Source organism: Agarivorans sp. JK6 (genome assembly GCF_045277145.1).
In the GTDB taxonomy this organism is placed as follows: Bacteria; Pseudomonadota; Gammaproteobacteria; order Enterobacterales; family Celerinatantimonadaceae; genus Agarivorans; species Agarivorans albus.
This window is the reverse complement of sequence record NZ_CP113525.1, coordinates 32501-89561: the sequence shown is the minus strand read 5'-3', so window position 1 is coordinate 89561 and position 57061 is coordinate 32501. Positions and strand designations below refer to the sequence as shown.

Here is a 57061-nt window from a genome sequence, read left to right as displayed (position 1 = left end):
CAGAACCAGACGCTGCAAGGCATTCACCGACAGCTCACCAGCTAAGCGGGCGCTAGGCTCAACAGTATCGGAGAATTCTACCGCTTGTTGCTCTACGCCACTAAGCGAGTAATGGCTATTCCACAGCATCAGCGCAAGCAGCAACACTATGCCCACAGGGATAAGCGCAATTTTTTGGCTTAGGTTTAATTTGTCCATCATAAGGCTGCCGCTCCTACCATTACCAACAAGCCACTGCGCAAACTTACAAAGGCAGCATAAGCTTGATTAGCATCGGAATAGGCGTTTACTTGCTTGGGCGGGCTGTCTTTTTCTATTTGTAGAATGGTTTTAGCGCGATGCAGCTCGGCCAGTATATTCACACTTGTATCCACAAGTTGATAAGCGCTAGACTCTCCGGCCGGCAAACGCCCCGGTTTGCTAGGCTCAATAGCCAGTTGGCGAAACAGTCTTTCGAGCAAATACCAAGATTGCAAGGCAACAATGTTTACATCTGTTAGCTCTCTGCCGCTCACACTTAGCTCACCGGAAAACTGCAAAGGTAGTTCTCGGGCTTGGCTGATAAGTAGCAGTTCTGCTTGGGTTTTATTGACGTTGTTGGCTAAGTCTTGCAGTGAATCTCTCTCGACCAAACCTTCAAACAGGTACTCGATGAGCACCAACTGTTGATATACATCGTTAACCGATTTCCCCAAAGGTCGCTCGACTTCTGGCCCTGCGGGTACACCCAACTTAGTCATCACTTGACTCAATTGCAGCTCTAATTCCTCTAGATAAGGCATTACACTGCGTGGGCGAATTACACTATAAGCCACTGGCTTAGGCTCTATTGGGTTTAAACCTTGCGCACTTAATAAGCTAGCTGCCAAAGCACTTAGCTGACGAGTTTTAAACACCAAATGCACTGCTAGTTTATCGGCAAATATCTGTGGTTCGCTCTGTAATTCACTTAAATCTTTGGCTGAGCGAATGGCTTGCAATTGCTCGCTAATAAACTGCGTTTTTTGAAACAAATGGTTGTTATTAACAATCGCTGCGAAGCTGCTAGGGCTTATCAATAACAAACACACCCACACACTACGCCACGGTTTAACAATAAGTGATAAAATCATCAAAGTTTTTTCTCTTCCCTGAACTGCTATTCATAGCCAAATTGATTAAAGCTTACGATGAGTTTCAGATTTATCTTTCAAGCATAGAAAGCTTTTAAGAATAAAGCCAAGCAAGAGCCAAACCAATAAATGATGTTAGTCATAAAAAGATGACAATTGAATGACTTATATCAGCTTAGAGATTGAGTAAGCGTTTTATGTTCTGCTGAGTGTGCAGCTGTAAATCGGCCACCGTTTGCTCGCGCAAATCAGCGACTTTTTGATAGATGTGGGGTAAATAGCAAGGTTCGTTACGACGGCTTTTCGGCTTTGGGCGCAAATCGCGAGGTAACAAATAAGGGGCGTCGGTTTCTAGCAATAAGCGATCGTTAGGGATCTCGGTTACGCGCTGTTGCAGGTCTTCACCACGGCGTTCATCACATACCCAGCCTGTGATACCAATATATAAGTCTAAATCTAAACACGCTTTTAGTGCGGCTTTATCACTGGTAAAACAGTGCAACACTGCACCGGGAAGCTTATCTCGCCAAGGTGTAAGAATATCGATAAAGCGTTGATGGGCATCACGTTCATGCATTACCACCGGCATGTTCAACTCGGCGGCTAAAACTAGCTGGGCTTCAAAAATGGCTTCTTGCTGCGGGCGCGGCGAAAAGTCACGGTTGAAATCTAAGCCGCACTCCCCCACTGCCAGCACCTGTGGTTGTGCAAGCAAAGGTTTAAGCTGTTGTAATTGCTCAATAGTTACCGACTTTGCATCATGAGGGTGCACACCTGCCGTGGCATAACAAACGCCAGGCCACTGCAAAGCCAACTCGCTAACCGCGAGGCTTTCATCCATATCGCTAGCCAACAACAACATGCCGTTTACCCCGGCTTGTTGGGCGCGAGCGATCACTTCATCACGGTCTTTATCAAACTGCGAGCTTGTAAGGTTTAGTGCAATATCGAACATGGGTACGTTAAGCTTGCGCTTCTTCGTCATCTTTACGCACATAAAAGCGCGCAAAGAACAATCCCACTTCAAACAGCAACCACATTGGCAACGCCAACAAGGTTTGTGAAATCACATCTGGTGGAGTTAGCAACATGCCGACCACAAAGGCCCCCACAATTACGTAAGGGCGCTTGCTGCGCAGCTTTTCAGGCGTGGTGGCGCCAGACCAACATAACAACATGGTAGCGATGGGAATTTCAAAGGCTAAACCAAAAGCAAAAAACAGCTTAAGGACAAAGTCCAAATAGTTGGAAATATCGGTGGCAATGGTTACGCCTTCGGGCGCGACCGCAGTGAAAAAAGCAAATGCCAGTGGAAATACCACATAAAAGGCAAACGCCACGCCTGCATAAAACAACAAGCCTGAGCCAAACACTAAGGGGATTAGCAGCTTGCGCTCGTGTTGATACAAACCCGGTGCAATAAAGCCCCAAGCTTGCGCTAACAAATAGGGCATAGCTAAAAATACCGAGGCCACCAAAGTTAGTTTTATCGGCGTAAAAAACGGCGCAGCAACATCGGTTGCAATCATGCTGGCGTTTTCTGGCATTACGCTTAACAAAGGCTCGGCGAGCAAAGCGTAAATGTCGTTAGCAAAATACACTAGGCAGAGAAAAATCAGCAAACAAGCCAATACTCCACGTAACAAGCGATTGCGTAACTCAACTAGATGCTCAATTAAGGGCTGCGCAGGGGCGTCACTCATAGCTTATTTTTTATCTTCTTGGCTGGATTCAGGTGGCGGATCACTCGGCATGGTTACCGTGTCGGCCTCGTGTTGATTTTGCTCGGGTGAACTCTTTTGATAAGGGCGAGTCACCGATTCGGCGCGGGCTTTTAAGGTTTCGAAAGATTCACTTAAATCACCATTAAGCGACTCAAGACCTTGCTGCTCGGCTTTTTTAAGGTTTTGGTGAAGCTCGTCTAGCTCAAGCTCTTGCTTAAGCTCGGTAGTTACCGAAGAGACCGACTGCTTTACCTTACGCACCACCGCCAACACACTACGAATAGCGCCTGGCAAGCGTTCTGGGCCTAGTATCACTAAGCCCATCACCGAGATAAGGATTAACTCCCAAAACCCAATATCAAACATGCTTAGCCTTGCTGTTGGTCTTTGCTTTTAGCGGTTTCTTCGGCTTGCTCTTTGTTTTGAGCAAGTTGTTCTGGTGTAGATTTTTCAGCCGTTTTGCTTTCATCGTCGTTCATGGCATTTTTAAAACCTTTTACTGCAGAACCTAGGTCTCCACCCATGTTACGCAGTTTTTTGGTTCCAAATAGCAACACCACAATTACCGCTACGATCAACAGTTGCCAAATACTAATTCCACCCATCTGTTTTTCCTTTTCCTATTCTGCTTAGCCACAATGGCTATATATCTATTTTAGTTGTCGCCAACTCATTAACCCAACAAACCCACTACTTATTGCCAAGGCTATCGATACAATCGGTAAACTTGGATAAAGCAAAGCTGCCGAAATCAAACTTGAAGCGGCTGCCAAGGCTAAAATTAAACTACGCTGGCGCTGCTTTTGTTGCTGCAAATACTGTGCGGTAAATTGCTGAAACTTAAGCTGCTGTTGCTTTGCCAATTGCAGGTTATCATAAACCAACTCTGGTAAATGCGGCAGCGTTTCCAACCAGTAAGGCGCCTTTTCTTTAAAGGCGGTAAATACTGCCTCTGGCCCCACTTGTTTGCGCATCCAACGTTCTAAAAAGGGTTTAGCGGTTGCCCACAAATCCAATTCTGGATAAAGCTGACGCCCTAAACCTTCTATATATAACAAGGTTTTTTGTAACAATACTAACTGCGGCTGAACTTCCATATTGAAGCGGCGCGCAGTATTAAACAAATTCAATAGTACGTGACCAAAGGAAATCTCTGACAGCGGCTTGGCAAAAATAGGCTCACACACGGTGCGAATTGCAGCTTCAAACTCTTCCACTTTGGTATCTGCCGGTACCCAACCCGAATCTACATGTAACTGGGCCACCTTGTGATAATCGCGATTAAAAAAAGCCAGAAAGTTTTCGGCCAAATAGCGCTGATCTTCCTTATTCAAGGTGCCCACAATGCCACAATCAATACCTATGTACTGCGGGTCTTCTGGGTGCTCGCGTGATACAAAAATATTCCCTGGATGCATATCCGCATGGAAAAAGCTGTCTCTGAATACCTGAGTAAAGAACACTTCCACACCACGCTCAGCCAATAGTTTCATATTGGTGTTTTGCGCTACTAACTCATCAATGTTGGCAACAGGGATACCGTAAATGCGTTCCATAACCAACAAGGTCTTGCGGCAATGATCACTGTACACCTCTGGAACATACAGCTCTTTTGCGTCAGTAAAATTACGGCGTAGCTGAATGGCGTTAGAAGCTTCGCGCGCTAGGTCTAATTCATCAACAATGGTTTTTCGGTATTCCTCTACCACTTCTTTTGGACGTAAGCGGCGACCATCAGCAAAAAATAGGGCAAAGAAGCCAGCAACCCGCTGCATTAAGGCAATGTCTGAGAGAATGGTTTGCTCGATGCCAGGGCGAATAACTTTAAGCACCACCTCTTGGCCATTTTCTTTTAATGTGGCGGTATGTACTTGGGCAATAGAGGCTGATGCCAAGGGTTGCATATCAAAGTCATCAAACAGCTCGTCGATGGGGCGTTCTAAAGCCAACTCAATTTGTTGTTTCGCTAGCTCGCCAGAAAACGGGGACACTTGGTCTTGCAGCAAAGCTAGCTCATCGGCGATATCGGGCGGTAACAAGTCGCGACGAGTCGACATCATTTGGCCAAATTTTATGAATACTGGCCCTAACTCTTCCATCGCCATGCGAATACGGGCACCAGCAGAGTCATTTTTATGCTGATTACGCCACCAAAACACCATACTGCGCAGTAAACGTAACGGCCAAGGCCAAAAACGCTTAGGTAACAGTTGGTCGATACCATAACGACAAAGGGTGCGGTTTATTTGACGAAAGCGCGCAAACTCCTTGGGCGTCATTTACTTAGCCCCTCAATGCGCAAGGCTAGTTTATCGAGATCCTTACTCATGGCTTGAACTTGCTGCTGCCAGCTTTGGTATTCCAATTGCCCAACCAGCAAACCCCATTCTTCACTGGCTATTTCATTTATCTTTGCTGGAGTTTTATTCAATACACTTTTAAGCGCTTGCGCCACCGTGCGACTTTTAGATACCACTTGGTAAGCGGCCACATCGCCAATGCGCTGCGATAGTTTCTCTTCAAAATCTGGGTCTAGCTGCAAAAACAAATCGGCAAACTGTTGAGCAAGTTTAATGTCACCTTCAAGTTGCAACTTATCTTGTTTAATTAAACTAGGAATTTTGTCGGCTTGTTTTAACTCAGCCAAGGTAAACAACGACATGCTTAAACTGCAATCGGGTTCCGCCTCATATTGATTAAGCACATCCAGCTGCTGTTCGCTAATCACGAAGTAAAAACACGGTAGCGGCGTTATTTTAATCGCCAACACTTTACCCGCTAATTGGCCACGGCGCGCTTCACTAGATTCATCCAGCGCCAATACTTGGTTGCTCAGAGCTTCTACACCAGCACTAATTAAAGACGATAAGGGCATAGCGGCCTCTTAAAACTTATAACCACGATGCAGCGCAACTACACCACCGGTTAAATTGTAATATTCCGCACCTTCAAAACCCGCTTGCTGCATCATCTCTTTCAGCGTGTCTTGGTCAGGATGCATACGAATAGATTCTGCCAAGTATTGATAGCTCTCGGCATCATTGGCAATCAGCTGGCCCATTTTAGGTAATAAATGGAAAGAATAAGCATCATAGACTTTGCTCACTGCTTCAAGCTCTGGCTTCGAGAACTCTAACACCAGTAAGCGTCCGCCAGGTTTTAACACGCGATACATAGAACGCAATGCAGCATCTTTATCGGTAACGTTACGCAGGCCAAAGCTAATGGTGATCGCATCGAAGGTATTATCAGGAAATGGCAGGGCTTCGGCATTGGCTTGAACATAGCGCACATTGCCTACGATACCTTTATCACGCAATTTGCTGCGGCCCATTTTGAGCATCGAGTCATTAATATCGGCTAATACCACCTCGCCTTTACTGCCCACAATACGTGAGAACTTAGCGGTTAAATCGCCGGTTCCACCAGCCAAATCTAAGACTTTTTGACCAGGGCGAACGCCGCTGCAATCAATAGTGAAACGCTTCCATAAACGGTGAATACCACCCGACATAAGGTCATTCATTACGTCGTATTTAGCTGCAACCGAATGAAATACATCAGCGACAAGGTTTACCTTTTCATCGCGATTAACGGTTTTATAGCCAAAATGGGTAGTGTCTTGCTCAGCGCTCATGTTTGCTTCCTACTTATGCGGTGTGTCGCTAGTGTACTGTAGCTGAGCTAATGCTCCAACACTTGCGCTAGATCCACTGTTAGTTTTTTGTAGAAAGCATGAGCTAGTATCTACTCACATCTAAAAACGATAACCAAAACCCCAGGTTATCGCATCACGATGCTGGCCTTTTGAATACATCAGCACCGTTTCAAATTGGCTGCCAATCTCTTTGTGTACACCCACCACACCAGCCCATTTTTCCGACTTAATGCCAATATCATAATTAAAATCACTGCTGAGAGAGCCAGAAATACTAGAGCTTAAATCTTGGTACTCAGCGCCCAGCAGAATTCGCGCACGATAATCAGGGAACTGATAACCCACCATGGGCTGCATCACCCATGTGGTCGTATTGGTGCCTGCCTCTTCAGTGACCGAAATGGCGTAAGTAACATTGAGTGAGGCAAAATACTTTTTATAGCCCACCGCGCTTACTGCACCCAAGCCAGCCATGGTGTTGTTCAGCTATAGCGGAATCACCAACTTACCCTGTGGGATGAGTATCTCGCCCAGCTTGGTGGTATCAATCACTAAGTCTGCTTTTGCTTTAATCTTACCCACAACGCCATACACATTTAAAAATGGCAGCACAAACATGTCAGCGCGCAGGGTGAAAGCATCGGTATCAATATTGCCGTTAGAACCTTCGGGGTCAAAAATAGCCTCAAAGGCACGACTTCCATTTATGGTAAAACTGGTGAAATCGAGAAAGTTAGATTGCGTTCTATAGGTGAGCATTACCCCAAATGGCATCGGTAAGTCGTAACCACGTTTGCGTACCTCTTTGCCCCAAATAGGGAAAGTTCGATCAAGTTTTACTCTTACTGTTTCAAAACGTTCATCATTGATATCTACAGCCAACTCGGGCCGCAATACCACCTCTTCACCACTGGCTAAACGATAAGAAATGAACTCCCCCTCTAGGGTTACTTTAAAAGGCTTAGAAAAGTGGGTGCCTGAAAAGCTCAAACTGCGGCGCGACATGATGTATTGATTGGATTCATTTTTGAAAAATTCCACAGACTGCCGGTATTCATTAACACGGCGAAAACTCTGGTCGAAGGCTTGCCGATTATTTAGTTCGATACGTTTTAGTTGCCCTTGTTCAATGGTGGCAACTGCATCCAAGTGACGCATAAAAGCAATATCTTGCGGCAAACCGTAGGATTCATAGCGATAACCAAGCTTAGTATGCTGCTCTGTTTGCTCAATAAGCTTTACTGAATTTGGGTCGTAACGATTACCTAAGGTAATTAAACGATGCTGTAATTTCATCGCCTCATTAAGTAGTTGCCGATAGTATTTTTCTGAACTGATTCCACTGCGGGTTTTATCGTATTTAAGGTATAAATCTATGCCGTATTCACTGTTTGGTTCAAACACCACATAGACCACATCATGAATATGTTCGTCACCCTCACTCGCATCCACATTAAGAATCATAGTGTAAGCGAGCCCTTGCTCCATAGAGCTCACAACATTGTCAGGAAGATCATCCGGGATGCCATAATCGCTTAAACGAACCTTGTCACTTGACCAAGCCGCAACGCTAAGTAATAGCAAGCTAAGTAACATCCATCTATTCATCAAACCATCCATAGCTTTGAGTCACACACAAATTACAATCTAGGAAGATTATAGTTAAGTTATTGCACAGCATCAGGTTTAGCTTCAGCAACCCCTGTATGTTGCTCATAAAAAAGCGCCCCGGAGGGCGCTTAGTTTACGTCTCTATTTTCACAGTTTTCTGTCGTGTGCGCCAAGCTTTATGGCTAGTTTGCTGCTTAAGCTCTTTAGCTTTAGTGGCTGGCTCAGCTTGCTTAACTTTGGCCCTAAATCGACCATCGGGATCGGCACCAATATCTTTAGCAATGTGGGAATTTATACCCTCTACTCGCCAGCTTTGTTGGCGTTGTTGCTTAAGCCATTGCTGAACCTCTAAATGTGTTTGGTAGCGCAATAACAACTCTACAGTAAAGCTTAGTACGCGAATTTTAAGTGACATCATGTCTCGTTCTCCTTGATAGAGAGCGAAGTGACACAGTTAAGATAGGGTTAAATTTGGAATTCCTTCACTGCGACACTTCGCAGCTCGGGTAAAATTGGTAGGTAACTCAATCTTAAATTAGCTGCATAGCCTTACATTTCGCATCGCGGGTTTATTGTGACCAACGCGAACCGAGATAAAAGACAGAAGTCGGGCTGAGCGATATGCTGAACATAAACAATATTTCATTGTTGCCTCGACCTATGCAGTAATTGATTGAAGGCATAACATAGCGTGAGCTTGCTTAAATAACAAGCTGCTTAATAAAAATTTTTCAAGTTTTTTGTCAGCGCTTTAAGCAGCAGAATATCTACTAAAAACAAACGATTATTTCAGATTAAAACACTAAAAAATTTGTTTTAAATTACAATTAGCCTAGTGATTTGCAGTTAGTTTGATTTACTAGTTTAATAAGAGAAATGAAGGCAATACGCGTTAATTAACATCCTTACCGCTGTAAGCAATTAATTCGAGGTTTGAATGCATCCAGCCAGTCATGGTTACTACCAACTGCACGCTCAAGAAGGATTCTTGCTGGCACAACTTTATGATAGCTGGAACGTCACCACCACCAAGGAATATCGCAAAGACGTTCAACAGGAAATGAGCCAATTTGGCCCTAAACCTTGGGCGGCTATTTTTGATATTCGCCACTGGCAATTTCTTACCCCAGAAAGCCTACCTATTATGCAACAACAAATAGCTTGGTGTTTGCAAAATCAACTCGGCCACTGCATTTACCTAGCTCCTAACTCAGGCATATTAGAGTACTTAAAACAGCAAGCCCATGCCGAGGTGCCTAAGCACAATTGCAAATTTGTACAACTAAGCACTATTGAACATTGTTTGCAGCAATTTAAAGACTGGCAAGTAGAAGTTCCCTCATCAGTAATATCTCAATTGCACATTAGTTAACTAAGCCCCCAGTTAACTAGCCCTGAAAGATTGTTAACAATCTTGCTTCCCGCTCGACCTTTGTAAACAAAACCCAGCTTAAACAGGCTTTTTAAGGCCATTAAACTAAAGTATAAGCACAAATTGTCGACAATAGTTTGATCGAAGCGCAACATCCGATCTACACTGTGCAACATTCAAGCAACCTGAGTGTAACCCGTATATGTCTCAACTTAGCCCCAGCAAATCGCTCAGCGACAAACAAAATCTACTCTCGCAGAACTTAAGCGACACTTTAATTGAAGCCATAGTGAGCGGCCAAATAGCTCAAGGAGAAAAGATCTCTGAGCCTGAATTAGCAAGGTATTACGGCGTTAGCAGAGGCCCATTGCGTGAAGCAATCCTTAAACTACAAGGAATGGGATTAGTTGAACGAGTTCCGCACGTTGGCGCTAGAGTGGTGCAACTAAACCAGCAGCAATTGTTAGATATTTACTCGGTGCGCGAAGCGCTAGAAGGTATGGCTTGTCGTTTAGCTGCTGAGCAATTGTCGACAATTCAGCTGGAAGAGTTAAAAACCTTACTTGAACACCATCAAAGTTACCTGCAACAACACCAAGGTAAAGCCTATTTTGAACAACAAGGTGATTTCGATTTTCACTATCTGATTATAAAAGGCAGCGCGAACCAACGCTTAGTGAACCTACTATGTGATGAGCTCTATCATTTACTGCGCATGTATCGCTATCAAGCTGCTAAACAAGTTTCGCGCCCAGAGCGCGCATTAAAGGAACACTGGGCGATTTGGCAAGCACTGGCCGATCGTGATGGTGAACTCGCCGAATTACTGATGCGTCGCCACATTGCTCGCGCACGCAAAGCCATAGAACAACAACACCAAAATACTCAGACCGACCAAAGCTTAGAAACCACCGCTTCGGCAAATCAAATTCAAGGAGTGAACTAATGAGCAGCTCAAAACTCTCGCCCGGCGCACGCTTTCGCCAAGCAGTAAGCCAACAAAACCCATTACAAATTGTTGGCACCATTAACCCTTACTGCGCCATGATGGCACAGCGCGAAGGCCACCAAGCTATTTACCTCTCAGGTGGCGGAATCGCCAATGCCTCATACGGTTTACCCGATCTTGGCATTACTACCATGAATGACGTACTAGAAGATGTTCGCCGAATTACCGCCGCCTGTGATTTACCTTTGCTGGTAGACATAGATGTGGGCTTTGGCGGCGCATTTAATATTGCTCGCACCGTAAAAGAAATGATCCGCTCCGATGCTGCCGCCGTGCACATGGAAGACCAAGTCGCGCAAAAACGCTGTGGCCACCGCCCCAATAAAGCCATTGTTTCTAGCCAAGAAATGGTTGATCGCATCAAGGCTGCAGTAGATGCCCGCGTAGATCCTGATTTTGTGGTAATGGCTCGTACCGACGCCCTGCAAATAGAAGGCATGGGAGGCGCCATTGAACGTGCTTGCCAATATGTTGAAGCTGGCGCCGACATGATCTTCCCCGAAGCCATGCTCACGCTTGAGCAATACCAACAATTTGCCGACGCAGTAAAAGTGCCGATTTTGGCCAATATTACCGAGTTTGGCCAAACCCCACTATTTAGTGGCGAAGAGCTAGCGAGTGTAGGTGTAGATATGGTGCTTTACCCGCTATCGGCCTTTAGAGCAATGAACCAAGCAGCAGTAAATGTATATCGTAGCTTGCGTGAAAATGGCCACCAGCGTGATGTTGTTAACAGCATGCAAACCCGCGCTGAGCTCTATGACTACTTGGGCTACCACGACTACGAACAAAAACTAGACCAATTATTTAAGCAGGATTAATAAACCCTAACTACGTGAACGGACTTAGCCAGCCAAACCAAGATTTAGCGGCTAAGCCACTATTAACAAGCCAAAAATACGCGCATCAGACGCCACGCTTGTTAACCAAAGGAATGAAGGAGAACATCATGGTACAAAAAGCTTTAGGAGGCGCAGGCTTACGAGGCCAAAGCGCAGGTGAAACCAAATTATGTACAGTTGGCCAAAGTGGTTCTGGGCTTACCTATTGTGGTTACGATATTAGTGAGTTGGCCGAGCAAGCGACCTTTGAAGAAGTCGCTTATTTGTTATTTCATGGCGAGCTACCTAATCGTGACCAACTAGCTGCGTATCACGACACCTTGCACAATCTACGTGAATTGCCAGATGCGCTTAAAGCGGTATTAGAGCTTATTCCCGCAGATGCTCACCCAATGGATGTTATGCGTACTGGGGTTTCTATGCTGGGTAACTTAGAAACCGAAGCCAGCTTTGCAGAGCAACAGCAACACACTGACCGTTTATTAGCGACCTTGCCGGGCATTATCTGTTACTGGTATCGCTTTAGTCACGACGGCGTGCGTATCTCCACCCAAAGTTCGGCTAAGTCTATTGCTGGGCATTTCTTAGAATTATTGCATGGCCAACCAGCCGATCCGCTACACGAACAAGTAATGCAATGCTCACTGATTTTATACGCTGAGCATGAATTTAACGCCTCCACTTTTACTGGCCGAGTGATTGCTTCCACCCTTTCCGATATCCACTCTGCTGTTTCGGGTGCGATTGGTGCCTTACGTGGGCCGTTACATGGTGGCGCCAACGAAGCCGCCATGGCGATGATTGAAAATTGGACCAGCGCCGAACAAGCCGAAACTGAAATCATGGCCATGTTAGCCCGCAAAGACAAAATCATGGGTTTTGGTCATGCCATTTATCGCACCAGCGATCCACGCAACGCTCTGATTAAAGCCTGGTCGAAAAAGTTAAGCGAAGCCACTGGCGATCAACACCTTTATGCCGTATCCGAGCGGGTAGAAGCGGTAATGTGGCGCGAAAAAGAGCTGTTTTGTAACGCAGACTTTTTCCATGCCAGCGCTTACCACTTCATGAATATTCCCACGCTACTGTTTACGCCAATTTTTGTTTGCTCGCGGGTAAGCGGCTGGGCTGCACACATTATGGAACAGCGCGCTAATAACCGGATTATTCGCCCCAGCGCCGACTACACCGGTAGCGAGCCTCGCAGCTATGTACCGCTTGAGCAGCGCGACTAGTTTTTTGCCAGTGAGTGGAGCCTGGTGCTCCACTGTCTTCCCTTTTTGCTGTGGAAACGCTTATGAATACCGAATACCGCAAACCTCTAGCCAATAGCCAACTCGACTATTTTGATACTCGCGCGGCAGTAGAAGCCATTCAAGCTGGTGCCTACGCTGGCCTGCCTTATACCTCGCGGGTGCTGGCCGAAAACCTGGTACGCCGCTGCCCTCCAGAGCAACTCAATGCTGCGCTTAGCCAAATCATTAAGCGCAAACGCGACTTAGATTTTCCTTGGTACCCTGCTCGCGTAGTCTGCCACGACATTCTTGGCCAAACCGCCTTGGTCGATTTAGCAGGCTTGCGAGATGCCATTGCCGAAAAGGGCGGCGATCCCGCCAAGGTAAACCCTGTGGTGCCCACCCAGCTAATTGTTGACCACTCCTTGGCAGTAGAACATGCAGGTTTTGAAACCGATGCCTTTGAAAAGAACCGCGCCATTGAAGACCGCCGTAATGACGACCGTTTCCACTTTATCAACTGGTGTAAAACCGCCTTTGAAAATGTAGATGTTATTCCGCCTGGTAACGGCATCATGCATCAAATCAACCTCGAGAAAATGTCGCCGGTGATTCAAGCGCGAGATGGTGTGGCCTTTCCCGATACATTAGTGGGTACCGACAGCCATACTCCGCACGTAGATGCCTTAGGGGTAATTGCGATTGGTGTGGGCGGCTTAGAAGCCGAAAACGTGATGCTTGGGCGCGCATCTTACATGCGTTTACCCGATATTATTGGCGTAGAACTAACTGGCCAGCGCCAAGCTGGCATTACCGCCACCGACATCGTACTGGCCATTACCGAGTTCTTGCGTGAGCAAGGGGTAGTGTCTAGCTACTTAGAGTTTTATGGTGAGGGAGCTGCCCAGCTAAGCTTGGGCGACCGCGCCACTATCTCCAATATGACTCCAGAATTTGGCGCAACCGCAGCCATGTTTTACATCGACAACAATACTCTCGACTACCTTAAACTCACAGGGCGAGAGGCCGAGCAAGTAGCCTTAGTAGAAAGCTACGCAAAAACCACTGGCCTGTGGGCCGATGACTTACAACAGGCTGAATACGAACGCGTTTTACACTTCGACCTATCCAGCGTTGGCCGCAATATCGCTGGGCCGTCTAATCCGCATCGTCGGGTAGCCACCAGCGATTTAGCTAGCCAAGGCATTGCTTCACCGGTACCACAGCTTGACGGCATAATGCCCGATGGCGCCTGTATTATTGCCGCTATCACCAGCTGTACCAATACCTCTAACCCACGCAACGTTATTGCCGCAGGTTTATTAGCGCGTAAAGCCAATCAATTAGGTTTAAGCCGCAAACCTTGGGTAAAAACCTCCCTCGCACCTGGCTCAAAAGCTGTGCAACTTTACCTAGAAGATGCCAATTTGTTGGCCGAACTAGAGCAACTGGGTTTTGGCATTGTAGGATTTGCCTGTACTACCTGTAACGGCATGAGCGGTGCGCTCGATCCTAAGATTCAGCAAGAAGTGATTGAGCGAGACCTCTACGCCACCGCGGTGCTATCGGGCAATCGTAACTTCGACGGCCGTATTCACCCCTACGCCAAGCAAGCCTTTTTGGCATCGCCACCTTTGGTTGTGGCTTATGCCATTGCCGGCACTATTCGCTTTGATATCGAAAAAGACGCATTAGGCCACGATAGCCAAGGTAAGCCAATTACCCTAAAAGATATTTGGCCAAGTGATGAAGAAATAGATGCAGTAGTTAAACAAAGCGTTAAACCTGAGCAATTTCGCCAAGTGTACCAACCAATGTTCGACCTAAAAGTCGATTATGGCAGTGCCAGTTCTCCTCTCTATGAATGGCGGCCACAAAGCACCTATATTCGCCGCCCTCCCTACTGGGAAGGAGCCTTGGCTGGCGAGCGAAGCTTACGAGGCATGCGCCCATTGGCGGTATTGGGGGATAACATCACCACCGATCATTTATCCCCGTCGAACGCGATTATGTTAGACAGCGCTGCTGGCGCTTATCTCGATAAGATGGGCTTACCGGAAGAAGACTTTAACTCCTACGCCACTCACCGCGGTGACCATTTAACTGCACAACGCGCCACCTTTGCCAACCCTAAACTGTTCAACGAAATGGTGAAAGAAAGCGGCAAGGTTAAGCAAGGCTCACTGGCAAGAGTAGAGCCCGAAAGCAAAGTAATGCGCATGTGGGAGGCCATAGAAATCTACATGCAGCGTAAGCAACCATTAATCATTGTGGCTGGTGCCGACTATGGCCAAGGCTCGTCTCGCGACTGGGCGGCCAAAGGGGTACGCCTAGCAGGCGTTGAGGTAATAGTGGCCGAAGGCTTCGAGAGAATTCACCGCACCAATTTAGTGGGTATGGGTGTATTACCGCTCGAATTTACTAAGGGTAACAACCGCCATAGCTATCGCATAGATGGCAGCGAAACCTTCGATGTAATTGGTACACCTGCACCGGGCGAATTGCTTACTTTAGTGATTACTCGCACCAGCGGCGAACGCATCGACTTACCGGTAGTTTGTCGCTTAGATACCGCCGAAGAAGTCTCGGTTTATCAAGCCGGTGGAGTATTACAGCGCTTCGCTCAAGACTTTCTTGAAAATAGCCAATAGGAGGCAGCATGAGCCAAATTAAGCAACAACGCATTGCTGCCACCTATATGCGTGGCGGCACCAGTAAAGGGGTGTTTTTTAAGCTTGATGACTTACCCAAAGCAGCGCAGCAAGCGGGTGAGGCACGTGACAACTTGTTGTTACGAGTGATTGGCAGCCCCGATCCTTACGCCAAGCAAATTGATGGCATGGGTGGCGCTACGTCAAGCACCAGCAAAACGGTAATTCTAGCGAAAAGCCAGCAGCCTAATCACCATGTCGATTACCTGTTTGGCCAAGTTGCTATCGACAAGGCCTTTGTAGATTGGAGTGGCAACTGCGGCAACTTAACCGCTGCAGTGGGCGCTTTTGCCATTAACGCAGGCTTAGTAGATGCTTCTACTCTGCCACAGAATGGCCTTGCCAGCATCCGCATTTGGCAAGCCAATATTCAAAAAACCATTGTTGCTCATGTACCTATGCTTAATGGCGAGGTGCAAGAGTGTGGCGATTTTGAATTAGATGGCGTGACCTTCCCGGCTGCAGAGGTGCAAATTGACTTTATTGACCCTGCCGATGGCGAAGGGGCCTTATTTCCTACTGGTAACTTATGCGAACAATTAGAGGTTCCGGGAATTGGTAGCCTGCAAGCCACCATGATTAACGCCGGAATCCCTACGATTTTTGTTGATGCCAAGCAGCTTGGTTACAGCGGTGTAGAACTACAAGAAGACATTAATAATGATGAAAAAGCCTTAGCCATGTTTGAAAGTATTCGCGCCCATGGCGCACTCAAAATGGGCTTAATAGACTCACTGGAACAAGCCGCTCAACGCCAACATACACCCAAAGTCGCCTTTGTTGCCAAGTCGCAAAACTATCAGAGTTCCAGCGGCAAACAGATTAAAGCAGAAGACAATGATTTATGTGTACGCGCTTTATCTATGGGTAAGTTACACCACGCCATGATGGGTACCGCAGCGGTAGCCATAGGCACAGCGGCTGCGATTCCCGGCACTTTGGTAAATCAAGCTGCTGGCGGCGGCGAGCGCGAGGTAGTACGTTTTGGTCACCCCTCGGGCAACCTTAAAGTTGGCGCACAAGCTCAACAAGTTGACCAACAATGGCAAGTGACCAAAGTAAGCATGAGTCGCAGCGCCAGAATACTAATGGAAGGTTGGGTACGCGTGCCCAGCAACAGCTTTTAAGTTACCTAAGGTAACCGAAGCAAAGCCTAATAAAAAATTCCCCTTGCCAAGTGGTAAACAGCTTAGGGACGAGGAGCATATTATGAGTTATCAGCAACAAGCAGACCACGCCAAACAACAACCTGAACAGTTTTGGTTAGAGCAAGCCCAACAACTGGCTTGGTATAGCCCACCAGAACAAGCACTTAGCCAAGATGAACACGGCAATTATCGCTGGTTTAAAGGCGGCAGCATGAACACCGCATATTTGGCGCTGGATTACCACTGTGAAAATGGCCGAGCGGAGCAAACTGCGCTTATTTATGACTCGCCAGTAGCCGAACAAAAACAACAATTCACTTACGCACAATTGCGTGATGAAGTATCCAGTACCGCAGGCATGTTAGCGGCCCAAGGCGTCACTAAAGGCGACCGAGTGGTGCTGTATATGCCAATGATCCCTCAAGCTGCCATCGCCATGCTAGCTTGTGCACGCCTTGGAGCGATTCACTCGGTAGTATTTGGTGGCTTTGCTGCTCAAGAGTTGGCGGTTCGCATAGACGATGCCCAACCTAAAGTAATTCTTACCGCCAGCTGCGGGCTGGAAGGCGCCAAAGTCATTAACTACATGCCCATGGTAAGCCTAGCTTTAGAGCAAAGCCAACAGATGACTACCCCAGTATTAGTTTGGCAACGCCCACAGCAAGCGGTTGAATTTAATCAACAATATCTCGATTGGCAAGCACTGCAACAGCAAGCTGAGCCGGCTGATTGCGTGCCAGTAGACGCCACCGATCCGCTATATATTTTGTATACTTCTGGCACCACTGGCAAACCCAAAGGTGTGGTGCGCGACAACGGGGGCCACGCGGTTGCGATGAACTACTCGATGCAAGCGGTGTACAACGTAAAACCCGGTGATGTATTTTGGGCGGCCTCCGATGTAGGCTGGGTGGTTGGTCACTCTTACATCGTTTACGCTCCGTTGATTTACGGCTGTACCACCATCTTGTACGAAGGCAAACCAGTGCGCACTCCCGATGCTGGCGCATTTTGGCGGGTTGCTAGCGAGCACAAAGTAAAAGTATTGTTTGCCGCCCCCACTGCCTTTCGCGCGATTAAAAAAGAAGATCCCGATGGCGCGTTGGTTAAAGATTACGACCTAAGCCAACTGCAAGACATCTTCATGGCGGGCGAACGTTTAGACCCACCAACATTAGAATGGACCATCAACAAAACCGACAAACCAGTGACCGATCACTGGTGGCAAACTGAAACCGGTTGGGCCATTGCAGGTAACCCTCTTGGCTTAGAGCGTATGCCAGTAAAAGCCGGCAGCGCCACCAAAGCCCTACCCGGCTACCAAGTTACTATTTTGGATGAAATGGGCGACGAGTGTGGTCCAATGGCACAAGGCTTTATCGCCATAAAACTGCCGCTTCCGCCTGGTTGCTTGCCCACCGTGTGGGGAGACCAAGCGAGGTTTGAATCGGCCTATTTAAAACAGTTCCCCGGTTACTATGTCTCTGGTGATGGCGGATACATTGATGAAGATGATTATCTGTTTGTAATGGGCCGGATCGACGATGTGATTAACGTAGCAGGTCACCGCTTATCAACCGGTGAAATGGAAGAAGTGGTTGGCGCCCACCCAGCTGTAGCCGAGTGCGCGGTTATTGGCAGCCACGACGACCTAAAAGGCCAAGTGCCCTTTGGCTTAGTGGTGCTTAAAGACGGCGTGCAACAAAGTGAGCAAGAGGTATCCAAAGAACTGGTACAAAAAGTACGTAATGAAATTGGCCCTTTAGCCTGCTTTAAACAAGCCATTATCGTGCAGCGTTTGCCTAAAACCCGCTCCGGAAAAATCCTCCGCCGAACGTTGCGTCAACTGGCCGACGGCGAAGAATACGCCATCCCGTCCACCATCGACGACCCAGCCAGCTTAGGCGAAATTGAAGAGCTGATGCGCCAAGGTAGAACGATGATTTAGTTAGAAAAATATGAAAAAGCAGTCGAAAGACTGCTTTACATTTTCTAAGTTTCACTATTTTCAGAGCAGACTCGCAGCAAGTTCCCCCTCACGCCAGTAAGTATCAACTATTAAAGTGCTCACCAATTTCCCTCATCACCGCCGAGTAGCGTAAGTCATCTAGCGATGAAGCTAAGGCCTGCTTGAGCGAAGCGAGTTGCCGCGGCGCGCTGGATGATGCGCAACGCAGGATGAAGGTGATGTGGGGCGGGCTTTCTTTTGCTTGCTTTTCTTTGCCCGCCAAAGAAAAGTAAGTCGCCAACGGCGAAACCTGTTTACAAGCTAAAAGACAAAAAGCAACCCAAGGGAGGCTGCTTTAGATTGACCTGGCAAAGCATCATGTAATGGTAATGTCTCAAAGCTCAAATTTCGCTCCTAGAAATAATGTATACGCACGGGATTTCTTTTACAGCAGTTAACTTTACTCACCTCAGCCAACTTACTTCTCAGTTCTTTTCTTTAAAAAATAGGCAAAGACCAACAAGCCAACAAAGGTTAGAGTAAGAGAAATAGCGATAACATTGGCCAATATCGGGTTTTCAAGCTGATTGAACACACCGTTTTCATTTAGGCCTACTGTGATCCCAAATAAGATAAATGCTATTAATACAACGGTATTGGCTTTAGCTCTCTTAATACGCTGATAGATCGTTTTGCCGTAAAACTGACTCAGCCCATTACCTATCAATAGGCTGGCAACAAGAAGCCCGTGTAACAAAGTAACTAACTGAGCATTTAATCGAGAACCTTCCGAAGCAAAGTTTAGATTACCGTTACCAATGGAACTGATACTTTCAAAAATTAAAACCAAGCCAAATGCTACGCCAAAAACCGAAATAACCTGCTGACGCTTATCATCTTTTTTCAAATCAACAACTGCTGCAGGCACAGGCTGTCGCTCACCAGCTAGCGGTATGATTGAGTTACGAATATCAACATGAGAACTTTCAGGTAATTTGGAAAGTTTAAGCTTGTAACGCGCCTGATCCATGGTCACCAAGTTGAGTTCTTTTTTATTAGAAGTAACAGTTTCTAGCTTGTACAAATCGACGTATGCGGTGACCATTCCAAAACGTGAAATAGTAAGATAAGAATTTACTAATACCGCTTTGTAACTGCATTTAATGGCCACATAAATAATAACCAGAAACAAAACAAAATAATTGTCATCTAAACTTCTGTCTCCGGTAATTAAGCCTGTTAGTAAATTAAAGCCTAGCCAGAAAGCCAAACCAATAGATGCTGTTTTTAGTTGATAAGATTTTGAGCTAGAAAAGCTCCTGCCACTGCTCACATTTCATTCCTTGAAACAAAAAAGCAGCCCTAAAGCTGCTTTGTCCACCTAACTTCCATCGAAGCAAGTTACTTCTCTGCGCGACTCATAAATTTCTTCTCGGCGGTGCTTACCTTAATCTTCTCGCCGCTAGCGATGTATTCAGGTACCTGTACCGACAAGCCGGTGCTTAAAATAGCAGGCTTAGTGCGGGCGCTAGCTGAAGCTCCTTTAATTGAAGGATCAGTTTCTACGATAACCAATTCAACACTGGCAGGTAGTTCTACAGCTACTGGAGCACCGTCTACGGTAACCACTTGCATACCCGCGGTATCTTCGGTGATGAAAGGAATTTCATCGGCGATGGTTTCGCTGTTTAGGTTGTAAGGGGTGTAATCCTCGTTATCCATAAACACATATTCGTCACCATCAATGTAAGAAAACATCACTTGATGGCGGCTCACATCAGCAAGGTTAATCATTTCGTCGGCTTTAAAGCTTTCGTCAGCTTTTGCGCCGGTGGCTACATCGTATAAGCGCATGCGGTACAGGCTAGCACCTGCACGTCCGCTAGGGGTTAACTTAGCGATGTCTTTTACAAAATACACTTTGCCGTTATGTTCGATGGCGGCATTCTTTTTTATTTCACTGGCCTTTGGCATGGCTGAAGTCCTTAACTAAATCGTGCAACGAAAATATCATGTACAGATTTTTAGGCAACCGTTGGCGGACCTAGAGCTAAGCAATTAGTAAGCTTTGTGTTATTAATCTCGCAAAAACTAAAATAATTACCGATAGTTAGCCAACAATTAAAAGTTTCACTTGCGTCTGTTAAACGCTTTCTGTAAAAAGCTCGGTAATTACTCAGGGACGATAATAGCTAACAGGAAAGTTAGCCTTGTTGCTTATTTAGGAGTTTAAATGTTGTCCCCGCGTATTGCTGCTGTTGCGCTACTGTCTGCTTTATTGATGGCTTGTTCTGTTGAAGATGACCAACCCAGAAGCCAAATTGCTGTCACTTTTTACCCTCCTGCAACGTCTTTCCCTGGTTCTGCTGGCGACACTGAAACAATTACTCAAAAACGTCACTTTAGAGCTGACGGCGGGTCACCCGCGCAAAGCATCACCATTAACCAGCGTCGTGATGGTGAGCAACCGAGAATCAACGGTGAAGATGCCACCCAAAACGCTACTTTCTTAATTGATTTTTTAGGCAGTACTACCTTAGACGTTTACTCTGAGGGCGGTGAGTTTTTATATAACATCGATATCTTCGCAGATATGACCCAGCGCCACCTTTGCTTACCCAGTATCTACATGAGCAAATTTGAGCTAGTAGTGGACTCGCCCGTTAAAATTGCCGAAACCAAAAAAGAAGCCCACGAGTTCATTTTAGCCTGCCGAACAATTAATGAAGGCGTGGAAGAAAAAGCCGAATAAAACTGAAGATGACGCCTCAAACTTTTTGAAGCGTCTCTTAAGGAAGCCAGCCCACAGGATGTGAAAAACTATAAATAGGAAAGCACATGACCTGTCGATTACTTAGCGCACTGCTATTAACCTTAGGCTTAACGGCCTGTAATGATTCATCTGAAACCGATGATCTCAACCGCGTGTTTCTAACATTTTACCCTTCACAACAATCTTTCCCTGAAGATGTAGCAAACAACGATACGGTCAACTTTAAGCGCTTGTTAATAGCGAACGGCGTTGAACAGGTGAACGTTACATTAAATCAACGCCTTGATGGTGAAGAACCTTTAGATGACGCGAACAATCCAGCTTATCAATATGCAGTATTTCGTGTGAGTTATGGGGCAAGCAATACCTTCGACTTATACGATGAGGACCAAAACTTTCTTTATACGCATACCATTTTTGAAGAAGATAACGATAAGCACTACTGCATAGCGATTGATGAACAAAAGCCACAGCTCATAGAGACAGATCTAGAGATGCGCTTCCCATCAGATAATGCAGAAGCCCACGAGTTTATTAGCCACTGTAGAACCTTAAATAACCAACAATAAGCGGCTTTCATAAGGTGTGGTCGCTATTATACAGCGACACTCACAAAGCCATACCTTAAAAGCCAAGCAGCTCTTTTGCTTGGCTTTTAAGTTGCTTATAGGTATTTGAGGCTTGCTCATTTAGGCTACAAATACTCAGCATGTCTTCGATAAAAAACGCTAATGCGCGTTGCTCTACGCGCATTAGTTTTGCTTGTATTGCTTGCGGTAAAAATTCGTAATGCGAAGCAGCACCAAAATCTCCCAGTACAATGTTGTAATTGTCATCCACCAGCACATTATGTGCGTACAAGTCTCCGTGGCACATGTGATGCTCAACCAAGTGTTGCAGTAGACTTTGCATTTGCTCCACAATCTTGGCAATTGCCGCAATGCCCATTTGCTGTTCCGGTAAAAAAGTATCCCGCGTACAAGTCGCTAAGCTAGGTGGCTGGCCTAAATTGCTAAAATGCTCGGGAATCAGTTTCATTACCACCGCAGAGCAATCGGGCTCACTAATTTGACCAATAAAATTAACCAAGGCTGGGTGCTGATCTACATGCAAACAGGCGTCTAGCTCATCACTTGGATAACCGTCGCTAGTAAGCTCTCCCTTAAACACTTTAATAGCCACGCTGCTGGGTAGCGCTACACCGGGTTTAGGGTGAGCGAGAGAAATAACGCCCGATGCGCCTTGTCCCAGAACTTTATCAAACACAAAATCTTCAAGTGAATATTTTGCTAAACCAGATCCATGCTCAAAACCTTGGCAAAAAGGGTTTCCGGCAAACGCCAGCCACGCCAAGCGCGGAAGCGCTAATAATTGAGTAGGAAAGCTAGCCAGTTGGTTGGCGGATACACGCAGTAGTTCTAATTTGTGACAGTGCTGCATTGATTTTGGCAAGGTTGTAAGGCGATTGCCCGCCAAGGCACACTTTTGTAGCTCGCTACACTCACCCAGTTGTTCGGGCAAGCTTTCAATTTGATTGTCGGTAAGAATTAACCAACGCAACTTTGCCGGCAGTGCTGCTGCAGATACGTGGCGAATACAATTTGATTTAAAACCTATCATATCTAGCTTAGCGCAGCGCCCCAGCACCTCTGGCAGTACTTCAAACTGGTTATTTGAGGCAAACACTATTCGCAAGTTTTGCAATTGGCTAAGTGATTCAGGTAAGGCGCTCAATTGATTGTCACTTAAGTCCAGCACCTCGACTTGTGGGCAATACTCAGCAAACTCTTCTGGCAGTTGCTCTAGGTTATCTTTGATATTGATGCGAGTGTGTTGGCGTAGTTGGCCGGAACGAAGTTGCTCTAAAGTATGCATGCTAGGAAAACTAAATGATAAAAGTGCGACATAATAGCCTGTTGAAAAACCGATAGTGAACTATTTAACAATAGAAGCGCAATTACACCTCAAATAGCTGCCCGTTCCCCAACATCACCAGCAACACATAAAACTGAAAATTAATCAAAAACAGGTATATGTGATTACTTTATGGCTTTTATGCAGTACAATTCGCGACCATCAATTGCACTGATAACACTATTCACAACAGGAAACTTGATGGACACAGCACAACCACTCTATAAAAATATTGGCGTACAAGTAGTCATCGCAATGATTATTGGTACGGTAGTTGGCGCAGTAATGGGTGAGCAAGCTGCTATATTTGCCCCACTTGGCGCGATCTTCATCCATTTAATTAAAATGCTGGTTATTCCACTCATTGGCGTGTCAATTATTTCTGGCGCAGCCAACCTTGGTAACAGCCCTGCTGCAGGTAAAATTGGCATTTCTACCTTTGGCTTCTTTATGGCTACCTCAGCGGTTGCTGTGGCACTCGCCTTAGTCATGGGTTCACTATTCCAGCCAGGTACCGGTTTAGACTTAAGCCAAGCTAGCGATATGTTTTCTAACGAATACGCCGATAAAGGTGGCGTACCAGGTGTAATGGAAACCGTAATCGGCATGATCCCAGAAAACATTTTTGCCTCGTTAATGGATGCAAATATTCTGCAGATCATGGTGTTTTGTTTGTTCTTCGGTATTGCCTTATCTAAGCAACCTAGCGATAAAACAGCTCCTATCATGAGCGGCTTAGACACTGTTATTCGTGCCTTTATTTGGATGATCAACGTAGTCATGCTAATTGCGCCACTTGGTGTATTTGGTCTTATGGCTGAATCGGTAGGTACCTTTGGTTTTGCCATGCTAGGCCTAGTTGCTAAGCTGTTTGCTGTATATGTAGCAGCTATTCTAATCTACGGTTTTGTCTTCTACCCACTCACCATTAAGCTGTTCTCTAAGATGTCGGTGCGTGAGTTTATGAGTGCTATGAAAAAGCCTCAAGCAGTGGCGCTTTCAACGTCATCGTCTATGGCAACCCTGCCGGTTACCATGGAAGTAGTAGAAGAGGAACTAAAAGTTTCTAAAGCGACAGCCTCTTTTGTACTGCCTTTAGGGGCAACCATTAACATGAGTGGTAATGCTATTTACTACGGTTTAGTGGCGGTGTTTTTTGCGCAAATGTTCCAAGTAGACTTAGGCTTAGCAGCTTATGCGGCAATTATTTTTACCGCTACTTTGGGGGCAATTGGTCAAGCAGGTGTGCCAGGCCCGTCGTTCTTGGTCGTCGCGGTATTGCTAGCAGCAGGCATTCCTATTGAAGGCCTACCACTATTGTTTGCATTGGACCGTATTTTCGACATGATCCGTACTTCGTTAAACATCACTGGCGATGCAGCTTGTGCTGTGATTGTTGATCGTTTTAACGAAAAGCACCTTTAAGCACGGAACGATTCGGGGCGCAGATGATGGCGCTCCAGTAACTTATAAAACTCGGTGCGATTACGCATCGCTAAGCGCGCTGCCTGACTCACGTTACCTTGAGTTAGGCGCAATAAGCGCGCTAAATAACCTCGCTCAAACTCATCCCTAGCCTGAGAAAAACTCACCAACTCGGCCTTTTCACGCAAGGCTTGTTGAACCAGCTGCGCCGGAATCAACGGCCCAGTAGATAAGGCATTGGTTTGCTCAACCACATTCATTAGCTGCCTAACATTGCCAGGCCAACGCGCCGACACCAAGCTAGACATGGCTTCTGGAGAATAGGTTTTTAGCGCACTGCCTTGGCGATCGGCAATTTGCTGGCTGAAATGATGCACCAATAAAGGAATATCTTCTCGGCGCTTGGCTAATGGCGGCAAGCCCAGCTCCACCACATTAAGACGATAATAGAGATCTTCCCTGAACTCTTGTTGCTGCACTGCTTGATATAGATCTTGGTGGGTGGCCGAGACAATTCGCACATCAACTGGAATGTTCTTGGTTGAACCCACCGGACGGACTTCCCGCTCCTGCAAAGCACGCAGTAATTTAACTTGCACACTTAAGGGCGTATCCGCGATTTCATCTAAAAATAAGGTTCCACCGTTAGCTGCTTGAAATAAGCCAGGGTGAGCATTGGCTGCACCACTAAACGCGCCTTTGGCATGACCAAATAACTCAGACTCAAACAAGCCTTCGGGAATAGCGGCACAGTTCACCGCAACAAATGGGCCTTGGTGACGCTGGCTAGCCTGATGAATCGCCTTAGCCAACAACTCTTTACCCGAGCCACTTTCACCCTGAATCATGATATTTACATCGCTGGGCGCAACTTGTTGAATTTGCTTGATCAGCACATCCATTATTGGGCTACGACTAATAATGTCACTGCGCCAGCTAGCCTGAGGCTGTTGGCTTTCACCTTCCGCAATATTTGGCTGAAGTTGTAAAGCGTCAGCCACTTTTGCCAGCAATTCTTGGCTATCGAAAGGTTTAGTTAAATAGCCAAATACACCTTGTTGAGTGGCCGCAATAGCATCGGGAATATTACCGTGAGCGGTAAGTAACATCACCGGCAAGCTGGGGTACAACTGCTTTATTGCATTAAACAAAGCGAGGCCGTCCATACCGTCCATGCGTACATCACTAATAACCAGCTGGGCCGGGTAGCTTTCCAACTCTGCCAAAGCTTCTTTGGCGCTGGCAACAGCGTGCACTTCATATCCGGCTGATTGTAATCGCAGGCTTATCAGACGTAGTAGGCTGGGGTCGTCATCGACAACCAGTAGCTTTCCGCCTTGATGATTAATTTCGTTCATTTAGTTGTTGCTCAATTCGCGTGAGTTCATCTAGCTGCATTTTTAATGCCCCAATTTGCTGCTGCAGTAAATCTTCTTGCTGCTGCTGGGTAGAAGCGAGATCTTCGTATTTATGTAACCAACGCAAGCTATCCGCAATTTGGTCGTTTAAGGCCACCAGCATGCCACGTTGGGCAAATACTTGCTCGCTAGCTAACGCCTTATTAAACAGCGCATGAGCGCGGTGCGGATTCTTCACTGGTGACTTCTTATAGGCATATATTAGGCCAAGTTTAATACCATTATTACCCTGCTGCGGATCCAGTAATAACAGCTCTAACTCGTTGAATATTTGATCTTCACTAAGGCTTTCAAGGTTTAAATAATAGGCCGCTGGGTCAAACTTACCTAACTCAAGTTGCTGAGCGTCGCTAACAGGCACCACTGGTTGGTTGGGGCGGGTTAACTCACAACCGCTAAGCATTAGCGTTACCATACTAAGCAGCATTACGTACAATTTAACTTTCATCTAACTCGCTTCCTTGTAAACCTTCTACGACAAATCGACTGCCTTGTTCTAAGCGCTGATAGCGCAAACTGGCGTGTTGCCGTTCAACTAACTCTTTGGCAATGGTTAAACCTAAACCGCTGCCTTTTAAACGCGGATCTTTAGCGGTTTTTCCTTGAACGAAGGGTTGGAAGATCCGTTGCTGTAGCTCATCTTCAATGCCTTCACCTTCGTCATCAATATATAAACTTACCCCGTTTACCGTGGCAAACGAGCCCAGTTTTATCACCCCCGCTTGTGGCGAGAACTTGATTGCGTTCGACAATAGGTTATCGACGATCACTCGGAGCTGCTCTTGGTTGGCCATCACACAGCTCTCTCCCAACTCTATCTTAGGGTTTAAACCCCGGCTAGACAGGCTCAAGCGATGGCTTGCCAACACTTTTTCAATAAGTGGCTTTAGGTCCACTGGGTGATGAACTTGTTCACCTGGGGTATCCAACAGCAAATTAAAATCCAGCAAAGCTTCAATCAACTGCTGCAAGCGCAAACTGCTATCGCGCAGTATTTCGGTAATTTCCTGCTGCTGAGCGTTAAGTGGTCCTGCACTGTTGTCATAGAGCAGTTCGTTGCCTTCACGAATAGCCGCCAACGGAGTTTTTAGCTCATGCGAAATATGTCGAATAAAAGCGGTTTTTTGCTGCTCTAAACTCAATAGCCTTAAACGCATATCATCCAAGGCATCGGCAATCGCCATCACTTCGGTAGCGCCACTTACCTTAATGGCTTGCTCAAACTCACCCGACTTTAAACGGGCTATTTGTGGCCGTAACTGTTGCAAGGGCCGAGTAATAACCAATACCAGCAATACCGCTGCGACCAAGGCAAAAGGCAGGCTTATCATGCTAAACAACAAACGTTGCTGAGCCTGTTGCGTGGTATCTTGCAAAGCCATAGCCAGTTCATTAATTAAACTTTGACTGCGTTGGTCAAAGCGATGACTTAAGCTAGCAAAGCGCTTAAATTGTATATTTAGAGCCACTCTTTGTAGGGCTTGAGGGCTCTCCATTAGCTCACTTAAAGATTGCAGTTGCTGCTCTAATTCATAAACAATCTGCAATAGCTCTTTATCTTCCGTGCCAGTACGCAGCTCAAACAAACCCTTAGATACCCGTTGCCACTGGCGTTGATAAAGCTTTAAACGATTTTCATCGGCAAGAACTCTAAATTGCCGCGCACTGCGTTCTAAATCTAATAAAGACTCATCTAAACGTTTACTTGCCGACACCACTTGCGCCGACAAAAACGCGGTTTGCTGGCCTTGCATAGACACTTGTTGCAAATAATAAGAGGCAAGCAATAAACTAAGTAGTAAGGGCAACCCCAAGGTGGCTAAGGCCCAAAAGCTAAGCCGGCGAATAGAGGCCAGCACGCGAAAATTAATCAAACAACTATCCCTAGCGAGGAACAACAATCCAAACAGCGGACTATAATGCCAGAGATGCACAAAAATCCCACTGTCGCCAATCAGAGACAGTTATTACATATGATAAATAACCAAGCTAAGTCTCTGATTTAAGGTACAAGTGTAAACTTTTGTTGCTAGTAGGCTAGATTTAAACCGCAAATTTTCCCACCACTGTCGCCAATCAGCGACACTTTTTGTCACCTCTATAACTAAGGCTTTGATTTTTAAGTGCTAAATTTTTGGCTTAATTTGTGCTGTAGCTCACAGGGTTTAGGGTGAGCGGCTTCTTATTATCTCGCCAAATTATTTAGCTAAAGGAATCAAAATGGAACAGTTTGATCAACGTTGTTTAAGAATTGGCGATTGGATTTTCGAAATAAAAATGGTGCGCGCTATCCGAGTAAGTGAATATGGGCAACCCTATGATGCCTGCGCCAATATCAACTTTAACGGCACCCAAGCCTACATCGACAGCCAACTCACCCGCAGTGACAACGCCTTTAGCGGTAAGGACTTTGCCAGCTTCGTACAATTTTGCCAAGAAATGGGCATTACCGATGCTTGCTACGACCGCTATTCCCAAGGAAAGCGCCGCAGCCGCAACATAAACATTAGCGAAGATCAGCGCCAATCTCCCAAAGTGGTTAACTTTCCAACTAGCCCACGTTAAAAAGCGCAGCAATCATCTTCGCAAATAGTGGTCGAAAAGCGCTCAATTTTCTTTGATAAGCGCTAGTGTTAAGGGCTTGCCAATGGTAATCTCAAAGATTGGCTAAACGCACTTGTTTAGCCAAACAGCAAACACAAAGATCATAAAATAAAGGATGTAAAACGGACCATGAAAGTAGGTTTGGTTGGTTGGCGCGGCATGGTGGGTTCCGTGTTAATGCAGCGTATGCGCGAAGAGAGCGATTTTGCCCACATAGCTCCGGTTTTTTTTAGTACTTCTCAAGTAGGTATTGCAGGTCCAGATGTTGGCACCGGCGAAACCATCTTGCAAGATGCCTTCGATATCGACAGCCTAAAAACCATGGACACCATTATCACCTGTCAGGGTGGTGATTACACCAAAGACGTTTACCCTAAACTACGCGAAAGTGGTTGGGACGGGTACTGGATTGATGCAGCATCAGCACTTCGTATGGAAGATGATGCAGTTATTGTATTAGACCCAGTAAACCGTGACGTGATTGACCAAGCCTTAAGCAAGGGTGTAAAAACCTATGTAGGCGGTAACTGTACCGTTTCATTGTTATTGATGGCCATTGGCGGATTGTTCGAAAAAGACCTTATCGAATGGGTTAGCCCAATGACCTACCAAGCAGCTTCTGGCGCTGGTGCGCGCAACATGCGTGAATTAATCAGCCAAATGGGCGAGATTCGTGACGATGTAGCCACAGAGTTAGCCGATCCAGCGTCTGCCATTCTTGATATCGACCGCAAAGTGGCCGATAAAATGCGTAGTGACGACTTCCCTACCGATCAATTTGGCGTACCGTTAGCTGGCAGCTTAATCCCTTGGATTGACGTGCCACTAGCCAGCGGTCAAAGTAAAGAAGAATGGAAGGCGCAAGTAGAAGCAAACAAAATTCTTGGCACCAGCGATCAACAAACCCCTATAGACGGGATATGTGTGCGCATTGGCGCGATGCGTTGTCACAGCCAAGCGCTTACCATTAAGCTGAAAAAAGACATTCCAGTGGCTGAGATTGAAGAAATTTTAGCCGCTCACAATGATTGGGTAGAAGTAATTCCAAACGATCGCGAATTATCAGCGCAAGAACTTACTCCTACCAAAGTAACTGGCACACTTAGTGTTCCGGTTGGTCGTATTCGTAAGCTCACCATGGGCCCCGAATACATTTCGGCCTTCACCGTGGGTGACCAATTGCTATGGGGCGCAGCAGAACCGCTACGCCGTATGTTGCGCATCTTAATTGGCAAGTAAGCAAGTTTAAAATCGATAAAGCCCAGTTAATCAACTGGGCTTTTTTTTGCTTTTCATTAGCTCAGCAAGTTACAAATTGGGATTTTAGGCTGGGCCATTTTCTCCCTTGCGCAACACAAACAACAATTAAGCAGCAAATTGTTTTCATAGCTGAGCAAAATTTACTAAGCTATTGATAAGAAAAATATCCTTTATTTACTAATTCGTTGAAATTGTAGGAATCGCGATGAAAAAAACTCTCCTTGTTGCCAGCGCCATTGCCTTACTGGGAGCTTGTTCAAGCTCTGCTCCTGAACAAAACCAAGGTGTGATGATTACCGAGAAATCAACCGATGTGGTTGATTGCAATATTCTAGGGGTATTTAACGTAGACCCGCAAAGTTTAGACAGCGATAGCGGCAAACAAGAGTTAAGCCAGCGGGTTATTAGCCTTAAAGGTAATGCAGTGCAACTGATTCCTTTAACTACAGCAGAGCCAGAGTTAGTTAGCGCACATGTTTACCAGTGTCCCGAGGCTTCATAGTAAGTTTGATAACCTCGAATGAAGGAGCTTACTCGGCTCCTGTTGGTTCATTATTGATTAACAAAAGCCGTATTGTTTACAACGCCAAATAAGCAGGCTGCGAATGGCGTTAAGCAACGAGTATCGATGGAGCTCATATGAGCGATAAAATTTTAAAAAAAGCGACCCTAAATTTAAAAAAGGCAGTGCCTTTGATGATGAAGCATCAAATTCCTGCCACACCTAGCAACTATGCCTTATGGTATTTGTACGTTGATGATCAAAACCCTGAGCTAAATGCAGCCATTGACGAAATCATTAGCGAATACGACACCGTTCCCACTACTAGCAGCCAAATCCTTTATCAAAATCATATTGCTAGCCAGGAAGAATTAGATGTGAAAAGCATGCGCCATAGCCTAGAAGCCATGGCCACCGAGCTGTCACAAACCATGACCGATACCGGCTCGGATACCAACGCCTTCCAATCCAGCATAGATAAGAACTTCGCCAAATTAAATCGCATTGAAGAAGACGGCATTCCACTAGAGCAAGTGCTTGGCTTAGTTCGTAATCTGATCGACGATGCCGCCAGCATTCGACAAAGCACCGACTTTTTTAACTCTCAATTAGGCAAAGCCCAAGCTGAAATCGAGAACCTAAAAAATCAACTTAAAGAAACCGAGAAAGAAGCTCTCTACGATGCGCTTACTGGCGCGTTGAATAGACGTGCCTTTGACGCAGACTTTAAAGACTTGTTCGAATCAAGCCCAGAAGGTTTGTGCATTATACTGGCCGACATTGATCACTTTAAAGCCTTTAACGACAATTACGGCCACGTTCTCGGTGATCAAGTACTAAAAATTGTTGCCAAGCGGATTAACGAAGCATGTCGCGATGGCGCAAAAGCCTATCGAATTGGCGGCGAAGAATTTGCCATTATCTGCCCTAAATCAAACCTACGCTCAGCGCGCCATTTAGCAGAGTCGGTTCGCCGAGCTATTGAGAAACTAAGCCTTAAAGATCGTCGCTCCAACCAACGTATCGACAACATCACAAGCTCCTTTGGTGTAGCCGAATATAACGTGGTGAGTAAGTCTCGGGCGATTGTTGATGCAGCAGATACCCAGCTTTACGAAGCCAAAAGGCTAGGTCGCAATCGAGTAATGCCTATCGTTAGCTAAATGTGACCGGCATGCTTCTTTGCCAAAAGAAGCATGCCACTAAGCCGCAAAAATACAATTTATTAACAATTCTCCTAGCTAAATCACAGCAATCTCAGTTTCACTTGTTACATTGAAAGGTATTAACACCAAAACTATTGTTCTAAATGAAAAAACGCATTGCGATTATATTGCCAACCTTGTCTCAAACCATCGATCAGCAGGTGATTCGAGGCATTCAAACGAGTCTTGATCCGCAATTATATAGCTGCCTATTCATGCCTGTTGGCTACCTCCCTGATGAGCAAGATTTTCAAGACAAAGATCTATGGCTTATAAAACAATTAAGCAAACTAGATATAGACGGGGTGGTTTTATACGGCGGCGGTGTAGGCTACAAGACCTCAGATAAGGTAATGCGCAAAGTAGTTGAAGCGATTGGTGAGCTACCCATCGTAAATGTTGGATCGGTGATAGCAGGCATTCCATCGGTACTGGTCGATAACTACAGCGGCATGTATCAACTCACCCAGCATATGCTAGAGATTGGCTGCAAAGACATTCTGTATATCGACGGCCCAGAAAACAATTTTGACTCCCAGCAACGTTATAAAGCCTTTAGAGATGTACTCGCAGAACATGGTTTGAGTCACGCTCCTGAACAACACCTGCATGGCGATATGACACCGGTTGGTGCAGGCAAACTCTGCCATCAATGGCTAGCCAAGCAGCAGCGTCTGCCCGATGCCATTATGTGTGTTAATGACCTAAGCGCCAAAGGTGTAATCGAAGAACTCGATAAGCAACAAGTGGCTATTCCAGAGCAAGTAAAAGTAAGTGGCTTTGATGATTTTGAATATGCCGATGCCATTCGCCCTAGCCTCACCACCGCAATTTATCCCGCTCAGCGCACTGGCTCTCTTGCAGCGCAACTAGTGGTCGAAAGCATTAATGGAGCTACTCTCGACGCACAATATCAATTAGAAACCATGTCGATACTCAGAGCGAGTACCGGAGCTCCGGCAAAAGATGTAGAGCTACGCAGCAACGACGAGCAAAACCGTTTGCTTATCCAACAGCGCGACAGCAATGCCCAGCGCCTAGCGGTAACTCGCTTACTGCACCAACGACAAACCTTAGATACCATTTTAACGCAAGCTCAACCCACCCTAGACGAGCTTGGTATACCTGAGCTGTATATCTATCAGCAAGGCTTTAGTGAACAAGGAAAAAGCCACACTTATTTGGCTCACCGCTTACAACCTGGCAGCCTAGCCTTAGCAGAATCGGTAACGCCCTTGCCAGCCGCCTTTGAGGAAGTAATTGGCGACAAAGCGCATCAAGGCTTATGGGTGATAAGCGAACTTAAAAGTGGTAACCAGCACTTTGGCTATATGGTAGCGCTCACCGAAGGCGTGCATGCTGAATTCATCGAATTTATGGCACCACAAATCGCTGACATTATTGACCACCAGCGGCTACTCGAAGAAACCAAACAATACCAGGCTCAAGTTGAGTTAAGTGAAAAAATGGCCGCCTTAGGCGGTTTGGTCAGTGGTGTAGCCCATGAAATAAATACCCCTTTGGGCAACAGTTTACTAGCAGCAAGCCACCTTAAAGAACAGATTGCGCTGTTGGCTTCTCAAATGAAAAACCAACAACTTACCAAAGCCAATTTTGAAAAGTTTGTTGATGATGCCTCCAATACCAGTGACATTATCATTAGTAGTGCGCAACGCGCTGCAGAACTTATCACCAGCTTTAAGCAAGTTGCAGTAGACCAAAGCTACGAAGAGCAACGCAGTATCAATCTTGCCGACTACATCAACAAAGTTCTCCGTAGCTTACAGCATCAACTTAAGGGCACTAAGGTTAGCCTCGATACTCAGCTAGAGCCCAACCTGCATGTATTTACCTATCCGGGAGCGATCGCCCAAGTGATTACTAATTTGTTTGGCAATGCGCTTATTCACGGGCTTGACCATGGAAAAACCGAAGGAAAAATCAGTATTTCCCTCGAAAAAGCTGGCCAAGGCGCACAACTCATCGTGGCCGATTCAGGAAAAGGCGCCAGCCAAGAAACCGTAAGCCACATTTTTGAGCCCTTCTATACTACAGCCCGAGGCCAAGGAGGCTGCGGCCTAGGTATGCATATTGTGTATAACCTCATCACCCAAAAACTACAGTGGCAGCTGCAAGTTGATACCCAACCAGAAAAAGGCTTTCGCTTTATTATCTCGATTCCACAGCAGGCGCTAAACCAAACTGAAGCGGCCAACTAAGTAACAAATAATACTGGCGTAAACTGGGAGGTAAGCCGCTTAGTTTTTTACCAATATCACTTCGCTCATAAGGTGGGTATTGCCACTCTCGCTCTAAAACAGTGTCTTGGTTCATCTTGAAAGCCCATGCTCAATTCTCCTTCCCAGTGTGGCTGTTATTGCGAACCTGCAGGTGACATTTCAATGAACAATCAGCGGCAATTTGTTAGCCCATGTATTTACTAAATTTGTTAGAATCAGCCAACAGCAATTCCGCTTAAATTAATTTTTCCTGAACAATGACTCTTAGCCAGAAAAAACGCGCTCAAATCATCAATGCAGCTATCGCTGAATTTAAGGCTAGTGGCTATGCCGCCACCAGCATGGATCGCGTTGCTCAAACGGCTCAAGTAAGTAAACGCACTGTTTATAACCACTTTCCCAGTAAACAGGCTTTGTTTATTGGCATTGTTAGCATGATGCTAGATTTGATTTCTGCCGCCACAAAAATGGACTATTCCAGTCAACTGAGTTTGGCAGAGCAGCTGCAGCAACTGGCGCAAAAAGAATTAAGGCTGTTTGCCGATCCAGAGTTTATCGACCTTGCTCGATTAGTGATTGCCGAAGCGATTCATATGCCAGAGCAAATGGTTGCAACCATGCAACATATGGCTACCTTAGAAAACAGCATCAATTATTGGTTTGAATGTGCCATTAAAGACGGACGCATCCAAAGTGAAAACCCTAGTTTGGTGAGTAGTCAGTTTTTATCGATGTTAAAAGGCCGCTGTTTTTGGCCTCAAATTATCAACCGCATGCCAATGCCAAGTACTGACGAACAAGCAGAACTTGTAGAAAGCTGCATTGCCATGTTCTTAAGTTATTACCAGCCTAAGCCATAAAAGCTACGGTTTTTTATCGATGTCGCCAAGGTGGGCACAGCATGTTTAAAGTTATTGGTTTAATCGCCTTATTAATGATTGGCACCCTGGTCGGCTTGGTGATGTTTCCACCGCCAAGTAGTGAGTTTCAAGATAGCCCTTTGGCAGAGCACAGCGTAAAGCCGCAGTTAGTCGCGCAACTAAACGGCATACCAAATGCGGCCAGCCTTTTGTGGCTGCCAAAACAACAGCACTGGTTAATTGGCACGCTGGCACCACAAACCGTGTTAGTCACTGGTTCTGCAAAACTGGCTTACCTTAACCCGCAACTCACCGAAGCCAGACTAGAAGAGTTACCCGCCAGTGGCGATATCGCCGATTTAGTCTTGTTAGATGATCATCTAGTGGGTATTTCCAGCGATGCACGCTTATTGTATTTTGAGCTAGCCGAGCAAAGCTGGAAGTTTGTAGATAAGCGTAAATGGTTACGTGACGGCTTACATCATAAAACCGCAGGTTTGGTCTGGGATCCACAAGCTCAACTTCTTTATACCTGCGAACGCGAAGGCCTAAAACGCTGTTATCGCGGCAACCGCGACGGTCAACAGCAACAAAGCTTTGAGCTAAGCCGCGCAGGTCAGCAAGATCAGCTCTCTCAATATCAGTTAGGCAGCATGACTTTGCATCAAGGTAGTTGGTTTGTTCTCAGCTCTCGATTCAGTAGCCTAATGGAAATTGAGCCACAATCAGGGGAAGTGCTGCAGGTAATAGCATTGGAACAAGCCGATACCGCGCAAGCCATTGCTAGCGACGGCGAGCAACTTTGGTTACTTTCGGTCATACGCCAGCAACCTGAGGCGGTTAAGCTAGCAACAATTCCTTTGCCTTAAGCCCATTATAGGAGCACGCATGTTAAACGTTGGTATTATTGGATTTGGTTTATCTGGTCGAGTATTTCACGGCCCATTGATTAGCGCCCATCAGCAGCTGAATGTATTTGCCATAGCAAGCTCTCGCAAGCAAGAGATTGCCGATGCTTACCCCGAGGCATTATGTTTGGACAGCGATACACTGATCAATCACCCCAACATTGATATTGTCGTTATCGCCAGCCCAAACTCGCTGCATGCAGAGCAAGCCGAACAAGCCATGCTAGCCGGCAAACATGTAATCGTTGAAAAACCCTTAGCCATAACCAGCGAACAATGTCTGCAACTGCAACAAATTGCAGACCAAACCGGTAAGTGTTTAAGCGTGTTTCATAATCGCCGCTGGGACAGTGACTTTTTAACTATCTCTCAGTTGCTTGCTAACCAAAGCCTTGGTCGTATTCATAGTTATTCCGCCCATTTTCACCGCTATCGCCCGGTAGTGAAACAACGCTGGAAAGAGCTCGACCCTCAAGGTGGTGGAGTGCTCTACGATTTGGGCGCTCACCTTATCGACCAAGTACTTAGCTTATTTGGTAAGCCAGACAAACTATGGGCTCATCTGGATACTCAGCGTGACGGGGCTGTAACACCTGACAGCTTTGACCTACAGCTGATTTATCCGGACAAAAAAGTACAGCTTAGCTGTAATTCCTTAATGGTTGAGCCGGGCCCTCGCTTTCAGCTACATGGTAGTAAAGGCTCCTACGCTAAATGGGGCATGGATCCACAAGAGCAGCAACTTGCAGCTGGCTTGTCGGCTAATGCAGCGATATTTGGCCAAGACAATAATCGCAGCGAAATTCACTTAGCAGGCCAAGCCTTGTTACATAAGTCATTAATTAAAGGTAATTATTTGGCTTTTTATGATAACTTTGTAAATGCAGTGACTAAGGGTGAACCGCTTGCTGTAAGTGCTCAGCAAGCCAGCGAAGTAATTGCCTTAATCGAACTAGCTACTCTTAGCCACCAGCAACAAACGATATGTTCGCTTAACTAGGCGAATAGCTTTTATCAACGACCCACTTTGCTTAGCCAAGGCTTGGGTGAGTGAGGTGGCAAAGTGATTACACTGTTAGCCTGTTTACTGGTGTTAAGCGGTGCATTTGTGCAATACACCATAGGGTTTGGCCTAGCGGTAATTGCTGCGCCGTTATTGTTCCAACTCTCCCCTGTTTATGTACCAGGCCCCATGGTTGTGGTTGCACTGGTAGTGGCAAGCTTAAGTGCCATTGAATACCGACACAGCATTTCATTTGGCGGCTTAAAAGCGGCGATTATCGGCCGCATCCCTGGCTCTGTTGCGGGCGGACTTTTATTACTGTGGGCCGATCTAGCAAGTTTGTCTTTTTGGTTAGGTTTGTCGGTAATTATCGCCGTAGCCATTAGCTTGTTTCCTATTCGTATCGCTCCCACACCTAGGCGCATGGCAATAGCCGGATTTATTTCTGGTTTTATGGGAACGAGCAGCTCAATTGGCGGACCACCAATGGCCTTGCTATTACAACATCAGCAAGCCAGCTATTTACGAGCAAATCTGTCGGCTTTTTTTGTTGCTAGCTGCTTTATGTCGCTCATCGTGCAAACGTCGGTAGGATTTATGTCGTTAACGCATTTATCTGCGACTCTGCCTTTAATTCCTGCTGCGTTGTTAGGGGCTTTTCTGGGCCGACGCTACGGCAAACGCTTTCCACAGCAATGGATTCGCACATTCTCTTTAAGTTTATGTGCCATTTCTGGTGGTAGTGCCATGCTAAGTTATTTTTTAATGTCTTAGTAAAACGCTGCTTATTTCAACAGAATTTGATCTACCAACTTAATTTGTAATACAAAACCACATATACTACTGATTATCCTAAATTGATTGCTATAACTAGAGACTGTTGTGCCGAGCCAATCCTACCTTAAAAAGAATATCGCCTTAGCTTGGCCGCTCGCCTTAAACGGCCTATTAATGCAGTCAATGTTGATGGTAGACACCTTATTAGTGTCTCCGCTGGGCGAGATCCCTCTAGCTGCTATGGGTATAGCAGCGACCCTAGTGGCCTTTATCATGGGCATTCAAATGGCCTTGGCCAACGGCTCACAATTAGTACTTAGTCGAGCAATAGGTTCGGGCAATAAGCAAGCCATTGCCAAAGGTTTTTGGTCTGGTTTAGCGATCAACGTGACTGTAGCGATAATCTTTTGGTTAGTATTGCACCTTGGTGACCAAGCCATTGTTGGCGCACTCGCCGATGACATCGCGCTACAGCAACAAATTATTAGCTACTTAGCCATTTCTAAATACTTGGTGCTATTTACCGCCGTTACCCAAGTGATGATCGCCCTGCTCAACAGCCAAGGAAAAAGCAAAATTCCGCTGCAAGGCTACCTCATCGAAATGCCAATCAACGCCTTGCTATCTTACTTACTCATTCATGGCTGGGGTAAGTTTTCGGGCATGGGAGTAGAGGGCGCAGCCTTGGGTAGCTTAATAGTTATCGTTATCCGCATGAGCTATTTAAGTTTATGTTTAAAAGCCGATCAAAGCCTACAGCTAAGTTTAAATCAGTCGATGCCAGCCTTGTTTAATAGCATTCGACTTCATAGTAAAGAAATCTTCCCGGTAGCGGTGAACGTTACCATCCTGCAAATTGGCATTAGTGTTTATCAGCTGCTGTACTCCCAGCTCAACATTAACGCTTACGTGGCCATTACTTTGGTGATGCCTTGGCTTAGGGCCGGCACCCAGTTTATTGCCGCTTGGGCACACTCTTCTGCGATTAGTATTAGCCAAGCCATTGGTTCAAGAAAGCTCGATGACTTAAGCGCAAATGTGAACAAAAGTATTGATGTTTCTGTAGCAATATCGGTGATTTGTGCGCTGTTATTTGCCGGGCTTAGTTTTATGCTGCCAAATATCTACCCCGATTTAGATGCGGAAACCTATCAAGCGCTTAGTCTCATCGCACCTTTGTATATCTTTTTGCCAATAGTGCGGGGTTACAATACCGTACATGGACATGCCTTACGCGCTTTAGGTAAAACCACCAGCGTGTTTAAGATCAACTTTATCGGGCAATGGCTAATCTCAATTCCATTGTGCGCACTGCTGATTCTTTATTTTGAGGTATCAATCTTTTGGGCCTTTGCTATTCAGCCCTTTGAAGAAATAGTAAAAGCCCTACCTTTTAGGCAGCTAGCACGTAAATCTTTGAAAGAGTTTGATAGCAATAAAGCAGAAACGCTGATGTACGATTAGCAGCGCTTAGCCTACCCCTCATACAAATCATCACCCACTCGGTAAACGGGCAACTCAAATTTGTATTGGCTGCCAGCCATAATCAATTGACCTTGGTAACGGCTGTCGCCAGTGGAAGAAAATTCAAATTGGTAGTAACGACACCAGCGCCAGTAGCCTGCCATTTTCTGCGGTTTTTCTTGCTTAAAATTTACTTCAAGTAGCTGTAGCTCTAGCGTCTTACATTTTTGTTTGATTAAGTGTTGAGCACGCTCAGCGTCTTTTCGGCGACGCCAAAAGAACATCACAATAAAGGTGAGCAGAAATATAGCTAACAGATCCATGGCGCCAACTTAGATAAAGGCTTTGCTTAAGATATTGGGACAGTATTGTGAATAACAAGTAAAGCTATACAACGACTATTCACCAGAGATGGTGGCGATAATTTGCCGATTACCACCTTGATTGCGATGCTCACCAAGGTAAATGCCCTGCCATATTCCCAATGCCAACTCACCTCGGTTAATCGGCAGAGTTAATTCGGCGCCTAGCATGCTGCTTTTAATATGAGCAGGCATGTCGTCGGCGCCTTCGTAGGTGTGCTCAAAATAGGGGGCATTTTCCGGTACCATTTTGTTTAGATGAGCGTCTAAATCGGCTCGAACACTGGGGTCTGCATTTTCATTCAAGCTTAAGCTGGCACTGGTATGCTGCAATAACAGGTGGCACAAGCCCACTTTAAAATCTTGCAGTTCAGGTAACTGCAAAATCAATTCTTCGGTAATTAGATGAAAGCCGCGCGGTCGCGCCTTTAACCTTACCAAACGTTGTAACCACATGAAGCTAGGCCTTTTTTAATCTTTGTTTAAGACTAGCAGTGGCTAGCTTGGTTTGTAAACGCTTTGCTTAAGCAAAGCCTAAGCTTGTAGGCGTTTTGCCAGCAATTCGGCATTTCTTAAAGCCATAGCATAAATACTGAGTTGCGGATTAGCACCTAAACTTGTAGGAAACACCGAGCCATCAATCACACTTAAGCCATCCAGCCAGCGATAATTACCCTCTTCATCTACTAAGGATGTTTGTTCATCGCCTCCCATGGCACAGCCTCCCATCACATGTGCCGAGGCTAAACGCGTAGCCAAGGCCTGCATTGGCAATTGCTCAATCATAGCTTTGGCCTGCGGCCATGAGCTCACTAGCTTGCTTTGTTCATGCAAGGGAAATACTTGTTTAGCACCTGCAGCAAACTGCAACTCAGCCATGCTCAATAACGCCCGACGCGCTCCGCGCCACACAAAATCACTGATAGGGTAATCCAATACAGGACTTCCATCATCGCGAAGCTGCACCTGTCCGCCAATACTTTGCTCATTAAAGCCGTCGCGCAGCAGGGCAATGGTGACTTGCAGATGGTTAATCTGCTGCATCATGTCACTATGAAACTGACCAAAGCCGCTAATTTTAGTGGCCAAAAGAATAGGATGTACCGGCGGTACTTCCAGTTTGTAACCACACTCTCCTTCACTGCCTTCTCGCCATACAAAGTAATCAGAATACACCGATTGCGGCGCGCCTTGATGACTATTAACCGCTTGCTCAAACACCGCCCCACTCATCACACTTGGGTGCAAAAAGGTTCGTTTACCCACTAGCTGATAAGGATCTGGAACCTTGGAGCGTAACAGCACAGCAGGGCTACCAATAGCACCTGCCGACAACACGACCTGGCGCGCTTTAATCTTAATACTCGCGCCATGTAAGCGCTGCGAAGTATTTAAAGCCTGTAATTGCGCACCGGTGATAGCACCTTTATCAAAATGCAAAGTTTGCACTCGAAATCGACTTAACAAAGTGGCACCAGCATTAAGCGCAGCTGGAATTGTTGTTACTAACATCGACTGCTTAGCGTTGGTTGGACAACCCATGCCACAGTAACCTAAGTCCCAACACTGTTTTACATTGCGAGGTATCGCTTGATAAGACCACGCTAAAGCCTCGCAGCCTTTCGCCAATAAAGCATTGTTTTGATTTGTTTGCAGCCAAGGACTAATGTCCAACATTTGTTCAGCCTTAACAAAGTAAGACGCAAGGCTTTGCGAATTTACCTGCTTAAAACCCCAGCGCTGTTGCCAATGCTGCAACGTGGGCTCTGGAGTACGCAAAGAGGTGGTCCAATTCACCGTGGTTGAGCCGCCCACACAACGCCCTTGGAAAATGCTTATGGCTTTATCTTTGGTTTTTCGTGCAGCCGATTCTTGGTATAAGTCGGGGTAAGCGCTGCGCTCTTGCATATTAAAGTCTTGACTGCTTTTGAGTGGCCCCTCATCCACGACCATCACTTTAAGCCCTGCCTGGCTAAGCACTTGCGCACTGATCCCACCACCGGCACCACTGCCAACAATTAGTACGTCACAATCTAGCTCTTGCTCACCTTGTTGGCTGGCTCCATCAATATGTTGCCAGCCCGATGCTAAGCCCTCAGCAATAATATCTTTAATCATTCACTAAGCCCCTAGCCTGCACTGGCAGGTGATAAGTTAATTCTGGCCACGCTGTTGGATCACCGTACCAAGCGGCAGTAATCAGTTCATGTAAGCCTTGATAGGCTTGTCGTAATAGTTGTAGATAGTGCTGCTGCCATTGCTGTAACAACAACAAGCGCTGCGCTATCGATAACTCACTAAGTTGGGCTGCACCAGCACTTAGCAATAACCAACCTCCACGAGAGGCTAGTATCTCTAGTAGTTGATTTAACTCAGCTTGAGTGTGGGGTTCTAGAATGCTGAACGCTTGATCGATATTGGCCAGCACTTGTTGCTTTCGCGCTACATCGTCGCTAGCCACAGCACCTTCTAAGAAAGCAGGAATTAAGTACCAAAACACCTGTTGGTATTGCGGCTTTAAAGTGAGCCTTGGCATAGGTTTAAAATCTATGGAAGCAGAGCTCACCAGCCAAGCTCCTCCGCTAGCTAGCGCAGCAGTAGCAATACTGTATTTTAACAATGAACGGCGACTGAGTTTCACTTGGCTCCCTGCCCTAAGACTTAAATTAAGATACCACTGGTAACTTATATAGACCTCACCACCTCTAAACACAAGTTTCCATGAGTAACTTATTTAAAGTTTGGATCAAAGCTCGCAAAACTTAGGTTTCTTTACCGCCAAGCTTGGCGGTATTATCACTTAATAATAGAACGCTACAGTAAACCTGCTCTCTCCCATAAGAGATTTGCCAAGAGCTAAGCAATTGCTAAATAGCTTTTAGCGCAATTAGTGACTAAGGTTTACCTATCAAGAGCTTAATGAATACCATTGTGAATACAGCTATTAAAAAACGCGCCATCAGCCCTGAACAAAAGCAATTACGCCGCCAACAGATACTCAGCACTGCTAAATTAGCCTTAGGCGAACATGGCTACGAACAGGTAGTACTTAGCCAACTAGCCGAACAACTAGAGCTATCAAAGCCGGCTTTGTATCGTTACTTTGCCAACAAAGAAAGCTTGTTTATGGCACTTTACTTAGAAGAGGCTAAACAGCTATTACAAGGGCTAGAGCGTTTGTCTCAGCAAAATCTAAAACCTAGAGTATTAGCCGAGACCATTGCCGCTCAGCCTACCTTTTGTTACCTCTCGGCCATTTTGCATACGGTATTAGAAAAACAAGAGAACATTGAACAAGCCATCAGCTTTAAACGAGAGCTCAAAACCATGGCCGAACAACTAGCCAAATTGTTTTTACATTGGTCGCCTCAGCTAAGCCAACAACAAGCCCTCACTAAAGTGATGTTTCTTTATCAAGCGGTTATTGGTTGTTGGCATACCAGCCACCCTTCGTCGACCATGCAGCAAGTGATGCAAAACGATGAGTTTGAAATTTTACGTTTAGACTTTGTCGACAGCTTAAGTTTACTGTTAGTTAAACTTCTAGCGGACTAGCCGCTGTTTCTATCAGCCAATCGGCCACTGCGCGCAAGCCTTGGTCGCGGCTGCGAGCTTGTTTATAGCAAAGGTAGAAGTCGTAACCGGTATATACCGAAGAAACCGGTAGATCGACTAAACTACCCTCGCGAATGTCTTTTTCCACCATAAAATCGCTCACTAGCGCAATGCCTTGGCCAGTTGCAGCGGCTTCTAAGGCGAGTACTTGGTGGCTAAAACTATGGAAGCCTTGATTGCTTGGCAGCGATATCCCCAAACCCTTAGACCACACCGCCCAATCCCCGCCTGGTTGCTGAGCATCTTCATCTAAGTCACAAGACAACAAAGGAAATTGTGGGAGTTCTTGCCGCCAGTTATTTTGGTCGATTTCTTGATAAAAGCTCGGCGAACACACTGCCACCAATCGTTCTTTGTGTAATAAGTGGCTCACATAACCAGGAGCTGAATCGGCAAAACAAATGAACAAGTCACCAGTAGCGCTAGACAAAACCGGCTCCTCGGTAATCATTTGCAAGCGTAAATCAATTTCTGGATTACGTGCCCTAAAGCTTGGAAGCAACGGTATCAAACGTTTTAAGGCAAATGAGCTGTAAGCAGTAAGCCTAAGTTGCGCAACCCCCTCACCTTTTACTTGCCGAGTAATGTGGCTTAATTCATTTAAAATACGCTCTACTTCGCTAAAGTAGCTGCGCCCAGCCTCACTTAGTTGTAGTTGGCGGCCAACTTTAATCAGCAAAGGCTCGGCTAAATACTCTTCAAGCAAGCGCAAGCGGTGGCTTACCGCGCTCTGGCTAATGCCTAATTCTTCGCCTGCTTTGGCGACACTTTGATTTCGCGCTACAGCCTCAAAGGCAATTAAGGCATTAAGTGGAGGTAGAGTTCGCATGCAAATACATTAAATTTTTTCATGTATTTTTAATTATTATCATTTTTTTAATGTTTAACAAGCTTCTACACTGCTGCTTCACCTATTAGCCATTAATTAACGGGAGGCAGCTATGCGTAACAACTCAACCTTTATTGCTATCCTCATTTTAGTGGTAGCTAATCAGATCGCAGTGCTGTCTGACGCACTGATGAAAGTAGCCGGAGAACAAGCCTCAGTATTTGAAATACTGCTATATCGCCAACTCAGCACGCTATTATTGTTATTGCCTTTATTTTTGCTCACCAAACAAAAACTGCCAGCAAAACCCTTAGTGCATGTAGTTCGTGGGCATTTATGGTTAGCGGGCTCTGGCTGCATGGTGGTAGCCTTAATAGCGCTGCCGCTAGCCACCGCTAATGCCTTATTTTACGCCGCACCCATTATGATGTTGCCACTAGGCATGTGGTTACACAAAAGCCCAGTAAACCGAACTCAAGTGGCTGCCGCATTCATTGGCTTTATCGGTGTGCTGGTAATTATTCGCCCCACCGAATTTAACTGGGGAGCTATCGCAGCTTTAGGCACGGCGCTGACACTTGCCTTAAGCAACCTAACGGTAAAGTACATTCCCAAACAAGAATCGGTAGTCACTAGCTTATTTTGGACCAACCTAATGGTTGTTCCGGCCACGCTAACTCTGGCTTGGCCACACTTGCACGGCTTTAATTGGTCACTGCTATACCTTGCCGGCGGAAGTAGCTTATTCATTTTGTTTTTGCACGCTGGTTCCGTCATTGCTTATAAGTCGGCTAACGCCAACAGCATTGCTAGCGCCGAATACACCGGATTGATTGGTGCAGCAATCTTTGGCTGGCTATTTTTTAGTGAAATGCCAGATTGGTTAACCTGGCTTGGCGCGGCTCTAATTGTGGTACCTTTGGTATTGCAAAGCCCCTTACCAAAGCAGCTTGCCCTATGGAAAAAGCAGTTAAGCCAGAAGCGCTTAAAGCGTTCTGCTTCAGACACTGGCCTATAAGCTTAGGGCAGCAAGCTTGTGCCTAAGCAGCTTTAAATCTCGAAGAAAAGCTTTTACTGTCAACTTAGCTAAACAGCACTATAGAATTAACCGCTAAGGTGCCTTAGGTAAATCAGTACAATCCATCAATAAATCAGCATAATACACTGCATTAACTAGCTGTATTGAGATTATGCAATGCTTACTATCGTCACCCTTGATTTAAGCTCGCCTTGTTAGCCTACAAAAACACCTTAGCCACCTTACTGTTGCTGGTACTTAGCTTGCCGAGCGCAGCTAGCCAAGCGGAGCCTCTGCGTTTGGCCGCAGATCGCTGGTGCCCTTTTAACTGCCAAGCAAGCAGTCGCTCACCGGGTTACATCATCGAGATTGCACAGCAGGTTTTTGCGCCCGATTATCAAGTAAGCTTGGTTGAAATGCCCTGGTCACGCGCGCTGCGTCATACTGAAAAAGGCGTTTATCAAGCGGTGGTAGGCGCACTCGCCGGCGAAGCCGAAGGCTTTATTTACCCTAAGCTGGCCATTGGTAAAGCGCAGCAAGTGCTAGTGATGCGTAGCGATAGCAATTGGCAGTATCAAGGCGTTCCTTCACTGGAAGACCTGACGATAGCGGTGATTGCTGATTATGACTACAACGATGAACTTGACGCCTATATTAGTGCTCATCAACATCGACGTAATTTGGTGGTTGTTCGCAGTGAACAGGCGCTGGAGCGTATGCATAAGCTACTGATAGAACGCAAAATTGATGGCTACGTCGAAGATAAAAGTGTAGTGAATTATTACATCCACCAACGGGGAGATAATAACGACATTCGCTTCGCCACAAGCTTTAGTACCGAGCCAGTGTACATTGCGTTTTCTCCGGCTAACCCACAAAGCCCGGCTTTAGCTCATCGTTTAAGCGAAGGCATACAAGGTTTAAGAAACAGCGGAGAGTTAGCCAAAATTTTACAACGCTATGGACTTAGCGACTGGCAATAACATTGATGTTTAGAGCTTAAGTTAACTCTTAGTACCTTAAGCTTTGGAGCTTGATTCTGGCAATACGCTTTGCCAATCTATTTCTCCCTGCACTAAGCGTTCTTTAGCGGCTTTTGGCAATTGTTTAATGGCATACTCTAAGCGCATGGCCTGCTGCTTAGAGGCCAAACACTGTTGATACACCAACTGTAGTGGGCCTTTTCCTCGTAGGGCTTTGGCACCTTTAACACCACCTTGTTGGTGCTCGGCAAAACGGCGCGCTACATCGGTAGTCACGCCAGTATACAAATGCTGTTGTTTGGTTCTAATAATATACAAAAACCACTCACTAGCAGCTTGTTTAACTACTAGTGAGTCATCACCAGACATTACGCTTCTATGCCCACAATCAACCAAGGTGAATTAGCTTGATCGAGTTTGCGCTCTAAGTGCCACACTTCGGCAACATCGCTTTCTTGGCCGCTAACCTCATCACGTGTTTTACCGGTGAACTTAACGCTTACTTCGGCATTTAACATTGAGTGATCAGCACGAACTAGTTCGGCATCAATAAATACAACACTACTATTTATTTCTTCAGAACCGTATGAGCGACGCTCTTCAGCTAGGGCGTTATAAAGTTCAATGCTCAAGTATTCTTGCATCACTTCTAGCTTGTTGTCGTTCCAAGCGCGCTGCAGAGTATCAAAGTGACCACGAGCGCCTTCTAAAAAGGCATTCGCGTCAAAACCTGCTGGCGGATTAAACGGCACGTCGTCTTTGCCTCCGCTAGCAAGTTGACTAGCACTAGCAAAACCACCTTGTTGCCACTGTTGCTCTGCCTGAGGGCCTTGATAAGCCTGCGCGGGTTGGTGATTCATTGCCGCTGCCTTTTGTTGGTTGAGGCCACGTAAGAAACGCACCGCCACAAAGGCAATTAAAGCAAACAACAAAATATCCATCATCTGCAGGCCTTCAAAGGCTCCACCGCCAAGCAAAGCAGCAAACAAACCGCCGGCTAATAAGCCGCCTAGTAATCCACCCATCATCCCTGAGCGACGGCCAGTATTTGCGGCAGTACCATTGTTTTGGTTTTGCTGCTGATTAGCCTGTTGATTAGTTTGGCTTGGTTGTTTTTTAAAGGTAGGTTGGCTTTTACCCCAAGACTTACCACCACCAAAGCGTTTGGCCTCTGCGTCGGGGGTAATAATCAATACCGCCATCACCAACGCCATAACACTCATCAATTTTTTTAACATGCGCTCCGCCTTCTAAGGAGTAATTCAGCGATAAGCAGTGTAACTAGCTTGCAGCGAGGTTCAAGTGAAAACTATCTCAAGGACTAAGCAAGCTGAAGCACTACGACTTTAGTATTGATGTAAAACTTTTGTTACAGCTAGATTCAGCTTGTTCAACAGCCACTAATATACATTAAATTCAATAACTTAAACCCCTTTGCAAACACTCAAAACAATTAGGGTTATTGCTTTGATTATTTTTTCGCCTAAGCTGGGGGAGTCGGCTAAAAAACAATAATTCTGCCGACATAGACACTTACAAAAGACCAAAACAAAAAGGACTTAGCCATGATACTTCTCGTTGGCGGTGAAAAGGGGGGCAGTGGAAAAAGCTGTCTGGCCCAAAACTTGGCGGTGTATTTGAAACAACGCTTCAATACCGAAATTCTCTTGGTTGATTGCGATCCACAACGTACTAGCTCCGATTGGGTGCAAGCACGTAACGAGCAAGAAGACCTTCCAACTATTAACTGCGTGCAACTGTACGGCAACATTCGCAACGACTTACTTAGCCTACAAAATCGCTTCGACTTTGTGGTAGTAGATTGCGGAGGGCAAGATAGCAAAGCCCTACGCTCGAGTATGGCAGTTGCCACCCACGCCATAGTTCCACTACGCCCTAAGCGGCGTGATATAAAAACCCTGCCCCATTTAGAAGAGTTAGTTAATACCTGTAAAGCGGTAAACTTTCATTTAAAAGAAGCAGTTGTACTCACCCAATGTCCATCGTTGCCAAGCCAATACAAGCGTATTGAAGAGGCCAAAGAGGTATGCAGAACCTACGGTTTAAATGTTCTAGACGCCATCACCTTTAATCGCAATATCTATGATGATAGCGAAGAGCGTGGCTACACAGTGTTGGAGCTTGAGCCGGAAGGAAAAGCAGCCCAAGAAATCCGCAATATTGCTGAAGAATTTATAGTATGTGAGCAAGGAGCGGCAGATCATGGCATTGCACGATCTCAAGAAAAAGCCTCGGGCTTCTAAACCGAAACAGTTTTGCGATGTAGATAGCTTTATTGCGCAAGCCGAGCTGTATGCTCGTGGCTGCGAAAATGTGGTGCACTTGCCGATACAAGCTAGGCGCAATGCATCTAAGCAGCCAGCAAAAAATGCCACGTTTAGCTTAAACCAAGCGGTAATTGCCGAGTTAGATCAAATAAAGCAAAAAACCGGTTTGTCTAAGTCTTACTTGGTGCGAGCTTTAACTCATCACTTAGCAGGTTTAGAAGAGCCCAAACAACAGGCTATATTAAAGCCCAAATAGCCTTAAGCTACTTAAAGTAACTTAATCACCCAGCCAAAGGTGCTGGGTGAGAGGCACTTTGTTATTGCGAAAAATAATCCCTTCATCCTCAAGACGTTGGCGCTGACATTGATATTGCGGAGAGCCTTCTGGGAAGGAAATCATGCCTTTAGCATTAATCACTCTATGCCATGGTAAATTGGAGTCTTCGGGTAAGGTTTTTAAGCAACGCCCTACTGCACGCGCCATTCGAGGATAACCAGCCATTTCGGCAACCCCGCCATAAGTGGCCACCTTCCCTTCTGGAATATGCCCAATCACCAACCAAAACTTAGCGAGGTAGTCTTGTTGATCCATGCTTGTTTAGCTTCGCATCCATACTTCGCTAGCCCAATCCCAGATGGTATCCCACTCTGGTACTAGATCTTCTTGGCCTTGCCAGTAGCCAATTTCACCTTCTTGGCTAATGAAGTAGAAGTTGTCACCATTTTGGCAAATAGGAATAAACTCACGCGGTAAACCTAAGCTCCATGCGGTAGCCGCTACCTCTGGCAAATAAGTATGTAAGTAAGGGTCGCTAATGGTTACAGGCTCTAAGCTACCACAGATAACATTACTCACGGTAAGTTGGAAAGCACGCAGATCACTAGGCATGGGAATTAAGATAAGTTCTTCAACTTCAACTAATTGCGCTTCTGTTGGTAGCTCACTAGGATAGGCGCCAGACTGATCGGCAGCTCTAATTTCATCGATTAATTCTTGCATGCTTGTCTCTCCGCGGCATTGGCATACAATGCCTGTTGCTAAAACTGGTGCACAGCTTACCTAGAAGACTCTCAATCAGCAAAGGAATATCCATGCCACTTCACGCTATAACTGTAGAACCCGAGCAAGCTGCTCGCCATTGTATTATTTGGCTACATGGCTTAGGCGCAGGACCAGAAGATTTTGTCCCTTTAGCTAAGCAACTAAAGCTGCCCGATGAAGCAGCAGTGCGCTTTATCTTTCCAGCAGCGCCCGAGCGCGCCGTTACCGTTAACGCTGGCTACTTTATGCCCGCTTGGTACGACATACTGGCGTTTTCACCGCAGCGAAAAATTAATCAACAGCACTTAGAACAAGTAAGCCAAGAGATTAGCCAGCTAATTGAGCAACAACTTGCTCAAGGCATCCCCAGTAAAAACATTATTTTGGCCGGTTTCTCTCAAGGCGGTGCGGTGGCATATCACTGTGCTTTAAACCTAGAGCATGCCTTAGGTGGTGTGTTGTGTATGTCTACTTACTTAGTTAATGAAAGCCTGCCTAAACAGCACTTCCAAGCTAATACACCGATCCTCATCCAGCATGGCCGACAAGATGATGTGGTTGCCCCAAGCTTAGGTGAGCAAGCCTATCAGCAACTATCAGCTTTAGGCTACCAAGTGGAATTTAGCCTATTTGATATGGCGCACAGTGTGTCGCCGAGCCAAATAAAGGCGATTAAAGCCTGGATAGGCGCCCGTTTAAACTAAGTGATGGGCTTGCTTTAAGCACTCTAGGAAACAAGCCAATATCCGTGAGGGTTTGGGTGATATACGATTTACCGCTAAAAACGGACAGTCATAACTAAACACCTCACCACCAATGGCTCTAATCAGCCCTTGCTCCACAAAACTACGTGCATAATGGTCGGGCAAATAAGCCAAATAACTGCCCGACAACAATAAAGTTGCGACTGCTTCTTGGTCATAAGCGGTGGCATGTCGCTTAAAACCTTTTTGCTGAGAAGTATCCATATTAGGTGAGTTGTGGCCAAGGCCAGCATACTTTTGGCTAACAATCTCTTGCTCGCTAATCGTAATATCACTGCGTTTAAACAAGGGGTGGTGATAGCCACAATACAGAGACATTTTTTCATCAAATAACCACTGATAGGCCAAACTGGCAGATTGACGCGGCCCCGGCACCACACCAACATGATAACGCCCTTCTATCACTCCACTTTCGATCACCGATAAGGTTTCTACGTATAAATCTAAACTAACCTTGGGTGCTCGTTGATCGAATAGCTGCAATGCTTGGGAGATTTTAGCTTCTTGGTTGGTGACGGTTTTATCGAACAAGGCAATGGCTAGGTTACCGGTCATCTCTTTGTGTAAGCCTTGAACGTCTGCGCGGAACTCATCTAAGGCGCCCATCAAACGTAAGCTTGATTGATAGATATGTTGTCCTTCGGCACTCAACACAAACCCAGCTCGCCCCCGCTGGCATAAGGTTACCCCAAGGCGGATCTCCAAATCCTTAACGTGTCGGCTAATGGTCGAGCGACCAATATTGAGTTCGACTTCGGCTGCCGAAATGCCTCCACATTCCACCACGACCCTAAAAACTTTGAGTAGGCGTAAATCAATATCACTAAGTTGGCCTAAGATCTTCTGCATTATGTTTCATCCTTATGAAACTTTAGATTCAAAGATACATATTTATGTAACTTAAAACCAGCATTAGGCTAAACACAGCATCTAGCTTTGCAAGGAGAAGCAAATGGCCACATTGCAAGACATGGGAATTACCCAAAATCAACTTAATAGCCACTGGATGGCATATACGGGAAATCGCCAATTCAAACAAGATCCACGAATGATTTGCCAAGCCAAGGGCAAATACTACTTTGATGCCGACGGTCGCAAAATATTTGATGGCTTATCAGGCCTGTGGACCTGCGGCTTGGGCCATGGCCGCCAAGAAATAGTTGATGCCATTGCCCAGCAAGCCAGCCAGCTTGATTACTCTCCAGCGTTTCAGTTTGGCCACCCAAAATCATTTCAACTGGCAGAGCGAATTACCGAGTTTATGCCTGAAGGCTTAAACCGGGTATTTTTCACTGGTTCTGGCTCTGAATCTGCCGATACCTCACTAAAAATCGCTCGCGCTTATTGGCGTAAAAAAGGCCTTGCCAGTAAAACCAAGTTGATTGGCCGCGGCAAAGGCTATCACGGGGTAAACTTTGGCGGCATATCAGTGGGCGGCATAGGCCCAAATCGCGCCATATTTGGTGCCGGTGTAGATAGCGCCCATATGCGCCATACGGTGTTGCCAGAAAATGCCTTTACTAAAGGCCAACCAAGCCAAGGCGCTGAACTCGCCAATGACTTAATTGACTTAATCGCCATGCATGATGCTTCCAATATAGCGGCAGTGATTGTTGAACCTATGGCCGGCAGTGCTGGGGTAATTCCACCACCGGTTGGCTACTTAAAACGTTTGCGTGAGATTTGCGACCAACACCAAATCTTACTGATTTTCGATGAAGTGATTTGTGCTTTTGGCCGCTTAGGTTACAAAACCGGAGCAGAGGCCTGCGGCGTTACACCAGACATCATTAACATGGCCAAGCAGCTCACCAATGGGGTAGTTCCTATGGGAGCAGTGGCCTGCAAGCAAGAAATTTACGACACCTTTATGGACGAAGGTGGTCCAAACTATATGTTAGAGCTGCCCCACGGCTATACCTACTCAGCTCACCCTATTGCTTGTGCCGCAGCACTTGCCTCTTTGGACTTATTGGAAAAAGAACACATGTTTGAGCAAGTAAGGGAAATGAGCCCAATACTTGAACATGCTGCGCATCAGCTGGGACAGTTGGATTTAGTAAGCGATGTAAGAAACATGGGCTTAGCCGCAGGCCTAAGCCTTGTTCATGCACCCGGTGAGCCGGCACTTAATCCGTTTTTGGTGGCCCAACAAATGTGGCAAAAAGGATACTACGTGCGCTATGGCGCCGACACCATACAAATAGCGCCTCCGTTTAACGTAAGCGCAGCAGAAATCGACAGCCTATTTAATGCCTTAGGCGACTCCATTAATCAACTATCAGGCCAAGCCTAAGCCTATAAGGAAAGCTTTATGTCTATCATCGGTCATTTAATTAATGGCGAAAGCCACAACGAGTACACGCGCTCACAAGATGTGTATAACCCTTCTACCGGTCAAGTCGCTAGCCAAGTTGCCTTGGCTGACAAAACCACGGTTGAGCAAGCCATTAGCGTCGCTCAACAAGCTTTTCCCGCTTGGCGAGATACGCCAGTGGCAAAACGTGCCCAAATTATGTTTCGCTACAAAACCTTGTTGGAAGAGAATGCCGAGCGCATTTGTGAACTGGTAGGCCAACAGCACGGAAAAATCGTCCATGACGCTATGGGCGAGCTTACCCGGGGCATTGAAAATGTTGAATACGCCTGTGCTGCACCCGAGGTACTTAAAGGTGAACATTCGCGTAACGTTGGCCCAGGCATAGACTCATGGAGTGAATTCCAAGCCTTGGGAGTAGTAGCTGGGATAACCCCATTCAATTTCCCTGTAATGGTGCCTATGTGGATGTTCCCTATGGCACTTATGTGCGGCAATAGCTTTGTATTAAAACCCTCTGAGCGAGATCCGTCGGCGACAATGCTAATTGCCGAACTACTTCATCAAGCAGGATTACCAGCAGGTGTATTTAATGTAGTGAATGGCGATAAAGAAGCCGTAGATACCTTACTTACCGACCCACGTGTTGCAGCGGTGAGCTTTGTAGGTTCTACCCCGATCGCTGAGTACATTTACAGCACCGCTACCGCCAATGGTAAGCGTTGCCAAGCTTTAGGTGGGGCAAAAAATCACGCCATCATCATGCCTGATGCCGATTTAGATAACGCAGTAAACTCTCTACTTGGCGCAGCTTTTGGCTCCTCGGGTGAACGTTGTATGGCCTTATCGGTTGCGGTTGCCGTAGGTGACGAAATTGCCGACAAGCTGGTAGATGGTTTAACTCAGCAAATGCAGAACCTAAAGGTTGGTGCCTACTCAGATAAAGAAAACGACTTTGGACCACTAATTAGTGCCGAACAGCGAGACAAAGTTGAAATGTACATTAGTAGTGCTGAAGAAGATGGTGCCACCGTTGTTGTAGATGGTCGAAATACTCAAGTAGCGGGCTACCCTGATGGCTTCTACGTTGGAGGAACCCTAATCGACCATGTCACCGAAACGATGAAAGCCTATCAAGAGGAAATTTTTGGACCGGTGTTGTGTGTGGTTCGAGTGGATAGCATGGAACAAGGTATGCAACTGATTAACAAGCACCAATTTGGTAATGGTACTTGCCTATATACCCGTGATGGAGAGGCAGCGCGTTACTTCTCAGACAACATTCAGGTTGGAATGGTAGGTATCAACATCCCTCTGCCTGTGCCGGTTTCTTATCATAGTTTTGGTGGTTGGAAGCGTTCTTTGTTTGGTGATTTACACGCCTACGGCCCAGATGCTGTGCGCTTTTATACTAAACGTAAAACCATTACCCAGCGTTGGCCATCAGCGTCGGTACGCGAAGGGGTAAATTTCTCGTTCCCTAGCTAAAGGGCTTATTTGTCTTAGTAGCCCAGCTTAAGGCTGGGCTAAGCAGGTAGACAGCTACCTATAAGATTTGTTTTAACAAACGGTCAGCGCGCACTCTGTTTATTCGTTTTAGCAAGCGCTTCACTGGCAAGGGGTAATTAGCTAGGCTGTCTAAATCTGCGACACAATGCACTAACTTTGTGTGAGCCAATATGTTATTCAGCTCGACCTGCTTTTGCTCACTCAACAATCCTTTCGGATCATCAATTAATAAGCCATTCTCTAAGTCCAAGTTCCAAGCGCGTGGATTCAAGTTATTACCGGTTAATAAGCTATAGCGCTCATCAACCCACAAACCTTTTACATGAAAGCTATTATCTTGATGCGACCACAAATGAATACTTAACAAACCACTGTTTATGTATTTTAGCTGGCGTTTAACAAACTTAGACAAATTCAGCTCGTACAAATAAGGTAGCGCATGGATAACTTTAAAGTTTTCATCTGGCTTGCTGTAAAAGTCACTTGCGGTTTTATCGCCAACAATCAGCTTTACTTTCACACCATTTTTTAAGGCTTTGCTAATTTCCCTAGACAAACTACCCGGAGGATTAAAATAAGGCGTACACAAGGTTATTTGGTGGCTGGCTTTAATGATCAGCTGGCGAATGGTTTTATTGAGTAAATTTTGGCGACGCCCCAAACCCAATAAAGGTGTGATACCAACTTCAGATTCCTCACATTGCTGAGGATAGTAACTGTATTGCTCACGTTGCAATGACAAGCGTAAACGACGAATAGCAGGCTTTAGCGAACGAGTAGTCACCGGCTCATTGGTAGATAAACTAGACACCGCTTCGCTATTCACTAAGTACTGCTCTACATAGTCAACCATCGTATTAGCCAGGCGAGCATTATCAATCAAGTGGTAACGATCAAAGCGGTAGCGCTGTTGCTGCGCTAAATAGATATTGTTAATACTGGCACCGCTATACACCACTGTATCATCAATAATGCTACCTTTTAAATGCAGTACGCCAAACAATTCGCGATTACTCACAGGCACACCGTAGAAGGTAATAAGGCCTGGGTAACGTTGTTCATACTCGCGGTACATCGCAGCGTTACCCTCGGCTTGTGCGTCGCCAATCAAACCACGTTGAGCACGATGCCAATCAACTAAAACAACAACTTCTAGCTCTGGGTTACGCTGTTTAGCAGCATACAGGCCTTCCATAATGCTGCGGCCAGCTTGATCATCTTCAAGATAAAGTGCAACGATATAAATCCGAGACTTAGCATCAGCTATCTGCTCTAGCAAGGCAAGGCGATACTCTTCAGCACTCAGCAAGGTTTTAAACTGCAGTGGATCTTGCGCAATTTTGGGTAGAGACTGTAACGATGCGTTACGAGAAAAACGTGGAGTCATTAATATAGATTCTTGATTACTAGCACTATGCTTGGCTAATTGTAACAAAGGATCAGCTTGGTCACTAAGAAAGCTATCAACAAAGCGTAAAATTGCTGCTAGCTCCACACAACTATGGCGCACAAAGAAAAAGGGCTTCCCATTGGGAAGCCCTTAACTATTTGGAGCCTAGCAGTGACCTACTTTCACATGGGGAAGCCCCACACTATCATCGGCGCAGTTGCGTTTCACTTCTGAGTTCGGCATGGGGTCAGGTGGGTCCACAACGCTATTGCCACTAGGCAAAAACTTTTGCATTGTTCACTCAAGCTAGTTGGCTAGGCCAAAATTTCCTTAGCTAGAGTAAAAAGCCCTCGTCGTCAGACGAGGGCTTAGTATGAGAGCCTGGCGGTGACCTACTTTCACATGGGGAAGCCCCACACTATCATCGGCGCAGTTGCGTTTCACTTCTGAGTTCGGCATGGAGTCAGGTGGGTCCACAACGCTATTGCCACCAGGCAAAAACTGTTGTCTTTAACATTCGAAAAAGCTGAAATACCTCATGAGCACTAACAAGTATTCATGGTTTCTAAAATAAAGTATCTATAAGCAACACCCTTTAGGTGTTGTATGGTTAAGCCTCACGGGTAATTAGTACAAGTTAGCTCAATGCCTCACAGCACTTACACACCTTGCCTATCAACGTTGTAGTCTCCAACGGCCCTTCAGAGGACTTAAAGTCCTAGTGAGAATTAATCTCGAGGCCTGCTTCCCGCTTAGATGCTTTCAGCGGTTATCAGTTCCGAACGTAGCTACTGGGCAATGCTATTGGCATAACAACCCAAACACCAGCGGTTCGTCCACTCCGGTCCTCTCGTACTAGGAGCAGCTCCCCTCAATTCTCAAACGCCCACGGCAGATAGGGACCGAACTGTCTCACGACGTTCTAAACCCAGCTCGCGTACCACTTTAAATGGCGAACAGCCATACCCTTGGGACCGACTTCAGCCCCAGGATGTGATGAGCCGACATCGAGGTGCCAAACACCGCCGTCGATATGAACTCTTGGGCGGTATCAGCCTGTTATCCCCGGAGTACCTTTTATCCGTTGAGCGATGGCCCTTCCATACAGAACCACCGGATCACTATGACCTACTTTCGTACCTGCTCGACGTGTCTGTCTCGCAGTTAAGCTGGCTTATGCCATTGCACTAACCGTATGATGTCCGACCATACTTAGCCAACCTTCGTGCTCCTCCGTTACTCTTTGGGAGGAGACCGCCCCAGTCAAACTACCCACCAGACACTGTCCGCAATCCCGATAAGGGACCAACGTTAGAACATCAACACTACAAGGGTGGTATTTCAAGGTCGGCTCCACGTCATCTGGCGACAACGCTTCAAAGCCTCCCACCTATCCTACACATGTAGGGTCAATGTTCAGTGTCAAGCTGTAGTAAAGGTTCACGGGGTCTTTCCGTCTAGCCGCGGGTACACCGCATCTTCACGGCAATTTCAATTTCACTGAGTCTCGGGTGGAGACAGCTTGGCCATCATTACGCCATTCGTGCAGGTCGGAACTTACCCGACAAGGAATTTCGCTACCTTAGGACCGTTATAGTTACGGCCGCCGTTTACCGGGGCTTCGATCAATAGCTTCGCTTGCGCTAACCACATCAATTAACCTTCCGGCACCGGGCAGGCGTCACACCGTATACGTCATCTTTCGATTTAGCACAGTGCTGTGTTTTTAATAAACAGTTGCAGCCAACTGGTATCTGCGACTCTCAGCAGCTTAGGGAGCAAGTCCCATCACCATCAAGAGCGTACCTTCTCCCGAAGTTACGGTACCATTTTGCCTAGTTCCTTCACCCGAGTTCTCTCAAGCGCCTTGGTATTCTCTACCCAACCACCTGTGTCGGTTTGGGGTACGGTTTCGTATAATCTGAAGCTTAGAGACTTTTCCTGGAAGCAGGGCATCAACCACTTCGTGTCCGTAGACACTCGTCATCAACTCTCAGCGTAATGTAAACCCGGATTTGCCTAAGTTTACCGCCTACTGCCTTTCACGTGGACAACCATCGCCACGCTGGCCTAGCCTTCTCCGTCCTCCCATCGCAATTATACGAAGTACAGGAATATTAACCTGTTTCCCATCGACTACACTTTTCAGTCTCGCCTTAGGGGCCGACTCACCCTGCCCTGATTAACATTGGACAGGAAACCTTGGTCTTTCGGCGAGGGG

Annotated in this window: 58 protein-coding genes and 3 rRNA genes (2 of these 61 cut by a window edge); 28 read left to right on the top strand and 33 right to left on the bottom strand. The window is 46.2% G+C overall.

Annotated features, from left to right (window positions below; genetic code table 11):
* The 12 genes from OV592_RS00435 to OV592_RS00380 form a co-directional block, all read right to left on the bottom strand.
* Positions 1 to 201 carry the 5' portion of a methyl-accepting chemotaxis protein gene (locus OV592_RS00435; RefSeq protein WP_406610024.1) on the bottom strand. 1743 nt of this gene lie to the left of the window's left edge, so only the first 201 of its 1944 coding nucleotides appear in the window; the start codon lies at positions 199 to 201; its stop codon lies beyond the left edge, outside the window.
* Positions 198 to 1112, bottom strand: a complete 915-nt coding sequence (locus OV592_RS00430) for a hypothetical protein (RefSeq protein WP_406610023.1) — start codon at positions 1110 to 1112, stop codon at positions 198 to 200. Before OV592_RS00430 ends, OV592_RS00435 begins: the two co-directional genes overlap by 4 nt.
* Positions 1113 to 1287: 175 nt before the next feature.
* Positions 1288 to 2097 carry a TatD family hydrolase gene (locus tag OV592_RS00425; protein ID WP_406610022.1) on the bottom strand — a complete coding sequence of 270 codons (810 nt, stop codon included), beginning with the start codon at positions 2095 to 2097 and terminating at the stop codon, positions 1288 to 1290.
* Positions 2075 to 2815: a twin-arginine translocase subunit TatC gene (gene tatC / locus OV592_RS00420; RefSeq protein ID WP_016400023.1), complete on the bottom strand. Its 741-nt coding sequence runs from the start codon at positions 2813 to 2815 to the stop codon at positions 2075 to 2077. Before tatC ends, OV592_RS00425 begins: the two co-directional genes overlap by 23 nt.
* A 3-nt stretch (positions 2816 to 2818) precedes the next feature.
* Positions 2819 to 3202, bottom strand: a complete 384-nt coding sequence (tatB, locus tag OV592_RS00415) for a Sec-independent protein translocase protein TatB (protein WP_152783942.1) — start codon at positions 3200 to 3202, stop codon at positions 2819 to 2821.
* A 2-nt stretch (positions 3203 to 3204) separates the two neighbouring features.
* A complete protein-coding gene (gene tatA / locus OV592_RS00410; RefSeq protein WP_016400025.1) occupies positions 3205 to 3441 on the bottom strand; it encodes a Sec-independent protein translocase subunit TatA in 237 nt (78 codons plus the stop codon).
* Between the two features lie 45 nt (positions 3442 to 3486).
* On the bottom strand, positions 3487 to 5115 hold the full coding sequence (gene ubiB, locus OV592_RS00405) for a ubiquinone biosynthesis regulatory protein kinase UbiB (protein WP_406610021.1): 1629 nt from the start codon (positions 5113 to 5115) through the stop codon (positions 3487 to 3489).
* Entirely contained in the window at positions 5112 to 5711 is a 600-nt protein-coding gene (locus OV592_RS00400) for an SCP2 domain-containing protein (RefSeq protein ID WP_016400027.1), read from the bottom strand. Before OV592_RS00400 ends, ubiB begins: the two co-directional genes overlap by 4 nt.
* Positions 5712 to 5720: 9 nt before the next feature.
* Positions 5721 to 6473, bottom strand: coding sequence for a bifunctional demethylmenaquinone methyltransferase/2-methoxy-6-polyprenyl-1,4-benzoquinol methylase UbiE (gene ubiE, locus OV592_RS00395; RefSeq protein ID WP_016400028.1), 753 nt, complete (start codon positions 6471 to 6473; stop codon positions 5721 to 5723).
* Between the two features lie 120 nt (positions 6474 to 6593).
* The gene (locus OV592_RS00390) at positions 6594 to 6968 is read right to left on the bottom strand and encodes a hypothetical protein (RefSeq protein WP_406610020.1); all 375 of its coding nucleotides are present in this window, start codon (positions 6966 to 6968) and stop codon (positions 6594 to 6596) included.
* A gap of 12 nt (positions 6969 to 6980) precedes the next feature.
* Entirely contained in the window at positions 6981 to 8102 is a 1122-nt protein-coding gene (locus OV592_RS00385; protein ID WP_406610019.1) for a hypothetical protein, read from the bottom strand.
* Positions 8103 to 8238: 136 nt separating this feature from the next.
* Entirely contained in the window at positions 8239 to 8523 is a 285-nt protein-coding gene (locus OV592_RS00380; protein ID WP_406610018.1) for a hypothetical protein, read from the bottom strand.
* Between the two features lie 519 nt (positions 8524 to 9042).
* Here OV592_RS00380 and OV592_RS00375 point away from each other — a divergent pair.
* The 7 genes from OV592_RS00375 (at position 9043) to OV592_RS00345 (ending at position 18370) form a co-directional block, all read left to right on the top strand.
* A complete protein-coding gene (locus OV592_RS00375) occupies positions 9043 to 9477 on the top strand; it encodes a hypothetical protein (protein WP_406610017.1) in 435 nt (144 codons plus the stop codon).
* A 202-nt stretch (positions 9478 to 9679) separates the two neighbouring features.
* Positions 9680 to 10423 (top strand): GntR family transcriptional regulator, encoded by a 744-nt coding sequence (locus OV592_RS00370; RefSeq protein ID WP_406610016.1) that lies wholly within the window; start codon positions 9680 to 9682, stop codon positions 10421 to 10423.
* Positions 10423 to 11307: a methylisocitrate lyase gene (gene prpB, locus OV592_RS00365; protein WP_152783953.1), complete on the top strand. Its 885-nt coding sequence runs from the start codon at positions 10423 to 10425 to the stop codon at positions 11305 to 11307. Before OV592_RS00370 ends, prpB begins: the two co-directional genes overlap by 1 nt.
* 128 nt (positions 11308 to 11435) lie before the next feature.
* Positions 11436 to 12563, top strand: coding sequence for a 2-methylcitrate synthase (gene prpC / locus OV592_RS00360; RefSeq protein WP_406610015.1), 1128 nt, complete (start codon positions 11436 to 11438; stop codon positions 12561 to 12563).
* Positions 12564 to 12625: 62 nt separating this feature from the next.
* On the top strand, positions 12626 to 15214 hold the full coding sequence (acnD, locus tag OV592_RS00355; RefSeq protein WP_406610014.1) for a Fe/S-dependent 2-methylisocitrate dehydratase AcnD: 2589 nt from the start codon (positions 12626 to 12628) through the stop codon (positions 15212 to 15214).
* Positions 15215 to 15222: 8 nt separating this feature from the next.
* Positions 15223 to 16401, top strand: a complete 1179-nt coding sequence (gene prpF, locus OV592_RS00350) for a 2-methylaconitate cis-trans isomerase PrpF (RefSeq protein ID WP_406610013.1) — start codon at positions 15223 to 15225, stop codon at positions 16399 to 16401.
* Between the two features lie 43 nt (positions 16402 to 16444).
* Positions 16445 to 18370 (top strand): propionyl-CoA synthetase, encoded by a 1926-nt coding sequence (locus tag OV592_RS00345; protein ID WP_281423303.1) that lies wholly within the window; start codon positions 16445 to 16447, stop codon positions 18368 to 18370.
* 103 nt (positions 18371 to 18473) lie between these two features.
* Here OV592_RS00345 and OV592_RS00340 read toward each other — a convergent pair whose 3' ends face one another.
* The 3 genes from OV592_RS00340 to yeiP all read right to left on the bottom strand — a co-directional run bounded on the left by OV592_RS00340 (position 18474) and on the right by yeiP (position 20344).
* Positions 18474 to 18671 (bottom strand): hypothetical protein, encoded by a 198-nt coding sequence (locus tag OV592_RS00340; RefSeq protein ID WP_406610012.1) that lies wholly within the window; start codon positions 18669 to 18671, stop codon positions 18474 to 18476.
* Positions 18672 to 18848: 177 nt separating this feature from the next.
* Entirely contained in the window at positions 18849 to 19703 is an 855-nt protein-coding gene (locus OV592_RS00335; protein WP_406610011.1) for a hypothetical protein, read from the bottom strand.
* Positions 19704 to 19771: 68 nt separating this feature from the next.
* Complete coding sequence (gene yeiP, locus OV592_RS00330) at positions 19772 to 20344, bottom strand: elongation factor P-like protein YeiP (RefSeq protein WP_016404048.1); 573 nt, start codon at positions 20342 to 20344, stop codon at positions 19772 to 19774.
* Positions 20345 to 20603: 259 nt separating this feature from the next.
* On the opposite strand from yeiP, the gene OV592_RS00325 reads away from it, so the two are divergent.
* Complete coding sequence (locus OV592_RS00325) at positions 20604 to 21122, top strand: hypothetical protein (protein ID WP_406610010.1); 519 nt, start codon at positions 20604 to 20606, stop codon at positions 21120 to 21122.
* Positions 21123 to 21208: 86 nt separating this feature from the next.
* Entirely contained in the window at positions 21209 to 21712 is a 504-nt protein-coding gene (locus OV592_RS00320; RefSeq protein WP_406610009.1) for a hypothetical protein, read from the top strand.
* 55 nt (positions 21713 to 21767) lie between these two features.
* Here OV592_RS00320 and OV592_RS00315 read toward each other — a convergent pair whose 3' ends face one another.
* Positions 21768 to 23018 (bottom strand): leucine-rich repeat-containing protein kinase family protein, encoded by a 1251-nt coding sequence (locus tag OV592_RS00315; protein WP_406610008.1) that lies wholly within the window; start codon positions 23016 to 23018, stop codon positions 21768 to 21770.
* 240 nt (positions 23019 to 23258) lie between these two features.
* Here OV592_RS00315 and OV592_RS00310 point away from each other — a divergent pair, with 240 nt between their 5' ends.
* Complete coding sequence (locus OV592_RS00310) at positions 23259 to 24482, top strand: dicarboxylate/amino acid:cation symporter (RefSeq protein ID WP_220719589.1); 1224 nt, start codon at positions 23259 to 23261, stop codon at positions 24480 to 24482.
* Here OV592_RS00310 and OV592_RS00305 read toward each other — a convergent pair.
* From OV592_RS00305 to OV592_RS00295, 3 genes are read right to left on the bottom strand one after another with little or no spacing between them, the layout of a single operon-like run.
* Positions 24479 to 25840, bottom strand: coding sequence for a sigma 54-interacting transcriptional regulator (locus OV592_RS00305; RefSeq protein WP_152783974.1), 1362 nt, complete (start codon positions 25838 to 25840; stop codon positions 24479 to 24481). The genes OV592_RS00310 and OV592_RS00305 overlap by 4 nt on opposite strands.
* Positions 25827 to 26348, bottom strand: coding sequence for a hypothetical protein (locus OV592_RS00300; protein ID WP_016403827.1), 522 nt, complete (start codon positions 26346 to 26348; stop codon positions 25827 to 25829). Before OV592_RS00300 ends, OV592_RS00305 begins: the two co-directional genes overlap by 14 nt.
* Positions 26338 to 27774, bottom strand: a complete 1437-nt coding sequence (locus OV592_RS00295) for an ATP-binding protein (protein ID WP_406610007.1) — start codon at positions 27772 to 27774, stop codon at positions 26338 to 26340. The genes OV592_RS00300 and OV592_RS00295 overlap by 11 nt, the downstream gene beginning before the upstream one ends.
* A 346-nt stretch (positions 27775 to 28120) precedes the next feature.
* Between OV592_RS00295 and OV592_RS00290 the strand changes: the two genes are divergently transcribed.
* The 10 genes from OV592_RS00290 to OV592_RS00245 all read left to right on the top strand — a co-directional run bounded on the left by OV592_RS00290 (position 28121) and on the right by OV592_RS00245 (position 38723).
* The gene (locus tag OV592_RS00290) at positions 28121 to 28465 is read left to right on the top strand and encodes a hypothetical protein (protein ID WP_016403829.1); all 345 of its coding nucleotides are present in this window, start codon (positions 28121 to 28123) and stop codon (positions 28463 to 28465) included.
* A gap of 168 nt (positions 28466 to 28633) precedes the next feature.
* Entirely contained in the window at positions 28634 to 29743 is a 1110-nt protein-coding gene (gene asd / locus OV592_RS00285) for an aspartate-semialdehyde dehydrogenase (protein ID WP_406610006.1), read from the top strand.
* 226 nt (positions 29744 to 29969) lie between these two features.
* Positions 29970 to 30266, top strand: coding sequence for a hypothetical protein (locus OV592_RS00280; RefSeq protein WP_016403831.1), 297 nt, complete (start codon positions 29970 to 29972; stop codon positions 30264 to 30266).
* Positions 30267 to 30403: 137 nt separating this feature from the next.
* Complete coding sequence (locus tag OV592_RS00275) at positions 30404 to 31429, top strand: GGDEF domain-containing protein (protein WP_152783982.1); 1026 nt, start codon at positions 30404 to 30406, stop codon at positions 31427 to 31429.
* A gap of 146 nt (positions 31430 to 31575) precedes the next feature.
* The gene (locus tag OV592_RS00270; protein ID WP_406610005.1) at positions 31576 to 33690 is read left to right on the top strand and encodes a substrate-binding domain-containing protein; all 2115 of its coding nucleotides are present in this window, start codon (positions 31576 to 31578) and stop codon (positions 33688 to 33690) included.
* 278 nt (positions 33691 to 33968) lie between these two features.
* Entirely contained in the window at positions 33969 to 34571 is a 603-nt protein-coding gene (locus tag OV592_RS00265; protein WP_406610004.1) for a TetR/AcrR family transcriptional regulator, read from the top strand.
* Between the two features lie 41 nt (positions 34572 to 34612).
* Positions 34613 to 35440, top strand: coding sequence for a hypothetical protein (locus OV592_RS00260; protein WP_406610003.1), 828 nt, complete (start codon positions 34613 to 34615; stop codon positions 35438 to 35440).
* A gap of 19 nt (positions 35441 to 35459) precedes the next feature.
* On the top strand, positions 35460 to 36479 hold the full coding sequence (locus tag OV592_RS00255) for a Gfo/Idh/MocA family oxidoreductase (protein WP_406610002.1): 1020 nt from the start codon (positions 35460 to 35462) through the stop codon (positions 36477 to 36479).
* A gap of 63 nt (positions 36480 to 36542) precedes the next feature.
* Complete coding sequence (locus tag OV592_RS00250; RefSeq protein WP_406610001.1) at positions 36543 to 37256, top strand: sulfite exporter TauE/SafE family protein; 714 nt, start codon at positions 36543 to 36545, stop codon at positions 37254 to 37256.
* Between the two features lie 108 nt (positions 37257 to 37364).
* Positions 37365 to 38723 (top strand): MATE family efflux transporter, encoded by a 1359-nt coding sequence (locus OV592_RS00245; RefSeq protein WP_406610000.1) that lies wholly within the window; start codon positions 37365 to 37367, stop codon positions 38721 to 38723.
* 11 nt (positions 38724 to 38734) lie between these two features.
* Here OV592_RS00245 and OV592_RS00240 read toward each other — a convergent pair whose 3' ends face one another.
* The 4 genes from OV592_RS00240 to OV592_RS00225 all read right to left on the bottom strand — a co-directional run bounded on the left by OV592_RS00240 (position 38735) and on the right by OV592_RS00225 (position 41726).
* Positions 38735 to 39046 carry a DUF3301 domain-containing protein gene (locus OV592_RS00240; RefSeq protein WP_152783992.1) on the bottom strand — a complete coding sequence of 104 codons (312 nt, stop codon included), beginning with the start codon at positions 39044 to 39046 and terminating at the stop codon, positions 38735 to 38737.
* A gap of 75 nt (positions 39047 to 39121) precedes the next feature.
* Complete coding sequence (locus OV592_RS00235) at positions 39122 to 39541, bottom strand: secondary thiamine-phosphate synthase enzyme YjbQ (protein WP_016403840.1); 420 nt, start codon at positions 39539 to 39541, stop codon at positions 39122 to 39124.
* 78 nt (positions 39542 to 39619) lie between these two features.
* A complete protein-coding gene (locus tag OV592_RS00230) occupies positions 39620 to 41203 on the bottom strand; it encodes a GMC family oxidoreductase N-terminal domain-containing protein (RefSeq protein WP_406609999.1) in 1584 nt (527 codons plus the stop codon).
* Positions 41196 to 41726 (bottom strand): hypothetical protein, encoded by a 531-nt coding sequence (locus tag OV592_RS00225; RefSeq protein ID WP_406609998.1) that lies wholly within the window; start codon positions 41724 to 41726, stop codon positions 41196 to 41198. The genes OV592_RS00230 and OV592_RS00225 overlap by 8 nt, the downstream gene beginning before the upstream one ends.
* 278 nt (positions 41727 to 42004) lie before the next feature.
* Here OV592_RS00225 and OV592_RS00220 point away from each other — a divergent pair, with 278 nt between their 5' ends.
* Positions 42005 to 42640: a TetR family transcriptional regulator gene (locus tag OV592_RS00220; protein ID WP_406609997.1), complete on the top strand. Its 636-nt coding sequence runs from the start codon at positions 42005 to 42007 to the stop codon at positions 42638 to 42640.
* On the opposite strand, the gene OV592_RS00215 is transcribed toward OV592_RS00220, so the two are convergent.
* Positions 42621 to 43529, bottom strand: coding sequence for a LysR substrate-binding domain-containing protein (locus OV592_RS00215; RefSeq protein ID WP_016403844.1), 909 nt, complete (start codon positions 43527 to 43529; stop codon positions 42621 to 42623). The genes OV592_RS00220 and OV592_RS00215 overlap by 20 nt on opposite strands.
* 112 nt (positions 43530 to 43641) lie before the next feature.
* Between OV592_RS00215 and OV592_RS00210 the strand changes: the two genes are divergently transcribed.
* Entirely contained in the window at positions 43642 to 44547 is a 906-nt protein-coding gene (locus tag OV592_RS00210; RefSeq protein ID WP_406609996.1) for a DMT family transporter, read from the top strand.
* A gap of 212 nt (positions 44548 to 44759) precedes the next feature.
* Entirely contained in the window at positions 44760 to 45530 is a 771-nt protein-coding gene (locus OV592_RS00205; RefSeq protein WP_406609995.1) for a substrate-binding periplasmic protein, read from the top strand.
* A gap of 36 nt (positions 45531 to 45566) precedes the next feature.
* Here OV592_RS00205 and OV592_RS00200 read toward each other — a convergent pair whose 3' ends face one another.
* Together OV592_RS00200 and OV592_RS00195 are read right to left on the bottom strand one after the other, a co-directional pair.
* Positions 45567 to 45899: a GIY-YIG nuclease family protein gene (locus OV592_RS00200; RefSeq protein WP_406609994.1), complete on the bottom strand. Its 333-nt coding sequence runs from the start codon at positions 45897 to 45899 to the stop codon at positions 45567 to 45569.
* The gene (locus tag OV592_RS00195) at positions 45899 to 46768 is read right to left on the bottom strand and encodes a Tim44 domain-containing protein (protein WP_406609993.1); all 870 of its coding nucleotides are present in this window, start codon (positions 46766 to 46768) and stop codon (positions 45899 to 45901) included. Before OV592_RS00195 ends, OV592_RS00200 begins: the two co-directional genes overlap by 1 nt.
* A gap of 327 nt (positions 46769 to 47095) precedes the next feature.
* Here OV592_RS00195 and OV592_RS00190 point away from each other — a divergent pair, with 327 nt between their 5' ends.
* Together OV592_RS00190 and OV592_RS00185 are read left to right on the top strand one after the other, a co-directional pair.
* Positions 47096 to 47794: an AAA family ATPase gene (locus tag OV592_RS00190; RefSeq protein WP_016403850.1), complete on the top strand. Its 699-nt coding sequence runs from the start codon at positions 47096 to 47098 to the stop codon at positions 47792 to 47794.
* The gene (locus tag OV592_RS00185; protein ID WP_152784009.1) at positions 47754 to 48074 is read left to right on the top strand and encodes a ribbon-helix-helix domain-containing protein; all 321 of its coding nucleotides are present in this window, start codon (positions 47754 to 47756) and stop codon (positions 48072 to 48074) included. The genes OV592_RS00190 and OV592_RS00185 overlap by 41 nt, the downstream gene beginning before the upstream one ends.
* A 21-nt stretch (positions 48075 to 48095) precedes the next feature.
* On the opposite strand, the gene OV592_RS00180 is transcribed toward OV592_RS00185, so the two are convergent.
* Positions 48096 to 48410 carry an MGMT family protein gene (locus tag OV592_RS00180; RefSeq protein ID WP_016403852.1) on the bottom strand — a complete coding sequence of 105 codons (315 nt, stop codon included), beginning with the start codon at positions 48408 to 48410 and terminating at the stop codon, positions 48096 to 48098.
* Positions 48411 to 48416: 6 nt separating this feature from the next.
* Positions 48417 to 48818, bottom strand: a complete 402-nt coding sequence (locus OV592_RS00175; protein WP_406609992.1) for an SMI1/KNR4 family protein — start codon at positions 48816 to 48818, stop codon at positions 48417 to 48419.
* A 92-nt stretch (positions 48819 to 48910) separates the two neighbouring features.
* Here OV592_RS00175 and OV592_RS00170 point away from each other — a divergent pair, with 92 nt between their 5' ends.
* Positions 48911 to 49564 carry an alpha/beta hydrolase gene (locus OV592_RS00170; RefSeq protein ID WP_406609991.1) on the top strand — a complete coding sequence of 218 codons (654 nt, stop codon included), beginning with the start codon at positions 48911 to 48913 and terminating at the stop codon, positions 49562 to 49564.
* Here the strand turns inward: OV592_RS00170 and OV592_RS00165 are convergent.
* Positions 49556 to 50473, bottom strand: coding sequence for a LysR family transcriptional regulator (locus tag OV592_RS00165; RefSeq protein ID WP_338622957.1), 918 nt, complete (start codon positions 50471 to 50473; stop codon positions 49556 to 49558). The genes OV592_RS00170 and OV592_RS00165 overlap by 9 nt on opposite strands.
* A gap of 103 nt (positions 50474 to 50576) precedes the next feature.
* Between OV592_RS00165 and OV592_RS00160 the strand changes: the two genes are divergently transcribed.
* Positions 50577 to 51920, top strand: a complete 1344-nt coding sequence (locus tag OV592_RS00160; protein ID WP_406609990.1) for an aspartate aminotransferase family protein — start codon at positions 50577 to 50579, stop codon at positions 51918 to 51920.
* 18 nt (positions 51921 to 51938) lie between these two features.
* Positions 51939 to 53429 carry a CoA-acylating methylmalonate-semialdehyde dehydrogenase gene (locus tag OV592_RS00155; RefSeq protein WP_406609989.1) on the top strand — a complete coding sequence of 497 codons (1491 nt, stop codon included), beginning with the start codon at positions 51939 to 51941 and terminating at the stop codon, positions 53427 to 53429.
* A 58-nt stretch (positions 53430 to 53487) separates the two neighbouring features.
* Here the strand turns inward: OV592_RS00155 and pssA are convergent, their stop codons facing one another.
* From pssA to OV592_RS00135, 4 genes are all read right to left on the bottom strand, one after another.
* Positions 53488 to 54960 carry a CDP-diacylglycerol--serine O-phosphatidyltransferase gene (pssA, locus tag OV592_RS00150; protein WP_406609988.1) on the bottom strand — a complete coding sequence of 491 codons (1473 nt, stop codon included), beginning with the start codon at positions 54958 to 54960 and terminating at the stop codon, positions 53488 to 53490.
* 43 nt (positions 54961 to 55003) lie between these two features.
* A 5S ribosomal RNA gene (gene rrf, locus OV592_RS00145) occupies positions 55004 to 55119 on the bottom strand.
* Between the two features lie 100 nt (positions 55120 to 55219).
* Positions 55220 to 55335: ribosomal RNA gene (rrf, locus tag OV592_RS00140) — 5S ribosomal RNA — on the bottom strand.
* Between the two features lie 111 nt (positions 55336 to 55446).
* Positions 55447 to 57061 (bottom strand): 23S ribosomal RNA (locus OV592_RS00135) (it continues 1273 nt past the right edge of the window).

Excerpts from the sequence above, each read along its gene's own strand:
- OV592_RS00430 (WP_406610023.1), bottom strand. The coding sequence starts at position 1,112 with ATGATTTTATCACTTATTGTTAAACCGTGGCGTAGTGTGTGGGTGTGT.
- OV592_RS00425 (WP_406610022.1), bottom strand. The coding sequence starts at position 2,097 with ATGACGAAGAAGCGCAAGCTTAACGTACCCATGTTCGATATTGCACTA.
- tatC (WP_016400023.1), bottom strand. The coding sequence starts at position 2,815 with ATGAGTGACGCCCCTGCGCAGCCCTTAATTGAGCATCTAGTTGAGTTA.
- tatB (WP_152783942.1), bottom strand. The coding sequence starts at position 3,202 with ATGTTTGATATTGGGTTTTGGGAGTTAATCCTTATCTCGGTGATGGGC.
- tatA (WP_016400025.1), bottom strand. The coding sequence starts at position 3,441 with ATGGGTGGAATTAGTATTTGGCAACTGTTGATCGTAGCGGTAATTGTG.
- ubiB (WP_406610021.1), bottom strand. The coding sequence starts at position 5,115 with ATGACGCCCAAGGAGTTTGCGCGCTTTCGTCAAATAAACCGCACCCTT.
- OV592_RS00400 (WP_016400027.1), bottom strand. The coding sequence starts at position 5,711 with ATGCCCTTATCGTCTTTAATTAGTGCTGGTGTAGAAGCTCTGAGCAAC.
- ubiE (WP_016400028.1), bottom strand. The coding sequence starts at position 6,473 with ATGAGCGCTGAGCAAGACACTACCCATTTTGGCTATAAAACCGTTAAT.
- OV592_RS00390 (WP_406610020.1), bottom strand. The coding sequence starts at position 6,968 with ATGGCTGGCTTGGGTGCAGTAAGCGCGGTGGGCTATAAAAAGTATTTT.
- OV592_RS00385 (WP_406610019.1), bottom strand. The coding sequence starts at position 8,102 with ATGAATAGATGGATGTTACTTAGCTTGCTATTACTTAGCGTTGCGGCT.
- OV592_RS00380 (WP_406610018.1), bottom strand. The coding sequence starts at position 8,523 with ATGATGTCACTTAAAATTCGCGTACTAAGCTTTACTGTAGAGTTGTTA.
- OV592_RS00375 (WP_406610017.1), top strand. The coding sequence starts at position 9,043 with ATGCATCCAGCCAGTCATGGTTACTACCAACTGCACGCTCAAGAAGGA.
- OV592_RS00370 (WP_406610016.1), top strand. The coding sequence starts at position 9,680 with ATGTCTCAACTTAGCCCCAGCAAATCGCTCAGCGACAAACAAAATCTA.
- prpB (WP_152783953.1), top strand. The coding sequence starts at position 10,423 with ATGAGCAGCTCAAAACTCTCGCCCGGCGCACGCTTTCGCCAAGCAGTA.
- prpC (WP_406610015.1), top strand. The coding sequence starts at position 11,436 with ATGGTACAAAAAGCTTTAGGAGGCGCAGGCTTACGAGGCCAAAGCGCA.
- acnD (WP_406610014.1), top strand. The coding sequence starts at position 12,626 with ATGAATACCGAATACCGCAAACCTCTAGCCAATAGCCAACTCGACTAT.
- prpF (WP_406610013.1), top strand. The coding sequence starts at position 15,223 with ATGAGCCAAATTAAGCAACAACGCATTGCTGCCACCTATATGCGTGGC.
- yeiP (WP_016404048.1), bottom strand. The coding sequence starts at position 20,344 with ATGCCAAAGGCCAGTGAAATAAAAAAGAATGCCGCCATCGAACATAAC.
- OV592_RS00325 (WP_406610010.1), top strand. The coding sequence starts at position 20,604 with ATGTTGTCCCCGCGTATTGCTGCTGTTGCGCTACTGTCTGCTTTATTG.
- OV592_RS00320 (WP_406610009.1), top strand. The coding sequence starts at position 21,209 with ATGACCTGTCGATTACTTAGCGCACTGCTATTAACCTTAGGCTTAACG.
- OV592_RS00315 (WP_406610008.1), bottom strand. The coding sequence starts at position 23,018 with ATGCATACTTTAGAGCAACTTCGTTCCGGCCAACTACGCCAACACACT.
- OV592_RS00310 (WP_220719589.1), top strand. The coding sequence starts at position 23,259 with ATGGACACAGCACAACCACTCTATAAAAATATTGGCGTACAAGTAGTC.
- OV592_RS00305 (WP_152783974.1), bottom strand. The coding sequence starts at position 25,840 with ATGAACGAAATTAATCATCAAGGCGGAAAGCTACTGGTTGTCGATGAC.
- OV592_RS00300 (WP_016403827.1), bottom strand. The coding sequence starts at position 26,348 with ATGAAAGTTAAATTGTACGTAATGCTGCTTAGTATGGTAACGCTAATG.
- OV592_RS00290 (WP_016403829.1), top strand. The coding sequence starts at position 28,121 with ATGGAACAGTTTGATCAACGTTGTTTAAGAATTGGCGATTGGATTTTC.
- asd (WP_406610006.1), top strand. The coding sequence starts at position 28,634 with ATGAAAGTAGGTTTGGTTGGTTGGCGCGGCATGGTGGGTTCCGTGTTA.
- OV592_RS00280 (WP_016403831.1), top strand. The coding sequence starts at position 29,970 with ATGAAAAAAACTCTCCTTGTTGCCAGCGCCATTGCCTTACTGGGAGCT.
- OV592_RS00275 (WP_152783982.1), top strand. The coding sequence starts at position 30,404 with ATGAGCGATAAAATTTTAAAAAAAGCGACCCTAAATTTAAAAAAGGCA.
- OV592_RS00270 (WP_406610005.1), top strand. The coding sequence starts at position 31,576 with ATGAAAAAACGCATTGCGATTATATTGCCAACCTTGTCTCAAACCATC.
- OV592_RS00265 (WP_406610004.1), top strand. The coding sequence starts at position 33,969 with ATGACTCTTAGCCAGAAAAAACGCGCTCAAATCATCAATGCAGCTATC.
- OV592_RS00260 (WP_406610003.1), top strand. The coding sequence starts at position 34,613 with ATGTTTAAAGTTATTGGTTTAATCGCCTTATTAATGATTGGCACCCTG.
- OV592_RS00255 (WP_406610002.1), top strand. The coding sequence starts at position 35,460 with ATGTTAAACGTTGGTATTATTGGATTTGGTTTATCTGGTCGAGTATTT.
- OV592_RS00240 (WP_152783992.1), bottom strand. The coding sequence starts at position 39,046 with ATGGATCTGTTAGCTATATTTCTGCTCACCTTTATTGTGATGTTCTTT.
- OV592_RS00235 (WP_016403840.1), bottom strand. The coding sequence starts at position 39,541 with ATGTGGTTACAACGTTTGGTAAGGTTAAAGGCGCGACCGCGCGGCTTT.
- OV592_RS00230 (WP_406609999.1), bottom strand. The coding sequence starts at position 41,203 with ATGATTAAAGATATTATTGCTGAGGGCTTAGCATCGGGCTGGCAACAT.
- OV592_RS00220 (WP_406609997.1), top strand. The coding sequence starts at position 42,005 with ATGAATACCATTGTGAATACAGCTATTAAAAAACGCGCCATCAGCCCT.
- OV592_RS00215 (WP_016403844.1), bottom strand. The coding sequence starts at position 43,529 with ATGCGAACTCTACCTCCACTTAATGCCTTAATTGCCTTTGAGGCTGTA.
- OV592_RS00210 (WP_406609996.1), top strand. The coding sequence starts at position 43,642 with ATGCGTAACAACTCAACCTTTATTGCTATCCTCATTTTAGTGGTAGCT.
- OV592_RS00200 (WP_406609994.1), bottom strand. The coding sequence starts at position 45,899 with ATGTCTGGTGATGACTCACTAGTAGTTAAACAAGCTGCTAGTGAGTGG.
- OV592_RS00195 (WP_406609993.1), bottom strand. The coding sequence starts at position 46,768 with ATGTTAAAAAAATTGATGAGTGTTATGGCGTTGGTGATGGCGGTATTG.
- OV592_RS00190 (WP_016403850.1), top strand. The coding sequence starts at position 47,096 with ATGATACTTCTCGTTGGCGGTGAAAAGGGGGGCAGTGGAAAAAGCTGT.
- OV592_RS00185 (WP_152784009.1), top strand. The coding sequence starts at position 47,754 with ATGGCATTGCACGATCTCAAGAAAAAGCCTCGGGCTTCTAAACCGAAA.
- OV592_RS00180 (WP_016403852.1), bottom strand. The coding sequence starts at position 48,410 with ATGGATCAACAAGACTACCTCGCTAAGTTTTGGTTGGTGATTGGGCAT.
- OV592_RS00175 (WP_406609992.1), bottom strand. The coding sequence starts at position 48,818 with ATGCAAGAATTAATCGATGAAATTAGAGCTGCCGATCAGTCTGGCGCC.
- OV592_RS00170 (WP_406609991.1), top strand. The coding sequence starts at position 48,911 with ATGCCACTTCACGCTATAACTGTAGAACCCGAGCAAGCTGCTCGCCAT.
- OV592_RS00165 (WP_338622957.1), bottom strand. The coding sequence starts at position 50,473 with ATGCAGAAGATCTTAGGCCAACTTAGTGATATTGATTTACGCCTACTC.
- OV592_RS00160 (WP_406609990.1), top strand. The coding sequence starts at position 50,577 with ATGGCCACATTGCAAGACATGGGAATTACCCAAAATCAACTTAATAGC.
- OV592_RS00155 (WP_406609989.1), top strand. The coding sequence starts at position 51,939 with ATGTCTATCATCGGTCATTTAATTAATGGCGAAAGCCACAACGAGTAC.